Origin of the sequence: Magnetospirillum sp. SS-4 (assembly GCF_902729425.1) — a bacterium.
Taxonomy (GTDB): Bacteria; Pseudomonadota; Alphaproteobacteria; order Rhodospirillales; family Magnetospirillaceae; genus Phaeospirillum.
The window spans coordinates 56,832-101,694 of sequence record NZ_CACVCH010000043.1 but is presented as its reverse complement, the minus strand read 5'-3'; the positions used below and the strand labels follow the sequence as shown (position 1 = coordinate 101,694).

Here is a 44,863-nt window from a genome sequence, read left to right as displayed (position 1 = left end):
TGGATATAGACCATTCCCGCCCCAGCCTTGGCGCCGAAGCTGAGTATGATCCTATCGCCATCCTTCCACACATCGGAATAGCCATGCCGGAGGTCGGGGATGTGAGAGAGGCGGGATCCCTTGCGTCCAGGGTCCGACGACAGGGCGATCACGCCATCTTGAACGTAGTCGATCGCATGGTAGACGTGCATGGTGGGGATCGGACGCTTTCCGGATGATATTTCATCCTTGAAGGGATGGTCCTCGATCTTGAAGCGGTCAACCTCGACGATTGCGCTGAAAAACCGTTCGACATGATCCTGATTGCCGCCTTCCACCAAAATCGCCAGTTCTTTGGCCAGCTTTTCATTCTGGCCGAGGAAACGGATGACGCCTTGCTGCTTGCCGTCGACAAAATTCATCAGTCCATTGACGGCGGTCACAACTGTCAGCTGATAGACTCTCCATGTAAAATATGCAGTCCCCATTAACATGATAGGCACTACAAATCCAAATGCCATCCATGCAATCTTAGCTCTGAAGCTGACGTTGTTAAATCTTTCCAGCATTGCATTCCTCCATAGGGCTTGGTTGCGCTGCTTGCAGATAGTGTCGTCTTCTATTGTTAATGTGTTGTATACTGTTTTTTTATTATGCATTATTAGCCGGACTAACCGTGTCGCCGGGAAGCCCTCTTGGAAGTCACATCCCTCGTGTTCCCGTTCTGGCGGAACGTCGACGTTTGGCCGCAACATGTTTCCGGCCCCCCCAGATCAGCCCGGCCACAATCAGGACGCTCGCCACTGGAACGCCGTACTCCACGAAAGCCTCGCCCGGCGACGCGGGATGGCTGGCCGCCAGGTGCGAGGCGATCAATGCCTGCGCATCCGGGGGGATATCGGCCTCGTTGAGCCAGACCATGCGGGCCACCACCAGGCGCCAGACCAGCCAGGTGTGGCGATTGGCGGTGTAGTTCTCGGCCGCATGGCATTGGGTGCACGCCTGCCCGGTCAGTCGTTCCGGATAGGGCCGCGCCGCCTCGCGGGCTTGGGCTTCGGCGTGGATACGCCCGGCTTCGGCCGCAGCCTCGATCGCTCGCCGACGTTCCTGCTCCCTTTCGGCCTCGATGTCGCCCCGCAGCCTTCGCAACCTTTCCTCGTCCCGTATCGCCTCGCCGGCCTGATAGGCGGAATCGTCGATGTCGGCGCGTGCCGGCGAGGGGGACAGGGCCAGCCAGGCCGCCACCAGCAGCCCCCATCTCATCCCGGGCGGAATGCCCGGCGCGGCGCCGGTGGCACCTTCCTGGTCAATCCCATCGCCTCGTCCCGTCGTTCCGGCGCAATCGCCAGATGGTCGGTCGCCAATCCCTTTTCCTTGAGACGGCGGGCGATGAAGGCCATGTCGTCCTCGGTTACCCCGCTTTCTGCCCGGTTGTGCCGGGCCTGGCCGAGGGCGCTTTGCAGGCGGGACTGGGCCTCGCCCTGGCAGGGCAGCGGAGTTTTGGCGTCGCGTGCGACGGCGCAAGACAGTGCCCGCGCCAGATGAAGATAGGGATTGGTCTCGCCGCCGTTGCGTTCCAGGTCGGCGATAAAGGGCGGCAGCCAGCGGAGGACGAAGCCGCCGAGGAAGGATTCCGCGACCTCCGGCCAGGCGGTGAAGCCGTGGCCGACGAATTCGAGCTGGATGGCGACGTGATCGGCCAGATCCTTGAAATCACCGCTACGTTCGAGGCCGCGCATCCGATAGGCCTCCTCCATGGCGGCGACGCTGCCGCCATTGACCGTTCCGTCCAGGTAGAGTCCGGAATTGAGGTTGACCCGACGCGGCGGTGCCAGAAACAACCCGCTGTATACCTGAAGCAGGGTCGGCTGGTCCGGAATCGCGGCCAACGCCGAGCGGTAGCCGGCCAGTTCTCCGGAAAGGCCATAATCGAGCAGGTCGCCCAGTTCCTCCAGGTTGTCGGCCAGGTCGTCGCGCAGGCCGGTCCAGAGACCCTCGCCATCCGGCGTCAGAAAGGCGTGGGCCAGACAGAGATAGAACTCGCCTCGGGCCTGCGATCGTTCGTCGTTTGACTGCATGGGCGATGCTCGTTTCAAAAAATTGGCGGGGCTCCGGGGAGAAGAAGCCCCGCCGAGTGTCAGGGGACTATTTCCTGGGGGAGTCGGACAGGTTCAGCTTCTTGTCGCCAAGGGCGTAGAGAAGTATCCCGACCGAGATCGCCAGAATGATGATGCCGATCTCGGTTATCGATGGGGCATAGGCGATCAGATCGTCGGCCCAGGCGCCCTTGAACATCGGAATCAACTGTCCGCCGACCACGTATTCATAGCGGCCGATGAACAAGGCGACGATGACTAGCCCGCCGGCCACGACCTGGGTGGTGGCCTCGTGCCTCTTGGAGCTCAGCATCATTATGAAGGGCAGGACCATGCCGATCCATAGTTCGAACTGGAACAGGGCGGACGAGGCGATGTACTGGGTGACGATCTTGTTTTCCGGCACGTTGCTCCACAGGCCCGTCATGGTCTTGGCCAGGGTGAAGACGATCACCAGCCCCAGCACCACACCGAAGATGGCGGGCAATTGACGGCTCATGGCGCGGGCTGCCCCTTCCGACATGTTGGCGTGGTTGACGCCGTAATCGAGGTTGATGAACAGCATGATGAAGGCCAGCCCCGACAGGAAGGCGGTGATCAGGAAGTAGACCGGCACCATGGGGCCATACCAGAACGGCCGCATGGACATCATGCCGAACACCGAGCCGAGGGTGGCGTGGGCGAAGATTACCGCCACGAACGAGGCGATGCCGATGATCCGGCTCTGCGAGCTGTCCCAGTCGCCCTGGTTGATCAGGTGGAACTTCCAGACCAGCAGGATGGCGTAGGTCAGGTAGAACAGTCCCATCCACCACATGGGCGACGAGACCGCCATGTTGGTGGGAATGACCCACAACATACGCAGGGGATTGCCGATCTCCAGCCCCAGCGAGATGAAGCCGATGATCAGGGTGACGACGGCGCCCCAGACGCACCGCTTGGCGATGGGGTAGAAGTCCTTCATGCCGAACACCATGGCCAGCGAGGCGACGAAGGTCAGGCCGGTGGAGGTCAGGACGAAGAACACATAGGTCGAGACCGGCAAGCCCCAGGTCAGCAGGCTGCTGGTGTTGAAGGTGGCGTGGCCGCCGGAGAGCAGCCCGATTCCGGCGGCAAGGCCGGCGATCAGGCCGGCGATTCCGACGCCGAGCCGGAGATTGGAGATGCGCGAGATCGAGGCCTGATCGGGCGCGTGAGTGATGATGCTCATGACGATGGCTCCCTGGTTCAGGACTTGTTGTCAGGACGGCTGAAGCCCGGCACCGCACCGCTTTCGCCCAGGTAATAGACCTGCGGCTTGTTGCCGGTGTGCTCCAGCAGGCGCACGCCCTTCCGATCCGAAATCAGCCGGCTGACCTCGGAATTGGGATTGTCGATATCGCCGAAATAGCGGGCGGTCGGCGCGCAGGTTCGCACGCAGGCCGGCACGAATTCGCGCAATGCCGGATTGTCGTTGGACAGATCGGGGGTGCCCTTGGGGGCCTTGCTGATCTTGTGGTAGCAGAAGGTGCATTTCGACACCACGCCGTGCGGCTGGATGCCGACGCCGTGGGCGTTGTCCTGCTGCGGCCCCTTGTAGGGCGGGTTCCACGACAGGTCGCCCGTACCGGGAAATACGTCCTTGACGTTGGGCTCGATCGTCGGCTTCTCGTCGGTGTAGAAACGCACCCCGTACGGACAGGCGATCATGCAATACTTGCAGCCGATGCACTTGTTCCAGTCGACCAGGACCACTCCATCCTCGGTCTTGAAGGTCGCCTTGGTCGGGCAGACATGCATGCAGGACGGTTCCTCGCAATGCATGCATGGACGCGGAAACCATTTCAGCACCGGAGTCGGCTGGGCGCGTTCGGTGTAATACAGGACGTCTTGATAGTTTTCGCCCGGAAGGCGGTTGTTCTCCATCTGGCACGCGGTGCTGCACGCTTGGCAGCCGGTGCATTTGGCCAGGTCGATGACCATTCCCCATCTAGCCATGTCGGCGTCCTCCCTTAAGCTTTTTCAACCGACACTTTGCCGGTGTAGTAGTTGGCCATGCCCGAGATGCGGTCGGATTGCTGCGGCGTGATCTCGTCGACGTGCGAGCCGCGGCCCTTGGACCAGCGCCCGCCGGCCCAGTGACCGTGCTCGAACGGCAGGACCAGGGTATCGGGCCGGGTCAGTTCGGTGACCTTGGCGATGGCGAGGATTTCTCCGAGGTCCGACTTGATCCTGATCCGGTCGCCGTTCCTGATGCCCTTGGCCTTGGCGACGCTGGGATGCAGTTCGGCCAGCGCCTGCTTGTTGCCGCCGACGGCCGGCTGGAACTGGGCGATGGCCTGCGGGATGTTGGCCGAACGGCCTTCGGCGTGCATGGCGGTCTTGGGGGTGATGAAATGGAGGTCGCCGCCTCCGGTATATTTGGGCGGTTCCCAGTGCGGCATGTTGTACTTGGCTGCATCGCGGCCGGTGGCCTTCAGCACCCAGTCCTTCTTGCTCGCCATGTAGGACGAGACGAATTCGAACCTGCCGGTGGCGGTTTTCAGCAGCTTGGCCTTGACCTCGTCCGGCGTCATCGGCTTGTTCCAGCCCTTGCCGTCCCATTCGAAGAACTCGCCCCTGACCTGACGCCAGTGATAGGGCTTTTTGTACCAGCAGCCCTTGGCCTTCCAGGTCTCGAAATCCTTGACGCCGTTGTCGCCGGGATTGGCCTCGAAGCCCTTGGCGAGATGGCGCAGGATGTTCTCGACGCTCTCGATCTTCTTGAAATATTCGCCGGTGGGGCCGTTGATGAGTTTGCCGATGCCGATTAGCGTGTCGCCGAAGGTCTTGACGTCGTAGAGCGGCTTGATGGCGGGGGTGCGGATCTGGGCCAGCGGCCATCCCTGGAACGGATATGTGGGGGCGTCCTGCCAGCGTTCCATATAGGTGGTGTCGGGCAGGATCAGGTCGGCCATCATCGACGTCTCGTCCGGGAACGGCGAGGTGGCGATGACGTACATGGATTTCAGCGCTTCTTCCCAGTCCTTGGCCTTGGGGGTCGAGAAGCAGGGATTGGTCATGTAGAACATGGCGGTGTCCAGCTTGTAGGGCTTGCCCGCCAGGTGGTTGGTGCCGACCTCCTGGATCATGTTCTTGGCCATCAGATAGCCGTCTTCGTGCCCTTGCAGGTCGATGCGCGGCATCTTCTTGTGCGGCCCGTTCTTGGCGTAGTCGTCCATGTAGTCCTTGGGGTCGGCCGGGGCGGGGCCATAGGCCGGTCCCATCTGGTAGGCCAGCCCGCCCTCGGCGAACAGCGAGCCGACCAGGGCATTCAGCGAATGGATCGCCATGCCGTTCAGCACGCCGTTGCTGTGGTTGTGGGCGCCGCGCTCGAACAGGGCGATGGCCGGCCGGGTGGTGCCGAACTCGCGCGCCGTCTTGACGATCAGGTCGGCGGGAATAGAGGTGATCCCCTCGGCCCATTTGGGCGTGCGGTCCTTCAACTCGGTGTTCCACCACTGCGCCAGGCCGTGGGTCCACTTTTCGGTGAAGCCTGATGGGTCGATGGATTCGCCGGTTTTGAAACGGTTGACGCCGTCGCTGAAGTCGCCGACGAAGCTCCGTTCCCACAACCCTTCGGTCAGGATGACATGGGCGATGGCCAGGGCCAGGGCGCCGTCGGTGCCGGGCTTGACCAGCAACGCCCGGTCGGCGGCGGCGGCGGTGGCGTTCATGTGGACGTCCACATAGGTGACGCTGGTCCGTGGCGTCTTCTCGCGCCGGATATAGCCCCACACCTGCATGTTGTTGTTGTAGGGGCGGAACGCTTCGAGGAAGTTGGCCCCGAAGATCAACAGGTAATTGGCATTGCGGTAGTCGTAGGAATTGTAGGACGCATTGCCGTCGGTGCATTGCTTGGCCAGCACCGAGCCGTCGGAGCACATGGAAGAGTGGCCGATGGGGGCGTTGGGCGAACCGTAGAGTTGACCGAACGGAACGATGTTGACGCCCACGTCCGAAGCGCCCCAGCCGCGTCCGAAGAACAGGCCGAATTTGTGGGATTCGCCCTTGTCGCGCAGTGCGTTCAGGCGATCGGCCACGGTCTTGAAGGCCTCGTCCCAACTGATGGGGACGAATTTGGGGTCTTCATTGCGCCCCTTGTTGGGATTGGTGCGCTTCATCGGTCCCTTGAAGCGGTCGGGATCGTAGAGGATGTAGGTTCCAAGATGGCCCTTGGGGCACAGCTTGCCATTGGCGATCGGATGGTCGTTGTTGCCATAGATGGCGTGCACCCGGCCGTTGGTGGTGTAGATGTCGATGCCGCAGCGGGCCGGGCACTGGCCGCAGATGCTCTTGTTGACGATGGTCTGGCCGCCGCCGGCCTCGGCCGCGTGGGCCTCGGACAGGGGCTTCAGCCCGGTCAGTTGTCCGGCGCCCAGGATGGTTCCTGTCGCGCCCGCCGCCACTCCCGACGCCTTTAGAAAGCGCCGGCGTGTCACTTTCGTGGTGTGATCGTCCATCTCAGTCTCCTCCCTGTTATCCTCATGCCGACGGCTGGAACAGCGCCGTCATCCCGTGTTGCAGGTTCGTTTCCTTGACGCAGTCCGGACACAGGTCGCCACCCGCTCCGAAGAACGCCGCGCCGCAGGCGGCGCAGTCCCGCGCCGCCCAGCGGCCAAGCACCTCGACCACGGCCTGTCCGCCGAATGGCGAAAAGGCGATGGCCCGGTCGGGACAGGCGCGGGCGCATTGCCCGCACGAAACGCACAGCGCCGCGTGAAAGCGCAGTTCGGCGCCGTTCCCATCCCCGATCCGGCGCAGCGCCCCGGTCGGGCACAGCCCGGCGCACAGTCCGCGGGCGTCACACTCGGCCAGCGACAATTGCGGCAAGGCCTGCGGCGGGACTCGCCGACCATGCCGGGCGGCGATGCGGGTCAGGGACGTCACGATCCGCATCCGGTCGATCGGTTGGACCGGCTGGCGCAGCGAAAGCGGAGGGGTGGGGCGGTGGTCTTGACTGGTTTCGGCGGCGATGCGGACCGCGCCGCCCAGCAGATCGCGAAAAAAGCCGCGTCGGCCCAGCGGCATCGCGTCGGCCGAGGTGGGAATCGCCGGGGCAAGGGGGTGCCGGGCCGGTCGGACGACATGCTTGGGCACGGTTTCGCCGGTGATGCCGCATTCTTCCAGCAGCGCCCGAATTTCATCCAGGGTGTCGCGTAGCGACGCCATGCCGGGGCCGGCGGGACAATCGAGGCAACCGCCGCGGTCCAACAGGCAGATCGGCCGTTCGCCGATGGCATCGAACAGGGCCAGAAGCCAGCCGGCGCCCAGTCCGGCCAGACAGGGAACCCGGATGGCGCCGTGGGGCGAGTCAGGGACGGCGACCCGCCAGCAATCGATGAACACCGTCACGGCGTCGGTCGGAGGACAAGACGGCAGCGAAAATCCCCCGGCCGACAGCGCCGAGGTCGGACAGCGCGCGGCGCATTGGCCGCAGCCGAGGCATTCCCCCCCCGCCACCGGCCGCCCTTCCTCCAGTTTGACGGCGGCGACGGGACAGGCGTTCTCGCACAGGCCGCATTCATGGCCGGGATAGCGCACCGACAGGCAGGACGCCGCCTCCACGCGCAGGCGGGACCGCGACTCACTCGAAGAATCGGCGGCGTTGGGCAGGGGATGCGCGGCGGTCGTGGTCATGGCCGGACCCTCCGCAAGTTCCGGGCCATCCGGTGGGGTGGAGGCATGACCACAGTGTTCGTGCGGGTTTTCGGACACCATCGCGAGGCCCGGCGTTCCCGCAGCGTAACATCCGATGAAATTGTTGCATTGCAATGTGTTACGCTGGCGTAACACCCTAAAATTTTCCATGCGGATGATGGCGGAACGGCCCGTCTCCCCCTATCATCGCCGGCATGACCCGTGAACGCTCCTTGAACAGGGAAGGTATCGGACGCCGGCGATTCCTGGCGCAGGCCGGCGGCGTGTCGGCGCTGTCCGGATTACCGTTGCTGACGGTCCGAGCCGCCGAGGCGGCCGTCCTTGAAAAGGGAACGGTGCGGATCGGCCTGACGCCGGTATTCCTCGACGACCAGATGAGCTTCACCGCCCGCTGGCGGGAATGGTTCCAGGAACAGCTGGCCCGGCCGGTGGCCTTCGTCCAGCGTGGCAATTACCGCGAGGTGGTCGACCTGATCCGTGCCGGCAAGATCGATTTCGCCTGGCTGTGCGGCTACCCCTATGTCCGCCACCAGCGCGAGATGCGGCTTGTGGCGGTGCCGCTATGGCACGGGCAACCCTTCTACCAGTCCTACCTGATCACCGACGCCCACAATCCCGGCATCCGCGCCCTGGCCGATCTGCGCGGCACGGTGTTCGCCTATTCCGACCCGGATTCCAATTCCGGATACCTTTACCCCCAGTACGCGCTGATCTCGGCCGGAATCAACCCGGCCACGTTCTTTTCCCGGACCTTCTTCACCTGGTCGCACCGCAAGGTGGTCGAGGCGGTCAGCATCGGCCTGGCCAGCGGCGGCGCCGTCGACGGGTATGTCTGGGAAACCCTGGCGGAGGTCCGGCCCGATCTGGCCGGCGCCACCCGCATCGTCGAGAAGTCGCCCTTTCTCGGCCATCCCCCGTTCCTCGCCCGCCATTCCATTCCCGAGGACGAGTTGCGGCGATTCCGTTCCGTGCTGCTGGGAATGAAGGACGATCTCCAGGGGCGCGAATTGCTGGGCAGGTTGCGCCTGGACGGCTTCGTCGAGGGCCATCCCGGGCTATACGACGGCATCGTGCGCATGGTCGAGAGGGTGCATCGGCCGTGACCCTGTTCTTCGACCTGTCTCTGCGCTGGAAGATACCTCTCCGGGTGATGGGGGCGGTGCTGGGAACCGCCCTGGCGGTCACCGTGGCCCTGCTGGCGCGGGATTACGAGGATATGCGCCAGAACCTGGACACCCACGCCAAGAGTATCGGGCGCCTGTTGGCCAGCACCCTGGTGGCCCCGGTGCTGCATGACGATCTGTGGCGGGCCTTCGAGATACTCCAGTTATCGCGCGAGGCCCATCCCGCCGCCCCGGAACTTCAGGCCGAGGTCATGCTGGTGCTCGATGCCGAGCGGCGGGTGTTCGTCGCCAGCCGGCCGCGCGACTTTCCGATCGGCGCCCGCCCCCAGGATCTGGGGGGCGATCTGGAATCGCTGATCACCGCCATATCCTGGGGCGAGGATGTCGAGCAGCAGGTGGTGGAGCCGTCCGGGTCGTCGCTGTACTTCGTGGTGTCGCCCCTGACCGCCGATGGCGAACGGCTGGGGCAAGTGGTGCTGGGCTATGCCAAGTCGGCCCTGTTGCCGCGCTACTTCGACCTCGTCCGACGGGTGGCGGCGGTGACCCTGCTGGTGCTGATCGTCCTGCTGCCGATTTCGTGGCTGTGGGCCCGGCGCACCGGCGCGCCGCTGCTGGCGCTGTCCGAGGCCATGCGCCAGGTCCCCGAGGACCTGGAGGTGGCGCGTCTGGCCAAGCTGCCCAGAAGCCGGGACGAGATCGGCCAGTTGGGCGACGCCTTCCGCCGCATGGTGGGAGAACTCAAGAACAAGCAGGATTTGGAAAGCCAGATGCTGGTCTCCGAGCGGCTGGCCGCCCTGGGCCGCCTATCGGCGGGCATCGCCCACGAGATCAACAATCCGCTGGGTGGCATGCTCACCGCCATCAAGACCTATCAGCGCCACGGTGGCGCCGATCCCATGGCCAACCAGACCCTGGCGCTACTGGAGCGCGGCATCTCCCAAATCCGCAATACCGTCGCCGCCCTGCTGGTCGAGACCCGGACCGAGGACCGCGATTTCTCGCCCGCCGACGTCGAGGATCTGCTGATCCTGATCGAGGCGGAGGCGCATCTCCGCTCGGTCGCCATCACCGTGGCCTCGCCCCTGACCTCCACGGTTCCGCTGCCGGCGACGCTGCTGCGGCAGATTCTGCTCAACCTCCTGCTCAACGCCATCACCGCCGCCGGCGAGGGCGGTCACGTCCGGGTCGGCCTCTCGGCCGAGGATGGCCTGCTGCGGCTGTCGGTCTGCAACGACGGCCAGCACATTCCCGACGAGCGGATGCCCTATCTGTTCGAACCCTTTTCCAGCAGCCGGGAAAAGGGTCACGGTCTCGGCCTGTGGATCGTCTACCAGATCGTCCAGCAATTGAAGGGAGGCATCTTCGTGGAAAGCGAGCCCGGTTGCACCACGTTCAGCATCGAGATCTTCTATGTCGAATCCGTCTGAGACGCGGCCACGCCTGTGCCTGGTCGAGGACGACGAGATCATGGGGGAATCGCTCGTCCAGCTTCTTGGATTCGAGGGGTTCGAGGTAACGTGGTGCCGCACCGCCGCCGAGGCGGAGGCGGCCATCGCCGGCCACCGCTTCGGCATCGTCGTCAGCGACCTCCACCTGCCGGATCGCAACGGCGGCGAACTGTTTCTCGAACTGACGCGACGCCAGCCGATGCTTCCTCCCTTCCTGTTCATGACCGCCTACGGCACCATCGATCAGGCGGTGGAACTGCTGAAGGCCGGCGCGGCCGATTACGTCACCAAGCCGTTCGATGTCGACGTGCTGGTCCAGAAGGTTTCCACCCTGGCGAGCGATTTCGGCGCCGGCGCCGGCACCGCCGACGAGTCCCTGGGCGTGTCGTCGATCATGCGGCGGATCGCCGGGTCTCTGCCCCGCCTCGCCCGGCACACCCAGGCGCTGCTCATCACCGGCGAGTCCGGAGTGGGCAAGGAGCATGTGGCCCAGCTTTTCCATCATCACGCTTTCGGCGACGGCGCTCCCTTCATCGCGGTCAACTGCGCCTCGATTCCGGAATCGCTGATGGAGGCGGAATTGTTCGGCCACGAACGCGGCGCTTTCACCGGGGCGGTCAAATCCAAGCGGGGCTATCTGGAACAGGCCGATGGCGGCACCTTGTTCCTGGACGAAATCGGCGAGATGCCGCCCCTGATGCAGGCCAAGCTGCTGCGCGTCCTTCAGGAGAGGAAGTTCGTCCGGCTGGGGGGCGAGGCGTTGCTGTCCTCGGAATTCCGTCTGGTCTGCGCCACCCATCGCGACCTGAAGGCGATGGTCGGGGCCGGCCAGTTCCGCGAGGATCTCTATTACCGCATCCACGTCATCCATACCCATATCCCGCCGCTGCGCGAGCGGCGGGACGATATCCGCTGGTTCGTGCGCAAGTTCGTGGACGAGTTCAATCGGAAGCATCCCGACGAGGCCCGGCGGCTCGACCCGAGAACCGAGCAGGCATTGATGAACTACGCCTGGCCCGGCAATATCCGGGAATTGCGGCATGCGGTGGAACGCGCCTGCATCCTGTCCAGCGGTCCGCTGCTCGACGCCGAGGCATTCTTCGGCCGGAATTTCGACGGGGACCGGGAGACGTCGTCGCGCGCCTCGGAATCGCTGGCCGAATATCTGATGGCCTGCGAGCGCGACTATCTCCTCATGACCCTGGAACGGCATGGGGGGCATATGAGCCATGCCGCCGAGGTGCTGGGAATTACCCGCAAGACCCTTTGGGAGAAGCTGCGCCGCCTTGGAATCCGTGACAAGGAGGGGTGATGTCCGGCGCTCGCGGCTATCGTCATCTGGTGGGCCTGATTGAGTCTCGAACCTAGCAGCCTGCTAGAACTCGCGGACCACCCTGGCCCGCAGCGAGTTGTCGCGGGGGCAGTCCGGCGCCGGCGGCGAGGCGCTGGTGGAGGCGTGCAGGGATTCGGTGACCTCGTGCAGGCATTGGGACTGCCGCTGGTCGTACTGGTCCATCTGCCACAGGGCGTTGCGGTTCTCCGAGGTCAGCATGGCGGCCTCGGTCTGGAACTGGCAGGCCTCGGCCAGCAGGCGGGCCGCCATGGCGGCGTGCCGGGCCGCCTGGGTCTCGGCCATGCCGGTGGCCTGATGCGCCGAGGTGGCGGAGCGGTCGTCGCCCTTCAGCCAGATGTGGGCCCAGGTCTTCCACGACGCGCCGGCCTCGGTTTCCAGGGCGTAGAGCACGGCATAGGCGACCGCCTGGGCCACCGTCAGATCCTGGGTGGTCATCCCGCGACTCCTTCGGCGGCTTCCCTGGGACGCCGCCTGACGGTCTTGGGGTCGGCGGTGATGGGGCGATAGATCTCGACGCGCGCGCCTTCCTCGACGACGGCGTCAAGGGTGGTGGCCTTGCCGAAGATGCCGACCTTCTGGCTTTCCAGGTTTATCTCGGGGAACTGGTGAAGGATGCCCGACTTCTCGATGGCGTCGCGCACCGAGGTGCCTTCCGGCACGTCGACGGTCAGCCAGGACTGGCGGGCGGGTATGGCGTAGACGACTCCGACCTTCAGCATGTCTTCCTCTCCTTAACGTCAGGCGCTTGTGGCGACGCCGGCGGCAGCGGTCTTCCCGCTGGCGGCAAGATCGATCATCCGCTTGGCGACCACCAGCAGGCCCGCGACCAGGAAGGCGCCCGGCGGCAGGATCATGACCAGGATGCCCCAGTCGGCGGGCATGATCCGAAGCTCGATGACCTTGAAGGCCGGCCCCAGCAGCAGGGCCGCGTCGGCGAACAAGGTGCCCTGGCCGATGATCTCGCGCACGCCGCCGATCAGGACCAGCGCGAAGGTGAAGCCGAGGCCGACGCAGGTTCCGTCCACCAGCGACGGCAGCGGCCGCTCCTTGGCGGCGAAGGCTTCCATCCGGGCCAGCGGCAGGCAATTGGCGACGATCAGCGGGATGAACAGGCCCAGGACCTTGTAGAGTTCGTGCAGCCAGGCGTTCATCACCATGTCGACCACGGTGACGTTGGTCGCCACCATCAGGATGTAGGTCGGGATGCGGATCTCGTGGGTGACGTAGTTGCGCAGCAGCGCCACCATCAGGCTGGACGACGCCATGACCACCGTGGTCGCCAGTCCCATGCCCAGGCCGTTGGTGGCGGTTCCGGTCATGGCCATGGCCGGGCACAGGCCCAGCATCATGCACAGCACGCCGTTGTTCTTCCACAATCCGTCCTTGACGATCTGTCCGTAATCGGCCGACATCACCTGGTCTCCATCATGCGGGGCGCGTTGGCGGCGAAGAACTCCATGCCGGCGCGGATGCCGCCGATCACGGCGCGGGGCGTGATGGTGGCGCCCGAGAACTGGTCGAACTGGCCGCCATCCTTCCGGACCGCCCATTTCTCGGCCGGCGGGTCGCCCATGCCGAGGCCGGTGAAGCGGGTGATCCAGTCGCTTTTGGCGACCTCGATCTTGTCGCCCAGGCCGGGGGTCTCCTTATGGGAGATGACGCGCACGCCCAGCAGCTTGCCATCGGGGGCGATTCCCAGCATGAGCTTGATGGGGCCGGAATAACCGCCCGGGGCGGTGACCTCGTAGGCGAATCCGGTGGCCCGGTTCCCCATCATCGCCCGGTAGACCACCGTCTCGGTCCCGTCCCGTCCGGGCAGGGTGATGGAATCGCTGACCGGGTTGTTGTCGTGGATGGTTCCGGGAATCACCTGGGCCAGCGACGCCATCTTGTCTTCGAGGGCGCGTTGGCGGATCGGCTCCCTGGTGGCGCCGTCGGTCAGCGCCAGCGCCGTTCCGAAGACGGTGCAGAATCCTCCGAGGATGGCCGCGTGGAGCCAGGCGGGACGAATCTCACTCATTTGAATTTCCCCAGCGGCAGCGGCTCGCCCTTCAGGGTGCGGCCGAACATCCGTGGCCGGAACGCGCGGTCGAGGAGGGGGGCCATGGCGTTCATCAGCAAGATGGCGAAGGCGAAGCCCTCGGGATAGCCGGCATAGGTGCGGATGATCCAGGTCAGCAGGCCGCAGCCGATGCCGAAGGCCAGCCGGCCTCCGTTGGATACCGGCGAGGTGACGTAGTCGGTGGCGATGAAGAACGCCCCCAGCACCGACGCCCCCGAGATCAGGTGGAACAGGCCGCCGGCGTGACGGCCGGGGTCGATGGCGCTGAACAGGGTTCCCAGCAGCAGCAGGGTTCCCAGCATGCCCACCGGGATGTGCCAGGTGATCACCTTGCGCCACATCAGGAACAGGCCGCCCAGCAGCAGCAGCGGCACCGCCGTCTCGCCCATCGACCCGGGGTGGAAGCCCCACATCAGTTCGCCCAGGCCGGGCAGCTGCTCCACCGACTGGTGGGCGGGGACGCCGCGGGCCAGTTCGTTCTTGACGAAGCCGAGCTGTGAGGCGGCGCTGAGGCCGTCCAGATTGACGCCGCGCCCGAAGGTGACGCCCAGGCCCTCGATGAAGCCGGGGGCGCCGGCCGAGAACAGCGGCTTGGGCGGCACGAAGGCGGTCATCTGCACCGGGAACGACACCAGCACCACCACGCGGCCGACCATGGCCGGGTTGAACAGATTCTGGCCCAGGCCGCCGAAGGCGTGCTTGGCGATGCCGACGGCGAACACCGAGGCGACCACCGCCACCCACCAGGGCGCCCAGGGCGGCAGGCTGAGGGCCAGCAGCCAGCCGGTGATCAGGACCGAGCCGTTGCCGATGGCGTTGGCGGGCGAGCCGCCGCCGATGCGGACGCACGCGGCCTCGCAGGCGACGCAGGCGGCCATGGTCATCGCGAACAGGAAGATGGCCGGCCAGCCGAACAGATAGAGATTGAACAAGGTGGCCGGCACCAGCGCCGCCAGCACCGTGAACATGGTCCGCTGGATGCTGTTGGCCCCGTGGGTGTAGGGTCCGCTTTTCTCGACGACCGTGTTCATGGGGCGATCCTGCCTGCCTCTTGAGCCGTTTCCGGTTGCGGCGCCCTGGCGCGGGCGGCGGCGTCGCGCCTCGCCATGGCCAGGCGTTCCAGCCTGGCGTTGCGCGCCTCGACCAGGGCCTTGGTCTGTTCGTTCTTGCGGCGCTCGCGGTCCTGGGTGGCGAGGCGGCCCTTGGCGTAGCGGAAGTACTGCACCAGCGGAATGTGGGACGGGCAGACATAGGTGCACGACCCGCAGGACACGCAATCCTGAACCCCGATCCTGACCGCCTCGGCCATCTTTTCGGCGCGGATGAAGGCGGCCATCTGCATCGGCACCAGCCCGCAGGGACAGGCGGCGATGCACGATCCGCAGCGGATGCAGGGCTGCGGTTCGCTTTCCCGGGTCTCGGCCCTGGTCAGCGCCAGGATGCCCGAACTTCCCTTGACCACCGGCACGTCCAGGCTGGGCAGGGGCTGGCCCATCATCGGCCCGCCGCTGACGAAGCGCGCCGCGCCGTCGGCGCCGCCGCAGAACGCCAGGAGTTCCGAGACCTTGACCCCCAGCGGCACCTCGATATTGCCGGGATTGGGCACGGCGCCGCCGCTGACGGTGACGATGCGCGAGATCAGGGGCCGGCCCAGGCGGACCGCGTCGTGCACCGCCCGCGCGGTGGCGACGTTGTGGACCACCACGCCCATGTCGGCGGTCAGCTTGCGCGCCGGGGTTTCCAGGCCGGTGACGGCCTGGGTCAACTGGCGCTCGCCGCCCATGGGATAGCGGGCGGGGACCTTGGCGATGGTGACGTTGTCGGTGGCGGCGGCGGCCTTGGCCATGGCCTCGATGGCCTGGGGCTTGTTGGTCTCGATGGCGACGATCACCCTCGGCGCGCCCAGGGCGTGGGCCATGATGCGGGCGCCGTCGATCACTTCGTCGGCGTATTCGCGCATCAGGCGGTCGTCGCAGGTAAGGTAGGGTTCGCATTCGGCGCCGTTCAGCAGCAGCACCTCAAGCTTGCGCTGGGTGCCGAGCCCCAGCTTGACCGCCGACGGGAAGGTGGCGCCGCCCATGCCGACGATGCCGCATTCGGCGACGCGGTCGCGGATCGATTGCGGCGGTGCGGCGAAGGGATCGTCGATGGGAGGGGGCAGGTCGGTCCATTCGTCCTTGCCGTCGCTCTCCAGGATGATGGTCGGCATGGGCAGGCCGGACGGGTGCGGGGCGGTGATCTCGGCGATGGCCCTGATCCGCCCCGAGGTGGGGGCGTGAATCGGGGCCGAGATGGCGCCGTCGCTGCGGGCCAGCAATTCGCCCTTCTTCACCAGATATCCGGCCTCCACCGTGGGGGCGGCCGGTTCGCCGATGTGCTGCTGCAACGGCAGGAACAGCGTCGCCGGCATGGGCATGGCGACGATGGCCTTCTCGCTGGTCAGGTCCTTGCGGTGCTCCGGGTGGATACCGCCCATGATGGGAAACAGCTTCATCGGCCGCCGCTCCTAATGACGCATGGGGTCGCCTGGCTTCTGCCAGTGCCAGGCGGTGATCGAGGGCGGCAGCGCGTGCATGGAAATGGCCTCGGTCGGGCAGACCTTGACGCATTTGGTGCAGGCGTGGCAGGCGTCGGCGATGACGGTGTGCAACTGCTTCGGTGCGCCGACGATGGCGTCGGAGCAGCACTCGCCGATGCAGCGCAGGCAGCCGATGCACAGGTCCTCGTCGATGAAGGCGACCTGGGGCACGGTTTCCTTGTGCTGTCCCATGTCCGGGGTCACGCCCAGCTTGTGGGCCAGCGCCTCGATGGTTCCCTTGCCGCCCGGCGGGCACAGCGTCACCGGCGCCGCGCCCTTGGCCAGCGCCGCCGCGTACTGGGCGCAGCCGACGAAGCCGCACTGGCCGCATTGCGAACCCGGCAGCATTTCCAGAATCTCTTCCTCGAGCGGGTTGTGGGGAACCGCCAGCAGCTTGGCGGCGGTTCCGAGGACGGCCCCCAGCGTCACTCCCATGACGGCCAGACTTCCGACATCCAACAGCATGACAGCAGACCTCCTAATTCGCGCTCATTCCGGAAAAACCCATGAACGCCAGCGACAGCAGGGCGGCGGTGATGAACCCGATGGGCGGGCCGTCGAACAGGCGCGGCACGTTGGCGAGCGCCAGCCGTTCGCGCAATCCGGCGAACATCACCATCACCAGGGTGAAGCCCAGCGACGAGGCCAGGGCGAACAGCCCGCTCTCGATGAAGCTCATCTTGGTTTCGACCAGCAGCAGGTTGACGCCAAGCACCGCGCAGTTGGTGGCGATCAGCGGCAGATAGATGCCGAGAAGCTGGAACATGGCCGGCGACACCCGCCGCACCACCGATTCCGTGAACTGCACCACCGCCGCGATGATCAGGATGAAGCTGGCGGTGCGCAGATAGCCGAGGTTGTTCGGCTCCAGCAGGAAGCGTTCGATTCCCCAGTTGAGCATGGCCGAGACGGTCAGGCAGAAGGTGGTCGAGACCCCCATGCCCAGCGCGGTGTCGACCCGGGTCGTCACCCCCATGAACGAGCACAGGCCGAGAAAGCGCATCAGAACGACGTTGTTGACCAGCGCGGCGCTGATGATCAGCAGAAGGTAGTGTTCCACGGCGGGCAATTCCTGTTCCCCCTCAGTGACAGCTCGCGCTGGCCGGCGGCTCGCCGGCGCGACGCAGGAAATGGGGCGTGAGCGCGCCCCGAGCCGACAGGTACGCGGCCACCATGCGCGACAGCATCAGGCCGGCGGCCAGGCCGGCCACCGCCCCGAGGGCGGCCAAGGCGTCGGAGCCCCCCCATTCCTGGCCGACGATGCCGCCCGCCATGATGCCGGCCAGCGGGATGCCGTAGGCGGTCAGGGCGCCCTTGAGCACGGTGTCGTCGCGCACGCCGACCACCACCCTCTCGCCCACCCGGAGGCCGAGGCCGGCCGGCAGCGGAAAGCGGCGGGCCGCCAGGGCGCGGGCGGTGACGGCGTCCTTGCCGACGCTGCACAATCCCGCCGAGGCGCACGAGCCGCAGCTCTTGGTCTGCTCCGGCTCCAGCCACGGACGGCCGCCCTCGATGGCGACGACGCGGGCGAAGCCCTCGATCAGGCCGCTGTCGTCCATGTCCAGGGAGGGCGAGGCGATCGGGTTGCCCATGGCGGTCAGGCCGTCACCGTCGCGGTCACCCCGTCGGGGGTGACGTAGATGGCCGACAGGCCGCCGCCGGCGCGCAGCACGTCGCGGCGGCGTTCCTTGGGCACCAGCAGCATGGCGGTGGACAGACCGTCGGCGACGGCGGCGGTCTCGGCCACCACCGAGACCCCCAGCATGGCCGGGGCGGTCCTGCCGGTGCGCGGGTCGATCAGGTGGGTGAACCGGCCGTCGGCGTCGAACACGGTGCCGTAGCCGCCCGAGGTCGAAACCGCCTTGTCGACCACGTCGATTTCGGTGATGGCCTTGCCGGGATCGGCCGGATTGCTGATGCCGATGCGCCAGGCCGAACCGTCCGGCTTGGTGGACAGCGCTCTCGGTTCGCCCATGTCCACCAGCATGTTCTCGAAGCCGTGGCGGCGGAGCACCGCCGCCACCTTGTCGGTGATGTAGCCCTGGGCGCCGGAATTCAGCGTCACCGCCATGCCGGGCCGGGCCAGCGACACCCGCGCCCCGGCGGCGTCGATCTCGATGCCGCGCCAGTCGACCAGCGCCAGGGCGGCGGCCAGGTCGGCGGCCGATGGGCCGGCCGGGTCGTCGGCGGCGGCGGTGAAGTGACCGAGATAAAGCCGCCATACCGGCTGGATGGTGGGATCGTAGGCTCCGCCGCTGACCTCGGCCAGGGCCTTGGCGCGGCCCAGCAGTTCCATGAATTCGGCCGGGGCGCCGTCGAGGCGGCCGTGGCGGTTCAGGGCCGACAGGACGGAATCGGCGCGGTAGACGCTGAACATCGCCTCCAGCCGTGCCAGTTCGGCCAGGGCGTCGGCGATGGCGGCGCGGGCCTTGGTCTCGTCCGAATGGTAGAGCTGGATGGAGGACGGCGCCCCCAGCGTCGTTCCCTCCCAGCGGTAAAGGCGCGCCTGGGCGTCCCCCGCCCTGACCAGCAGCGGCAGGCCGGCGGCGGCGGCCAGAACGGTAATGGCGCGGCGGCGAGACATACGAACGGTCATGACCCCAGGGCTCCCCTTAGTAGGCGTGCTCGTCGGAAACTTGATGTTGCTCAAAAAAACGCCAGGGCGACGGCATGTCATATGGTGGCGGCTTCAATCGACCATGACAAGCAAAATACGCATCTCAATGCCTATTTTTATTTTGTTATATTTCAATGCGCTGTGTTGTTGCTGCGCCGCAACCAACCTCAATGGGGAGGGGCGTCCAGCAAAAACGGGTGGGGATTCCCGCACAAAAGCAATGGGCATTTCGGGGAAGGCGAAGTCGCCTTGTGATGAAATAATAAGCAGCAAATCACCGCCTTGCCGGACGGCATGCCAGTCATGGCGCGGGACGAGGCAATCCGCAGGGTTGGAGGGGGCGCAGTGTTCCTTTGCGCCGACTATCAGTTCGGCTATCCTGTCCTTGACCGGGGTGGATGGGGGCGTGCCCGGCGGCCGTCGCGGCGGCCCGGATCAGTTCATGCGACTGTCGGCGTCCCCCTTCCCGCCCCACTGTCCCGGCGAGGTCCCCATGTATCCCATCATCCGTCGCGAGGCATTTTCCGACACCACCTTCCTGTGGGAGGTTCACGCTCCCGACGTGGCGCGTTCGGCCAAGCCGGGGCATTTCGTCATGCTGCGCCTGTACGAGGGCGGCGAGCGGATTCCGCTGACCGTGGCCGATTACGACCGCGACAAGGGCACCATCACCATGGTGATCCAGTCGCTGGGCAAGACCACCAAGGAGATGCGCGACGATTACCGGGAAGGCGACCAGTTCTTCGATTTCGTCGGGCCGCTGGGCCTGCCGCAGCATGTGTCCAAGGCCGGCCATGTGGTCCTGGTGGGGGGCGGGCTGGGGGTCGCCCCGGTGTTCCCGCAGCTTCGCGCCTTCAAGGAGGCGGGAAACCGCACCACCGCCATCATGGGATTCCGCAACCGCGATCTGGTGTTCTGGGAAAAGAAGTTCAGCGCCTGGGCCGACGATCTGGTGATCTGCACCGATGACGGCAGCTATGGCCGTCCGGGGCTGGTGACCACCGCCCTGGCCGAGATCTGCGAGCGCGACCGCCCCGATCTGGTGGTGGCCATCGGCCCGCTGCCCATGATGAACGCCTGCGTCGAGACCACCCGGCCCTTCGGGGTCAAGACCCTGGTGTCGCTCAACACCATCATGGTGGATGGCACCGGCATGTGCGGATCGTGCCGGGTCACCGTCGGCGGCGAGGTCAAGTTCGCCTGCGTCGATGGCCCCGATTTTGACGGCCATCTGGTGGATTTCAAGGAGCTTCACGCCCGCCAGCGCCGCTTCAAGGAGCAGGAGAGCAAGGCCAACGCCGACTTCGCCCATGTGTGCAGCCTGGAACAGCAACTGGTGGTCGAGGGTAAGCGCACCTACAAGAAGCTGTCGGCGCTGGAACCGCATCAGGTGCCCATGCCCGAACGCGATCCCGAGGAGCGGGCCGCCAACTTCAAGGAGGTCAATCTCGGCTATTCCATGGCCGACGCTTTCCGCGAGGCCGAGCGCTGCATCCAGTGCCACAAGCCGACCTGCATGATCGGCTGTCCGGTCGGCATCGACATTCCGCGCTTCATCCGCAATATCCTGGTGCGCGACGTCGACGCCGCCCTGGAGACCATCTACGAATCCAGCATCTTCCCCTCGATCTGCGGCCGCGTCTGCCCGCAGGAGACCCAGTGCGAGGCCTTGTGCGTCATCGCCAAGAACAAGAAGCTGGAACCGGTGGCCATCGGTCGGCTGGAACGCTTCGTCGGCGATCTGGCCCGGCCGTCGAAGGCCGAGCCGCCCAAGAACGTCCGCCGTCTGGGACGGGTGGCGGTGGTGGGATCGGGGCCGGCCGGCCTGGCCGCCAGCGCCGACCTGGTCCGGTTCGGCGCCGAGGTCACCGTCTACGAGGCCCTGCACATCCTGGGCGGCGTGCTGCAATACGGCATTCCCGCCTTCCGCCTGCCGCGCGACATCATCGACCGCGAGATTCAGCGGCTGAAGGATATCGGCGTCAGGTTCCAGACCAACAAGGTGATCGGCAAGACCTTCACCATCGAGCAACTGACCGGCGAAATGGGCTATGACGCCGTGTTCGTGGCCGCCGGGGCCGGCGCGCCGGCCTTCCTCGGCATTCCGGGCGAATTCGCCGGCCAGGTCTATTCCGCCAACGAGTTCCTGACCCGCGTCAACCTGATGGGCGGCGACCGCTTCCCCTATCTCGACACCCCCATCGGCCTGGGCAAGAGCGTGGTGGTCATCGGCGCCGGCAACACCGCCATGGATTGCCTGCGGGTGGCCCGGCGGCTGGGGGCGCCGCTGGTCCGCTGCGTCTATCGCCGCACCGAGGCCGAGGCGCCCGCCCGCGTCGAGGAAATCCGCCACGCCAAGGAGGAGGGAATCGAATTCCACTTCCTGCACTCTCCCACCGAGATCCTGGTGGACGACGATGGCAACGTGCGCGGCATGAAGGCCGAGCGCATGGAACTGGGTGAGCCCGACGAGCGCGGCCGCCGCAAGCCGGTTCCCACCGGGCAATTGGTGGACCTGGACTGCGACACCGTCATCTATGCCCTGGGAACCAAGGCCAATCCCATCATCGGGCAGGCCACCCCCGGGCTGGGGCTGAACAAGTGGGGCAACATCGTCGTCGACGACGCCACCCAATGCACCAATTTGCCCGGCGTGTTCGCCGGCGGCGACATCGTCACCGGCGGCGCCACCGTCATCCTGGCCATGGGGGCCGGGCGCCAGGCCGCCAAGGCCATCGCCGCCTGGCTGGACCGGGGCAAGAATGTCTGGCCGGTGCCGGCCGAGGTCGCCCAGTCGTTCAAGCCCGGCGGCGCCACCTGTCCCAAGTGCCACCAGCCGGTGGACGGCGACGAGGCCTATATCTGCTGCGCCGATTCCGATCTGCAATGGCGCTGCCGCGGCTGCGGCAAGGTGTCGGAGGGCTTCGCCTTCCCGCATGGACGCTGTCCGCTGTGCGGGGGCGAGCTGGAACGCCTGGAGCGTGCCGGGGTGGTCGAACCCGCCGGCATCGAGGCCATCCGCGCCGCCTTCGAGATCGAGCTGGGGGGCAAGGCCTTCTATCGTCAGGCGGCGGCCAGCGCCGCCGACCCGGCGCTGGCCGCCCTGCTGGGCAAGCTGGCCGAGATGGAGGACGAGCACATGGCGACGCTGGCGCGCCGCTATCATGTGACGCCGCCGTCGGCCGGGCCGACGCTGGAGCGGATGGTGACGCTGGCCGGGCAGGAGGGACGCTTCGACGACCCCGAGACGCTGTTCGCCGCCGCCATCGAGTTCGAGCGCCGGGCGGTGGCGTTCTTCAGCGGCCGCAAGGACGATGCCGGCGAGGAACCGGCGGCGCGGCAGCTCTATCGCGAGCTGGCCGCCGAGGAGGCCGAGCACGTCGCCATGCTGGAAACCGAGCGGGCCCGCTGGCGTTCGGGCAAGGCCGGCCTGCTGTAGCGGGACCGGAACGCGGCCCCCTCTCCCCTACCGCCGCCGCGCGGGGGAGGGAGGGGGAAGGCGCTCGACCAGACCGGCCCACAGGTCGTAGTCCTCGGCCGCCTCGACCTCGGCCACGACGATGTCGCCGGGAACCAGCCCGGTCTCGCCGTTGAGATAGACCTCGCCGTCCACCTCGGGGCTGTCGGCCTTGGTGCGGCCGATGGCGCCTTCCTCGTCGACCTCGTCGATGATCACCTCGATCCGGGTTCCCACCCTGGCCTCGGCGCGGGCGTTGGCGATCTGGCGGGCGGCTTCCTGGAAGCGCTGGTGGCGCTCCTCCTTGATGTCCTCGTCGATGTGGTCGGCCAGCGCGTTGGCGGGGGCGCCCTTGACGTTCTCGTACTTGAAGCAGCCGACCCGGTCCAGTTCGGCCTCTTCCAGCCAGCCCAGCAGCGCCTCGAAATCCTCCTCGGTCTCGCCGGGAAAGCCGACGATGAAGGTGGAGCGGATCGCCAGTTCGGGGCAGGTCCGGCGCCACGACCGGATGCGGTTCAGCACCTTGTCCTGGTTGGCGGGGCGGCGCATGGCCTTCAGCACGGTGGGGCTGGCGTGCTGGAACGGAACATCCAGGTAGGGAAGGATCTTGCCCTCGGCCATCAGCGGGATGACCTCGTCCACATGGGGGTAGGGGTAGACGTAGTGCAGCCGCACCCAGATGCCGAGTTCGCCCAGGGCGGCGGCCAGATCGGTGAGGTGGGCGCGCACCGGCCGGCCGCGCCACGGGCTTTCGGCGTGGCGGAGGTCGAGGCCGTAGGCGCTGGTGTCTTGCGAGATCACCAGCAATTCGCGCACCCCGGCCTCGGCCAGACGCTCGGCCTCGCCCAGGATGTCGGCGGCGGGGCGGCTGGTCAGCGGACCGCGCAGGTCGGGGATGATGCAGAACGAGCAGGAATTGTTGCAGCCTTCCGAAATCTTCAGATAGGCATAGTGGGACGGGGTCAGGTGCAGCCCTTCCGGCGGCACCAGCGACAGCTTGGGATCGTGCAGCGGCGGCGCCGCCTTGTGCACCGCCTCGACCACCGCCTGATATTGCTGCGGCCCGGTCACCGCCAGCACCGCCGGGTGCAGGGCGCGGATGGTCTTTTCGTCGCCGCCCATGCAGCCGGTGACGATCACCTTGCCGTTTTCCGCCACCGCCTCGCCGATGGCGTCCAGCGATTCGGCGCGGGCGGAATCCAGGAAGCCGCAGGTGTTGACGATCACCACGTCGGCGCCGTCATAGCTGCCCGAGATGTCGTAGCCCTCGGCCCTGAGCCGGGTCAGGATGCGTTCGGAATCCACCAGGGCCTTGGCGCAGCCGAGGCTGACGATTCCCACCTTGGGGCTTGGCGTGGTCATGGGGGTTCCGGAATGTTGTCGAGGATCGCGGTGACTTAGCGGATTTCCGGGGGGGAAGGCAAGGAAATCGCGGCGGCGAGTTGCCTCAGATTCTGCATGGATATTCTTCTCTTTCGCGATATTGGAAAAAAATGCACAATAACGCCGGAAAGCGGAGAAAATGCACGATCTTGCCGCAGCCTTGTCCACCGCCCTGGCGCTGGTGACCGCCTTCGATCCGCTGATGCTCGACATCGTGCGGCTGTCGGTGCTGGTGTCGGGCGCGGCGGTGCTGATCGCCGCCGTGATCGGGCTGCCGTTGGGCGCCGTGCTGGCCTTGACCGCCTTTCCCGGGCGCGGCGTCCTGGTGGTGCTGCTGAACGCCTTCATGGGGCTGCCGCCGGTGGTGGTGGGGCTGGCGGTCTATCTGCTGCTGTCCCGCGCCGGACCGCTGGGCGAGATGGGGCTGCTGTTCACCCCCACAGCCATGGTCATGGCCCAGACCGTGCTGGTTCTGCCCATCGTGGCGGCGCTGTCGCGCCAGGTGGTGGCCGATCTGTGGGAGGAATACGGCGAACAGCTGCGTTCGCTGGGGGCGTCGCGGCCGAACGTGGTCATGACCTTGCTGTGGGATGGGCGCTTCAGCCTGCTGACCGCCGTGCTGGCCGGTTTCGGCCGGGCCTCGGCCGAGGTCGGCGCGGTGATGATCGTCGGCGGCAATATCAGCGGGGTGACCCGGACCATGACCACCGCCATCGCCCTGGAGACCAGCAAGGGCGACCTGCCGCTGGCCCTGGGGCTGGGGCTGATCCTGATCGGCCTGGTGACGGCGGTGAATGCCGCGGTGTTCCTGGTGGGGCAGGCGGCGCGGCGGAGGATGGGATGACGGCGGAGATGGATTCCATCCTGCCGCTGGAGCTTGACGGCGTCGGTTTCGCGGTCGGCGGCCGGACTCTGCTGAGCGGTGTCAGCCTGCGGCTGGAAGCGGGCTCGCGCACCATCGTCCTTGGCCCCAACGGCGCCGGCAAGAGCCTGCTGCTGCGCCTGTGCCATGGCCTGCTGGAGCCGACCGAGGGGCGGCTGCGCTGGGATGGCGGCGTTGGACAGCCGCTGCCCGGGGCGGTGGTGCGCCGGCGTCAGGCCATGGTGTTCCAGCGCCCGGTGCTGCTGCGGCGTTCGGCGCTGGACAATATCCGCTACGTGCTGGGACTGATGGGAATGCCCCGCCACCGGCGCCGCGAGGTGGCGCTGGAGGCGCTCGACCGCTTCGGCCTCGCCGGTCTGGCGGGGCGGCCGGCGCGGGTGCTGTCGGGCGGCGAGCAGCAGCGCCTGGCCCTGGCGCGGGCCTGGGTGGTGGAGCCCGACATCTTGTTCCTGGACGAGCCCACCTCGGCGCTCGATCCGGCCTCGACCCTGGCGGTGGAACTGGCCATCCAGGACTTCCATGTCGCCGGCACCAAGATCGTCATGACCACCCACGATCTGGGGCAGGCGCGGCGCCTCGCCGACGAGGTCGTGTTCCTGTCGCATGGCCGGCTGGTTGAAGCCTCGCCGGCGGCGCGTTTCTTCAAGGGGCCGGCCAGCGGGCAGGCCCGGGCTTTCCTCGATGGAGAACTGGTATGCTGACAAGGATCATGATGCTCGCGGCGATGCTGCTGCTGTCGCCCGGGGCCTGGGCCCAGGAGCGTTTCATCACCCTGGCCTCCACCACGTCGACCGAGCAATCCGGCCTGTTCGGCCATCTGTTGCCGCTGTTCAAGGCCGAGACCGGCATCGATGTGCGGGTGGTGGCGGTGGGAACCGGTCAGGCGCTGAAGCTGGGCGAGCGCGGCGACGCCGACGCCTTGCTGGTGCACGACCGGGCCGGCGAGGACAAGTTCGTCGCCGAGGGCTTCGGCATCGATCGCCGCGACGTCATGTACAACGACTTCGTGGTGGTGGGGCCGGCGGCCGATCCGGCCGGCATCAAGGGGCGGGGCGTGGCCGAGGCCTTCGGGCGCATCGCCGCCGCCAAGGCGCCCTTCGCCTCGCGCGGCGACGATTCCGGCACCCATCGCAGCGAGCTTCGCATCTGGAAGACGGCCGGGGTGGACGTCAAGGCCGCCGGCGCCGGCTGGTACCGCGAACTGGGGTCGGGCATGGGGCCGACGCTGAACACCGCCGCCGGCATGAACGCCCATGCCCTGGCCGATCGCGGCACCTGGGCCAGCTTCAAGAACCGTCAGGCGTTGACCATCCTGGTGGAGGGCGACAAGACGCTGTTCAATCCCTATGGCAGCATCCTGGTCAATCCCGCCCGTCACGCCGGGGTCAAGGCCGCCGACGCGGCCGCCTGGCACCGCTGGCTGACCGGTCCCAAGGGCCAGGCCGCCATCGCCGGCTTCAAGATCGGCGGGGAACAGCTGTTCTTTCCCGACGCCAGATAAGCTCAGAGTGGCGTCACCACGGTTGGCAGGTGTGACGCCACCAGTTCGGCGAACAGGCGGAATTCGGGCGAGCGGGCGCTGGTCCGGCGCCACACCAGATCGATGGAGCGGGCGGGGGCGGGGGCGTCGAACGGGCGCACCACGATCTGCTCGTCGGCCAGGGCCTCGGCATCCACATAGAGCGCCGGCAGGCAGGTGGCGCCCAGTCCGGTCGCCACCATCTGGCGCAGCGAATCCAGGCTGGTGGCCCGGAAATCGGCGTGCTCGCGGCTGCCGGCGGCATGGCACAGCGCCAGCACCGGTTCGCGCAGCCCGTCGCCGAATTCCAGCAAGATCAGCGATTCTCCGGCCAGGTCGGCCTGGGCCAGGCTGTCCTTGGCGGCCAGCCGGTGCCCCAGCGGCAGCACGGCCCACAGCGGCTCGCGAAACAGCGGCACCACCGTCAGGTGATCGTCGTTCCTGGGGGCCGAGGCCATCAGGATCAGGTCCAGCTGGCCGCTGGTCAGTTCGTCCAGCAGGCGGTCGTCCGGGTCCTCGCGCAGATAGAGCTTGAGATCGGGGTGGCGGCGGCGCATCTCGGGGAGGAAGTGGGGCAGCAGATAAGGCCCCAGGGTGCGCAGCACCCCCAGCCGCAGGGTGCCGCTCAGCGGGGTGCGGGCGCCGTGGGCGAATTCCTCCAGGTCGCTGACGCTTTTCAGGATGTCGTTGGCCCGTTCGGCCAGATCGCGGCCGATGGGGGTCAGCAGGACCCGGCGGCGGGTGCGTTCGAGCAGCAGCACCCCCAGGCTCTCCTCCAATTGGGAAATCTGGGCCGACAGCGCCGGCTGGCTGATGTTGATGCGTTCGGCGGCCCGGCGGAAATGCAGGCATTCGGCGACGGCGGCGAAACATTGCAGTTGGCGCAGGGTGATCATGGAACAATGATAGGCTGAAGCTATCAGCTTCACAACAAAAGCCGATTGGACGGGGTGAGACGGCTATGACCATCGTCCGCCACCCTTCACCATTCCAACCGTATGGGTCCGCCATGGCCGCGTTCACCGCCACCTTGCGTTATTTCTGGGGCTCGATCGCCTTTACCCTGGTCTCGCTGGTGCTGGCTTGGTTCGTGGGCTTGGAATACGGCAAGACCATCCCGGCGGCGCTGTCCACCTTGTTCATCGTGGCGGTGCTGGCGGTTCTCGAAATCTCGCTGTCGTTCGACAACGCCGTGGTCAACGCCAAGGTGCTGAGGACCATGCCGCCCATATGGCAGCGGCGCTTCCTGACCTGGGGCATCCTGATCGCGGTGTTTGGAATGCGCATCGTCTTCCCGCTGCTGATCGTCGGGGTCATGGCCGAGGTCTCGCCCTGGCAGGCCCTGGTCCTGGCGGCGACGCGGCCCGAGGAATACGCCCGCATCATGAACGCCGCCCATGTCTCCATCGCCGCCTTCGGCGGGACCTTCCTGGCCATGGTGGGACTGAAGTTCTTCTTCGACGTCAACAAGGACGTCCACTGGGTGAGGCTGGTGGAGGAGCCCCTGACCAAGCTGGGCAAGATCGAGGCGGTGGAAATCGCCCTGGTGATGATCCTGCTGTACGGCATCTCGCGCCTGCTGCCCGAGGCGGCGGTGCTGCCCTTCATCCTGTCGGGCATGCTGGGCATCATCACCTTCGTGGCGGTGGAAGGCGTCAGCGCCCTGATGGGCGTCGACGAGGAAGGCTCCGCCCTGGTGGCCAAGTCCGGCTTCGCCTCGTTCCTGTATCTGGAGGTGCTGGACGCCAGCTTCTCCTTCGACGGCGTCATCGGCGCCTTCGCCCTGACCAACAACCTGTTCATCATCGCCCTGGGCCTGGGAATCGGCGCCATGTTCGTTCGCTCGCTCACCATCATGCTGGTGGAGAAGGGGACCCTGTCCGCCTACCGCTATCTGGAGCACGGCGCCTTCTGGGCGATCCTGGCGCTGGCCGCCCTGATGCTGGTCGGCAGCGTCACCCACATTCCCGAGGTCATCACCGGCCTGATCGGGGCCGTTTTGATCGTCCTGTCCTTCGCCAGTTCGATCCGGCAGAATCGACGCGACGGAGTTTGATAGGTATTGACTATCAAATAAAGAGTTAGGATCGATTGGACCTATCTGTCTTGTCGCCGCTAAGCTGGGAAACAGTTGAGGCAGAGACAAGGCAGGTTCGCCATGACCATTCCGTCCACCACCAAGGCCCATGCCGAGCGGCACGACGCCATGCTGTCGGCTGCGGATGAACTGGCGCTGGCCCGTGCCTGGCGCGAGGCCGGAGACGTGTCCGCCCGGGCGCGGCTGGTCACCAGCCATCTGCCCCTGGTGCTGAAGATGGCCGGCCGGTTCCGCGGCTATGGCCTGCCGGTCGAGGACCTGATCGCCGAGGGCAATATCGGCCTGCTGCGGGCCCTGGACGGCTTCGACGCCGAGCGGGGGCTGCGTTTCGCCACCTATGCCCAGTGGTGGGTCCGCGCCACCATGTACGAATATGTCCTGCGCTTTTCGACGCCGGTCAGCTTTTCCGTCACCGCCGACCGCAAGCGGGTATTCTTCAAGCTGAAGGCGCTGAAAGCCAAGCTGCTGGGGCCGCGCGGCGGCCAGCTCAGCCCCGACGAGACCAGCGCCATCGCCCGCGACCTCAAGGTCGGGGTCCGCACGGTGACCGAGATGGACCGGCTGATGAGTCATCCCGCCCGCTCGCTGGACGCGCCGCTGGCGGCTGGCAAGACCGCCAGCCTGGGCGAATTGCTGCCCGACGAGCGTCCCGACGCCGAAGCCGTGCTTGGCGAGCGCCAGGAGATGACGCTGCGCCGCGACGCCCTGGCCCGAAGCTGGCCCGCCCTCAGTGAGCGCGAGCAAAATATCCTGACCGAGCGCACCTTGCGGGAGCGGCCGCTGCGCCTGGAGGACCTGGCCCGGCGCTACAACATCTCGCGCGAGCGGGTGCGCCAGATCGAGGCCGAGGCCATCCGGAAACTGCGCCGCCTGATGACCTCCGCCGCTCCCCGCCTGGCGGCCGGATAGGCCCGCGCCGGATATCCCCGCCGGCCGCCATTTTCCCGGCGGGGAAATCTTGCTCCGGCTCCTGGCCGGTGCCATAGTGCCGCGCCTTCGCCATCGAAGGCAGCGGCATTGTTGTCCATCCACAATATGTGGTATAGGCACCGCTCGAACACCATTGCATTGGGGTTGGTGACGGATCATGGCGGGTCATTCTCAGTTCAAGAACATCATGCACCGCAAAGGCGCGCAGGACGCCAAGCGGGCCAAGATATTCACCAAGCTGATCCGCGAACTGACGGTGGCGGCCAAGTCCGGCCTGCCCGACCCGGCCGCCAATCCGCGCCTGCGCGCCGCCATCGTCGCGGCGCGGGGCGCCAACATGGCCAAGGACACCATGGACCGCGCCATCAAGCGCGGTGCCGGCGGCGAGGACGGCGCCAATTACGAGGAGGTCCGCTACGAGGGCTACGGCCCCGGCTCGGTGGCCATCATCGTCGAGGGGCTGACCGACAACCGCAACCGCACCGCCTCCGAGGTCCGCTCCGCCTTTTCCAAGAACGGCGGCGCCATGGGTGAGACCAATTCGGTGTCGTTCATGTTCGACCGGGTCGGCGCCATCCGCTATCCGGTCGCCGCCGCCAGCGGCGAGGCCATGTTCGAAGGCGCCCTGGACGCCGGGGCCGACAATGTCGAATCCGACGACGAGGGGCACGAGGTGACCTGCGCTCCCGAGGACCTCGGCCAGGTGCGGGAAGCGCTGGAATCGCGCTTCGGCACGCCGGAATACGCCCGCCTGGACTGGAAGCCGCAGACCACCGTGCCCGTCACCGACGAGGATACCGCCCGGCTGCTGCTGAAGCTGCTGGACATCCTGGAGGACAACGACGACGTCCAGCGGGTCCAGGCCAATTTCGAAATTTCGGACGAGTTGATGGAGCGTCTCGGCGGCTAGGGGATCGAGCGTGGCCCAGGTCATGAGAATTCTTGGGCTGGACCCGGGGTTGCGCGCCACCGGCTGGGGGGTCATCGACGTGGTGGACAATCGCCTTCGCCATGTCGCCGACGGGGTGGTCAGGTCGGACGCGGCGCTGTCGCTGGCCGAGCGGCTGGTGCAATTGCATGACGGCGTCAACGCCGTCATCGCCGAATGGCGCCCCGAGGAGGCGGCGGTGGAGGAGACCTTCGTCAACAAGAACCCCGAAAGCACGCTGAAGCTGGGGCAGGCCCGCGGCGTCGTGCTGCTGGCTCCGGCCAGGGCTGGCCTGAGGGTGGGCGAGTATGCCGCCGCCCTGGTCAAGCAATCGGTGGTGGGAACCGGGCGCGCCGCCAAGGAACAGGTGGGCATGATGGTTCGCACCCTGCTGCCCGGCTGTCTCGCCGCCACTCCGGACGCCGCCGACGCCCTGGCGGTGGCCATCTGCCATGCCCATCACCGCAACACCCAGAAACGTCTGGCCGGAGCGCTGCGATGATCGCCCGGCTGAAGGGGCTGATCGATTCCGTGGGCGACGACTGGGCGGTGGTCGATTGTGGCGGCGTCGGCTATCTGGTGTCGTGCTCGGCCCGCACCTTGGCGCGGCTTCAGGCCGGCGTCGCCTGCGCCCTGTTCGTCGAGACCCATGTGCGCGAGGACGCCATCCAGCTTTACGGCTTCCTGGAAACCGGCGAGCGCGACTGGTTCCGCCTGCTGACCACGGTCCAGGGGGTTGGCGCCAGGGTGGCGCTGTCGATCCTGTCGGTGGCGACGCCCGAGCAATTGCTCCAGATCATCGCGGCGCAGGACAAGGCCGGCCTGACCCGGGCCGGCGGGGTCGGGCCGAAGCTGGCGCTGCGCATCCTCACCGAGCTGAAGGACAAGGCCGGCCGGATCAGCCTGGGCGGCCTCGCCCCGGCCGGTTCGGCCGTGGCCGCCGCCGCCGCGCCGCCCGCCGCCCCGGGCCGCATGGAGGACGCGGTGTCCGCCCTGGTCAACCTGGGCTACAAGCGGCTGGAGGCGTTCCAGGCGGTGGGCGAGACCGCCCGCGACCTGCCGGAGGACGCCGACGCCTCCACCCTGATCCGCGCCGCGCTGAAGCGCCTGGGCAAGGACCTGACGCGATGACGGTCATGACCTCACGGCCCGACAAGGAGCGGCATGGAAGACGGGCGTGCGGCCCGCATGCCCATGGCGCGACTAGCCCATTGAGGGCGCGCCGCCCGGCGTCTGAGGGGCCGAAATAATGAGCGGGAACCGCGAAATATCGCCAGAACAGCGGCCCGGCGATTCCGAGGGATCGATCCGGCCGCAATCGCTGGACGACTTCGTCGGCCAGCGGCAGGTCTGCGACAATCTGAAGGTGTTCATCAGCGCCGCCCGGTCGCGAGGCGAGGCGCTGGACCATGTGCTGTTCCACGGCCCGCCCGGCCTGGGCAAGACGACGCTGGCCCAGATCATGGCCCGCGAGCTGGGGGTGGGGTTCCGCGCCACCTCGGGGCCGGTGATCCAGCGGGCCGGCGATCTGGCGGCGCTGCTGACCAATCTGGAGCCGCGCGACGTCTTGTTCATCGACGAGATACATCGCCTTAATCCTGCCATAGAGGAAGTGCTCTATCCGGCGATGGAGGACTTTCAGCTCGATCTCATCATCGGCGAGGGGCCGGCCGCCCGTTCGGTCCGCATCGACCTTCCCCAGTTCACCCTGGTGGGGGCGACCACCCGTTCCGGCCTGCTGACCACGCCGCTGCGCGAGCGGTTCGGCATTCCCTGCCGGATGAATTTCTATACGCCGGAGGAACTGCAATCCATCGTCGGCCGGGGCGCCCGCGTGCTGGGATTCGGCCTGACCGCCGACGGCGCCGCCGAGGTGGCCAGGCGGTCCCGCGGCACGCCGCGTGTCGCCGGCCGCCTGCTGCGCCGGGTCCGCGACTTCGCCGCCGTGGCCGGTCGCTCGCCGGTCGACGCCGAAATCGCCGACGCGGCGCTGAACCGGCTGGAGGTCGACCAGATCGGCCTGGATTCCATGGATCGCCGCTATCTGCGCTGCATCGCCGAGAATTACGGCGGCGGCCCGGTGGGGGTCGAGACCCTGGCGGCGGCGCTGTCGGAAAGCCGCGACACCCTGGAAGAGGTGGTGGAGCCCTATCTGCTGCAACAAGGACTGATCCAGCGCACGCCGAGGGGGCGGATGCTGTCGGCCTCGGGGTTCCGGCATATCGGCCTCAATCCGCCCCGCGACCTGCTGGTGCAGATGGATCTTCTGGCGACCCTGCCGGAGGACGACGAATGACGCCTCGCGTTCATGTCTTTCCCGTCCGGGTTTATTTCGAGGATACCGACGCCGGCGGCATCGTCTATCACTCGGTCTATCTGAACTATGCCGAGCGGGCGCGGACCGAGATGGTGCGCGGGCTGGGCATCAGCCAGCGGGCGCTGCTGGAGCGGGGCGGGGGCACCGCCTTCGCGGTTCGCGGCGCCACCATGGATTTCCTGCGGCCGGCCAGGCTCGACGACCTGCTGCGGGTGGAAACCGGAATCGTCGCGGTGGGCGGGGCCAGCGTCGAGCTGGACCAGTCCATCCGGCGCGAGGATGACGGCGTGGAATTGGTTCGCATCGGGGTGCGGCTGGGCTATATCACCCTGTCCGGCAAGCCGGCGCGCATTCCGGCGGCCATCAGGGACTTGTTCGGGAACTGGATCAGGGAAAGGCGGTAGGAATCATGGATCCTTCTCAGACGGCGGCGGTGGCCGAGGCCGCCATGCAGCACGACCTCTCCATGTGGGCGCTGTTCCTGCGCGCCGACATCATCGTCAAGTTCGTCATGCTGTCGCTGATCGCGGCGTCGTTCTGGTGCTGGGCGATCATCTTCGACAAGCTGATCAAGGTGCGCCAGCTCGACACCCGCGCCGAGCAGTTCGAGGAGGCGTTCTGGTCGGGCGGCTCGCTGGAGGAATTGTACGACCGCATCGGCTCGCGGCCGCTGGACCCCATGTCGTCCATCTTCGTCGCCGCCATGCGGGAATGGCGCCGCTCCGCCGCCAAGGGGCTGGCGGACCGCGACAGCACCCGCGTCAGCCTGCCCCAGCGCATCGACCGGGTGATGACGGTGACCCTGGGGCGCGAGATGGAATTGCTGGAACGCCGGCTGGGTTTCCTGGCCTCGGTCGGCTCGACGGCGCCGTTCATCGGCCTGTTCGGCACGGTGTGGGGCATCATGAACAGCTTCCAGTCCATCGCTTCCACCAAGAACACCTCGCTCGCCGTGGTCGCCCCCGGCATCGCCGAGGCGCTGTTCGCCACCGCCCTGGGGCTGGTGGCCGCCATTCCGGCGGTGATCGCCTACAACAAGATTTCCAGCGATCTCGACCGCTATTCCAAGCGGCTGGAGAATTTCGCCGGCGAATTCGGCGCCATCTTGTCGCGCCAGCTTGAGGAGAAGGCCTGATGGGCGCCTCCATCGGCGGCCGCAAGGGCGGGCATTCCCGCCGGTTCCGTCCGGTGGCCGAGATCAACGTCACCCCCATGGTCGACGTCATGCTGGTGCTGCTGGTCATCTTCATGGTGACGGCGCCGCTGATGACCGCCGGCGTCCAGGTCGACCTGCCCAAGACCTCGGCGGCGCCGCTGAAGGGCGAGGACCAGCCCCTGTCGGTGTCGGTCGACGCCCACGGCAAGATCTGGATTCAGGAAACCGAGGTGCAGATGGACGAACTGGCCCCCCGCCTGAGAGCCATCACCGCCCAGAAGCCCGAGACCCGCATCTTCGTGCGTGGCGACAAGGCCGTCGATTATGGCCGCGTCATGGAGGTGATGGGGAACCTGAACGCCGCCGGCTTCTCCAAGGTGGCGCTGGTGACCGAGATCAAGGGTTCGGTCGATCCGTCCACCCCCGCCAGGAAGGGGGGGCGCTAGCCTTTCGCCATGGATTTGCGGCGCGACAGCTACGTCTACTCCGGCATCCTGCATCTTGCGATCTTCCTGATCGCGATGTTCGGGCTGCCGCAGTTCTGGCGCGATCCGCCCATGGACGAGCGGCCGATGGTGGTCGACATCGTCCCCATCGGCGAGAAGAGCAATCCGCCCCCCTTGCAGGACAACAAGCCCCAGCCCGAGCCGCAGAAGGCCGAGCCGGAACCGCCCAAGCCCGAGCCCAAGCCCGAACCGCCGAAGCCCGAACCGCCCAAGCCGGCTCCTCCTCCTCCTCCGCCGGCACCCCCGCCGCCGCCGGCCCCTCCGCCGCCGCCGCCCAAGCCGGAACCCGCCCCGGCGCCCAAGCCGGAACCGCCCAAGCCCGAGCCGCCGAAGCCGGAGCCGCCCAGGCCGGAACCCAAGCCGGAACCGCCCAAGAAGCAGAAGGCGGTGACCGACGAGCTGGATTCGCTGCTGAAATCGGTCGAGAAGAGAAAGCCGACGCCGGTGGACGAGATCGACAAGATGCTGAAGGCGGCCGAGAAGGCCAAGCCGTCGGTGCCGGAGAACAAGCAGGCCACCCAGACCCAGGCCCAGGCGGTGCGCGGCTCGGCGTCCAGCAATCCGCTCGAACCGGTGTCCATGACCGAGCAGGATCGCATCCGCGCCCATGTGGAACGGTTCTGGAACGTGCCGGCCGGCGCCAAGGACGCCGACAAGCTGATCGTCGAGATCAAGGTTTCGGTGCTGCCCGACGGCACCGTCACCGCCGCCGAGATCGTTCACGACGCGATGATGATGCTGAACCCCTATTACCAGGCTGCCGCCGACAGCGCGCGCCGGGCGGTGCGGGCCGCCTCGCCGTTGCCGATTCCGGCCAACAAGTACGAGCAGTTCAAGGACTTCGCCCTGAGATTCAATCCCAAATTCGCGGCAGGAAGGTGATTCCCATGTCTCGCATCCGCTCCCTTGCGGCGCTGGCCGCAACTGTCCTCCTCGGGGTTCTGGTTTCCCTCCCCGCCGGGGCCGAGGTTCGCATCGACATCACCCGCGGCCAGATGAAGCCGCTGCCCATCGCCATCCCCGATTTCGCCGGGGCGGGGCCGCAGGACGGCCGCGTCGGCGCCGACATCGCCCGGGTGGTCTCGGCCGACCTGGAGCGTTCCGGCCTGTTCAAGCCGGTCGATCCCAAGGCCTTCATCCAGACGGTGGCGTCGTTGCAGGTGCAGCCGCGCTTCCCCGACTGGAAGGCCATCAACGCCGAGGCGCTGGTGGTCGGCAAGGTCGAGGCCACTGGCGATGGCCGGATCAAGGTCGAATTCCGCCTGTGGGACGTGTTCGCCGAGTCGTACATGACCGGCTGGACCCTGGCGGCGGCTCCCGCCGACTGGCGGCGGCTGGCCCACAAGGTGGCAGACGCCATCTACAAGCGGGTGACCGGCGAGGACGGCTATTTCGACACCCAGATCGTCTATATCGCGGAATCGGGTCCCAAGAACGACCGCAAGAAGCGCCTGGCCATCATGGACCAGGACGGCGAGGGACACCGCTTCCTCACCGACGGCAGCGAACTGGTGCTGACGCCGCGCTTTTCCCCCAGCGCCCGCGAGATCACCTACCTGTCCTATTACCGGGGGGTTCCCCGCGTCTACATCTTCAACCTGGACACCGGCCGGCGCGAGGCGCTGGGAACCTTTCCCGGCATGACCTTCGCGCCGCGCTTCTCGCCCGACGGCAACAAGGTGGTGTTCAGCATGGCCGAGGACGGCAACACCGAAATCTACGAAATGAACCTGCTGACCCGGCAGAAGGCGCGGCTGACCAACAGCCCCGCCATCGAGACCGCCCCCAGCTATGCGCCCGACGGCTCGCAGATCGTGTTCGAGTCCGACCGGGGCGGCGGCCAGCAGCTTTACATCATGGGGGCGACCGGCGCCAACCCGACCCGCATCAGCTTCGGCGACGGGCGCTACGCCACTCCGGTATGGAGCCCGCGCGGCGACCTGATCGCCTTCACCAAGCAGAAGGGCGGGCAATTCTTCATAGGTGTCATGCGCCCCGACGGATCGGGCGAGCGCCTGCTGGCCGAGGGATTCCTGGTGGAAGGCCCGACCTGGGCGCCCAATGGCCGCGTCCTGTCGTTTTTCCGCGAGGCTCCGTCCGACGAGCGGGGGCGCGGACAGAGCGTGCGCCTGTTCACCATCGACCTTACCGGCGTCAACGAGAGGGTGCTGTTGACTCCGCTCGACGGCTCCGATCCCGCGTGGTCCCCCTTGATTCCCTAGAATTATCTTTGTATAGTCCGCCCCGATTGGGATTTATTTCGGAGACACTTGGTCCCAAGCTGAAGGTGTTTCCGAAAGAGGCGTGCCGGCCTGTCGGCCGGCACACAATCTTAGGGTCCGATCACGTTTCCGTCCCGCGTCGCATTGAGGGGGAGTCCTCAAATATGAAACTTCGTTTTCTGAGCATCTTTGCCGCCGCCGCTCTGCTGGCCGCCTGCGAATCCGCGCCGTCCGACACCGGCGCCAAGGGTGGCGCCGGCCAGACCGCTCCGGCCGCTTCCGCCGTCAAGACCATCGCCCCCGGCTCGAAGGAAGACTTCGTCGCCAATGTCGGCGATCGCGTCTTCTTCGACTTCGACAAGTCGGTCCTGCGCGCCGATGCCAAGGCCACCCTGGCCAAGCAGGCCGCTTGGCTGAAGAAGTATGGCAACTACGCCATGACCATCGAGGGCCATGCCGACGAGCGCGGCACCCGCGAGTACAACCTCGCCCTCGGCGAGAAGCGCGCCAACGCCGTGAAGGAATTCCTGGCTGCCAATGGCGTCGCCGCCTCGCGCGTCAAGGTCGTGTCCTACGGCAAGGAGCGTCCGGTCGCCCTCGGCTCGAACGAGGCCGCCTGGTCGCAGAACCGTCGTGGCGTCACCGTCCTGAACTAATCAGGGCATCGACGACGTGAAAATGGGCGTCCGCCCATCCGTTGGGTCTTCTGACCGGCGGATTGGGCGGGCGCCTTATTTTTGCCGTCAAGCCATTCCATGATCCGTCCTCCGGATTCTCCATTCTCCACGAGGTCGAGCCGTGCGCCGCATCGTCGCCATCACCATTCTCGCCACGCTGCTCGGCAGCGTCCTGTCGGCTCCTCCGGCCTCGGCCCAGACCGACGTTCGCGCCCTTTACGACCGCATCGACCGGCTGGAGCGGGATCTGGCGATCATGCAGTCCCAGGCCGCCCGCGGCGGCGGCGCCACCGTCGTCCGCTCGCCCGCCCTGGGCGGCGCCACCGGTGACGGCAGCGTCACCGGCACCATGGCGTCACACCTGGACGACCGCATCAACGTGCTGGAAGACATGGTCCGCCACCTTACCGGCAAGGCGGAGGAGGCCAATTTCAAGGCGACGCAACTGGCCAGGCAGATCGAGCGCATGCAGGCCGATATCGATCTGCGCTTCAAGGAAATCCAGGATCACCGCGCCCCGGGCGCGTCCGGCCAGCCCCAGCCGGGGCAGGCGCTGTCCATGCCGGCGGCGGGGGCCACCCAGCCCAACGGCGCGCCGGTCCTGATCCCGCCCAAGGGCGTTGTCCCCGGCTCCAACTCGGCCGAGGGCGAGGGGCCGGCGCCCGGACCGCAGGTGCTGGGCAGCATGCCGGAAAAGGACCTGAAGAAGGCGCTGGCCAAGCCGCCGGCGGAGCCGCCGCCGTCCGCCGCTCCTCCCGCCGTCCCCAAGGACCCGCAGGCCGCCTACGACATGGCCTACAAGCTGCTGGACAAGGGCGATTACGACGGGGCTGAAAACGGCTTCCAGGCCTTCCTGAAGGCTCATCCCGGCCACTCCCTGGCCGGCAACGCCCAATACTGGCTGGGCGACATCGCCTTCTCGCGGCGCAAGGACTTCACCCGGTCGGCCAAGCTGTTCGGCGAGGCCTACAAGAAGTATCCCAAGCACCCCAAGGCTCCCGACATGCTTTACAAGCTGGGGGCCTCGTTCGGCCAGTTGCAGATGAAGGATCAGGCCTGCCGCACCTATGCCCTGCTGTTCGCCGAGCATCCCGGCATGGCCGACCGCCTGAAGCGCGCCGCCACCGGCGACAGGCAGAAGCTGGGCTGCAAGTAACGGGCGGGGCGGGCCTGTCGCCGCCATGACCGCCGCCGCCCTCGGTTCCGACGAGTTCGCCGCCCTGATGGCGCGGCTGGAGCCGTTCGGGTCGCCGCCCCGCCTCGCGGTGGCGGTTTCGGGCGGGGCCGACAGCCTGGCCCTGGCGTTGCTGGCCGCCGGATGGGCCGTCGCCCGTGGCGGCGAGGCCGTGGCGGTGACGGTCGATCACCGCCTGCGGCCCGAATCAGGGCGCGAGGCGGCCATGGTCGGCGACTGGCTGGGCCGGCGCGGCATTTCCCATGTCAGTCTTCCCTGGACGGGCGTCAAGCCCGCCGCCGGCATCCAGGCGGCGGCGCGGGAAGCCCGCTATCGCCTGCTGGGCGGATTTTGCGCCGACCGGTCCATCCGCCATCTGCTGCTGGCCCATCACCGCGAGGATCAGGCGGAGACGGTGCTGCTGCGCCTGGGCCGGGGGTCGGGGGTCGACGGCCTGTCGGCCATGGCGGCCGAGCGGCCGACCGCCTGGGGACGGCTGGTCCGGCCGTTGCTGGACGTCCCGCGCGACCGTCTGCGCGCCACCCTGGCGGCGCAGGGCCAGGACTGGGTCGAGGATTCCTCCAACGCCAATTCCGCCTTCGCCCGGGTCCGGCTGCGCCGGCTGGCCCCCGCCCTGGCGGCGGAGGGACTGACCGCCGAGCGTCTGGCCGCCACCGCCCGGCGCATGGGCCGCGCCCGCGCCGCCCTGGAACAGGTGACGACGGAGGCGGCGGCGAGGCTGGCCGGCCTTCATCCCGCCGGATTCATCCGCTGCGACGCCGCCGGACTGGCCCGGCTTCCCGACGAGATCGGCCTGCGTCTGCTGTCCCGCCTGCTGAGGGCGGTTGGCGGTGGGGACTATCCGTCCCGGCTGGAACGGCTGGAGCGGCTGCATGGCGATGTCGCCACCGGGCTGGAGCGGCCCCGCACCCTGGCCGGGTGCCGGGTGGTTCCGGACGGCGGCGATCATATCCTGATCTGCCGCGAACCCGCCCGGACTGCGCCGCCGGTTGCGGTGATCGGGGGGCAAACCTTCGTCTGGGATGGCCGCTTCCGGGTCGAGGTGGCGGAAACGCCGCCGCCGGGGCTTCGCCTGGGGGCGCTGGGAAGCCGGCGGATCGCCGCCGTCTCCGGGGTGGAGTGGCTGCCGGCCTGCGTGCGCCCGACCTTGCCGGCCCTGTTCGATCAGGATGGTGTTTCCGCCGTGCCTCACCTCGGCTATAACCATCGTGTGGCGACGGCCGCGCTGCTCCGGCTGGAGCCGGCGTGGCCGGCCGAAGCGGGGCGTGTTCTTGTCTGGCCCTGATTCGGCACTATCTGTAGGGCTAAGCATTCCGGCCGGGACGGCCGCCGCCAGCGGCGGCGTCGCGGCCAAACCAGGAAGGACCCGACCTTGAACTTCAGCAAGAACCTGGCGCTGTGGGTCATCATCGCCGTGCTGCTGGTGATGCTCTTCAACCTGTTCCAGGCATCCTCGCCCCCGCGCGGGCCGGGTCAGACCGCCTATTCCGACTTCCTGACCGACGTGGAACGGGGCAGCGTCGCCGACGTCACCATCCAGGGCAACACCCTGACCGGCCATTTCACCGACGGCCGCGCCTTCTCCACCTACATGCCGCCGGACGCCAACGTGGTCGACAAGCTGCGCGGCGCCAACGTGCGCATCATGGCGGTGCCCCAGACCGAGGACGCGCCGACGCTGTGGAGCGTGCTGGTGTCGTGGTTCCCGATGCTGCTGCTGATCGGCGTCTGGGTGTTCTTCATGCGCCAGATGCAGTCGGGTGGCGGCAAGGCCATGGGCTTCGGCAAGTCCCGCGCCCGCCTGCTGACCGAAAAGACCGGCCGCGTCACCTTCGAGGACGTCGCCGGCATCGACGAGGCTAAGCAGGAACTGGAGGAAATCGTCGAGTTCCTGAAGGACCCGCAGAAGTTCCAGCGCTTAGGGGGCAAGATTCCCAAGGGCTGCCTGCTGGTCGGCCCGCCCGGCACCGGCAAGACCCTGCTGGCCCGCGCCATCGCCGGCGAGGCCAACGTGCCGTTCTTCACCATCTCGGGCTCGGACTTCGTCGAGATGTTCGTCGGCGTCGGCGCGTCGCGCGTCCGCGATATGTTCGAGCAGGGCAAGAAGAACGCGCCCTGTATCATCTTCATCGACGAGATCGACGCGGTCGGCCGCCATCGCGGCGCCGGCCTGGGCGGCGGCAACGACGAGCGCGAGCAGACCCTGAACCAGTTGCTGGTCGAGATGGACGGCTTCGAGTCCAACGAGGGCGTCATCCTGATCGCGGCCACCAACCGTCCCGACGTGCTGGACCCCGCCTTGCTGCGTCCCGGCCGCTTCGACCGCCAGGTGGTGGTGCCCAATCCCGATATCCTGGGGCGCGAGAAGATTCTGAAGGTCCACATGCGCAAAGTGCCGCTGTCGCCCGACGTGGACGCCCGCGTCATCGCCCGCGGCACTCCCGGCTTTTCCGGCGCCGACCTGTCCAATCTGGTCAACGAGGCCGCCCTGCTGGCGGCTCGCATCGGCAAGCGGGTGGTCACCATGTCGGATTTCGAGGCCGCCAAGGACAAGGTGATGATGGGGTCCGAGCGCCGCTCCATGGTCATGACCGAGGAGGAGAAGAAGCTCACCGCCTATCACGAGGCCGGCCACGCCCTGGTGATGATGCATGTGCCCGGTCACGAGCCGCTGCACAAGGTCACCATCATTCCGCGCGGCCGCGCCCTGGGCCTGACCATGTCGCTGCCGGAACGCGACCGCTATTCGCTGTCGCTGCGCCAGATCAAGTCCATGATCGCCGCCTTCTTCGGCGGCCGGGTGGCGGAAGAGATGATCTTCGGCCTCGACGCGGTGACCACGGGCGCTTCCAACGACATCCAGCGCGCCACCGAACTGTCGCGCAAGCTGGTGACCGAGTTCGGATTCTCGGAAAAGCTGGGGCCGCTGCGCTACAACGACAACCAGGAGGAAATCTTCCTGGGGCATTCGGTGACCCAGCACAAGAGCGTGTCGGAAGCCACCTCGGCCCTGATCGATTCCGAGGTTCGCCGCTTCGTCGAGGAAGGCGAGAACACCGCCCGCGACATCCTTGCCAAGTACCGCGCCGAGCTTGAGATCATCGCCAAGGGCCTGCTGGAATACGAGACCCTGTCCAGGGACGACATCGATTCGCTGATCCGGGGCGAGCCGGTCCACCGTTCCGACGGCGATTACCGTTCCAAGGACACGCCGCGCCGGTCGTCGGTTCCGTCGTCGGGACCGGCCACCGGACGGGGCAGCTTCGGCCCGGAACCGCAGCCGGGTGCCTGATCCGGCCGTTGCCTCCGCCTTCCGCCGAATCCCCGCCCTGCCGCGGGGATTCGAGCTGGCGGCCGAGGGAATTTCCCGCCAGCTTCATCTGTTGCCGACCGGGCTGGCCTGGGGCGAGCAGGCCGCCGCCGCCATCATCGCCGGTCAGGGCTGGCCTCTCGCCGACGGCTGGGCCGCCTTCACCGCGCTTGGGGTGCTGCTGCGGCGTCCCCACGGCGCCGACCTCGCCGTGGCCCCCTTTTCCGAGGTGGTGGCCTGGGCCGAGTCCGAGACCCCGGAGATCACCCGCCATGTCTCTGGCCTGATTCACCGCATCGGACGCCGCCGGCCGGCCTGGGCCGGGTTCGACCTGTCGCGCCCGTTGGTCATGGGCATCGTCAACGTCACTCCCGACAGTTTTTCCGACGGCGGCGAGGCGTTTCCGGCCGAAGCCGCCATCACCCGCGCCCTGGCCATGATCGAGGCCGGGGCCGACATCATCGACGTCGGCGGCGAATCCACCCGCCCCGGCGCCCAGCCGGTTCCGCCGGAGGAGGAGGAGCGCCGCGTGCTGCCGGTGGTCCGCGCCCTGGCCGAACGCGGCATCACGGTGTCCATCGACACTCGCCACGCCCGCGTCATGGACAGCGCCGTCGCCGCCGGAGCCGGCATCATCAACGACGTCACCGCCCTGGCTGGCGATCCGGATTCGCTCCGGGTGGCGGCCCGGTCCGGGGCCGATCTCTGCCTCATGCACATGCAGGGCGACGACCCGCGCACCATGCAGGCGGCGCCGCGCTACGCCTGCGCCCCGTTGGACGTGCTGGACGATCTGGCCGAGCGGGTGGCCGCCTGCGAGGCCGCCGGCATCGAACGCTCGCGCATCTGCATCGATCCCGGCATCGGATTCGGCAAGACGCCGGAGCACAATGCCCAGATTCTCGGCTCGCTGGCGCTGCTGCACGGTCTCGGCCTGCCGGTCCTGCTGGGAGTTTCTCGCAAGAGCTTCATTCCCCGGCTGAGCCGGGGCGAGGATGCCCGGCATCGCCTGCCCGGCACCCTGGCCGCTGAACTGGCCGGCGTGGACGCCGGCATGCATGTGCTTCGCGTCCACGACGTGCCCGAGACGGTGCAGGCGCTCGCCATCTGGCGGGCCATGCGGACGGGGGCGTGATCGGCCGTCGGCGCCACGCAGGTGCTGCGTTTCCGAACCGGAGGGAGGGCGTCATGGAATTCGACGGCGAACATCGTATCGGAGCGCCGCGGGAGAAGGTCTGGCGGGCCTTGAATGACCCGGCGGTGCTGGCCGGCTGCATTCCCGGCTGCGAAAGCCTGGAACGGACGGGGACGGCCAGCTATGCCGCGACGGTCGCGGTCAGGATCGCCGGGCTGTCGGCCCGTTTCTCGGGAAGCCTGTCGCTGGAAGACGTGATCGAGGCCGAAGCCTATACCCTGAGGGGCCAGGGGCAGGGCGGTGTCGCCGGATTCGTCGGCGGGTCGGCGCGGGTGGTTCTGGCCGACGACGGCGCCGCCACCGTGCTGCGATGGACGGCCAGCGGCCAGATCGGCGGCAAGCTGGCCTCGGTCGGCGGCCGCCTGTTGCACGGCTTCGCCGCCAGGACCGCCGAATCTTTTTTCCGGAATCTGAATAATAGCCTCGGGTGCCAACCCGATTGCATATGACTAGGTGTTTGTAGCTATATAGGGGTGTTACATTACGTTACATACAGATGCGAAGGTCCCCCCGCGCATGGATGCCTCCCCTCACTCCACCCCCCATCGTCACAAGACGCCCCGCCCCCAGGATTCGGCGGCCGTTCCCCGGCCCAGGCGCCGTCTGCCGAGGACCGAGCGCGAAAAGCTGATCGTGGCCGAGGCCATCCGCTTTTTCGCCGAGGTCGGTTTCGAGGGACAGACGCGGGCCCTGGCCCAGCGCCTGGGGGTGACCCAGCCGCTGCTCTACCGCTATTTCCCCGACAAGGACGCCCTGATCGACCGGGTCTACCGCGAGGTGTTCCTGGGGGGCTGGGATGCCGGCTGGGATGTGGCCCTGACGGACCGGTCGGTGCCGCTGGTCGAACGGGTGGTGGAGTTCTATCGGAGCTACACCAAGGCGAATTTCAGTTTCGAACGGGTGCGGCTGTTCATGTTCGCCGGGCTTAAGGACGAATCCATCGCCAACCGTTACATGCTTCACGTCCGCCAGCATCTGTTCGAGCCGCTGTGCCGCGAGATTCGGGCCGAGGCCGGCGTGCCCTCGGACTCGCCGGTGTCGCCGCTGGAGATCGAGCTGGTGGCGGGGCTGCACGGCGCCATCGGCTATGTCGGCCTGCGCCGCTGGGTCTATCAGACCCAGACCCCCGAGGACATGGAGACTGTGATCAGCCAGCTCGTGCGGTCCTATCTCGCCGGCATTCCCGCCGCCTTCCGCGCCTTCGCCACGGAAAGCGCTTGCTAAGCGGTTGCGGTGGGGCTACCTCTCCCTCAGGCTTTTCTTGAGGGGGGAAATCCACATGCGTGCGCATTTGATCTCGTTGGCGGCTGTCGCGGCCCTGGCCTTGGGGGGCTGCTCGTCGCCGCGCACGCTGGTTCCCAACACCACCGAGGGGCCGACCAGCTATGTCTGCTTCGCCAGCGGCTGGTCGTTGTCCATGGACGAGGTCAAGGCCGCCGCCACCCGCCAATGCGCCGCCTACGGCATGCAGGTGACCCGTTTCATCGGCACCAGCTTCGCCCCCATGAAATGCGGCCTGCTCACTCCCGAGGTCGCGGCCTATGCCTGCGGCCAGGGCGGCGGCTTCATGCCGCGCTGAGGCGGTACTGCCGCCAGATGTCGGCGGAATAGAGCAGGATTGCGACCCAGATACAGGCGAAGGTCAGCCAGTGGGCCGGTTCCGGCATCTCGCCGTAGGCCAGCACCGCCAGCAGGAAATGGCCGGTCGGGGCCATGTACTGGAAGAACCCCAGCGAGGCGTAGCGCATGCGCGTCGCCGCCGCCGCGAACCACAGCAGCGGCAGGGCGGTGACCGGGCCGCTGGCCGCCAGGATCAGGGCAAGCTCGACGCTTCCCCCCAGCATGGGGGCTCCTCCGGCCAGCACCCGCCAAGCCAGCCACGCCAGGGCGAACGGCAGCATCAGGCCGGTTTCCACCGCCAGGCCGATCAGCGGCGCCACCGGCAGCCGCTTGCGCAGCAGGCCGTAGATGCCGAAGGTCACCGCCAGGATCAGCGCCACCCAGGGCGGCGAGCCGGTGGCCACGGTCAGCTGGGCGACGCCCGCCACCGCCAGGGCCACCGCCAGCCATTGCAGCGGCCGCAGCCGTTCCTTCAGCACCATCACTCCCAGGGCGACATTGACCAGCGGGTTGAGGAAATAGCCCATGCT

Annotated in this window: 47 protein-coding genes (1 of these 47 running past the window's edge); 26 read left to right on the top strand and 21 right to left on the bottom strand. The window is 67.4% G+C overall.

All coding sequences use genetic code 11. The features are described from left to right. The 7 genes from MTBSS4_RS06170 to MTBSS4_RS06140 form a co-directional block, all read right to left on the bottom strand. A partial coding sequence (locus MTBSS4_RS06170) for a hypothetical protein (RefSeq protein WP_217425512.1) occupies positions 1-548 on the bottom strand: 548 nt, incomplete at its 3' end. 133 nt (positions 549-681) lie between these two features. Further along, positions 682-1,242, bottom strand: coding sequence for a hypothetical protein (locus tag MTBSS4_RS06165; protein WP_173982516.1), 561 nt, complete (start codon positions 1,240-1,242; stop codon positions 682-684). Continuing rightward, on the bottom strand, positions 1,239-2,057 hold the full coding sequence (locus MTBSS4_RS06160; RefSeq protein ID WP_173982515.1) for a molecular chaperone: 819 nt from the start codon (positions 2,055-2,057) through the stop codon (positions 1,239-1,241). Before MTBSS4_RS06160 ends, MTBSS4_RS06165 begins: the two co-directional genes overlap by 4 nt. Before the next feature lie 67 nt (positions 2,058-2,124). Continuing rightward, complete coding sequence (nrfD, locus tag MTBSS4_RS06155; protein ID WP_173982514.1) at positions 2,125-3,285, bottom strand: NrfD/PsrC family molybdoenzyme membrane anchor subunit; 1,161 nt, start codon at positions 3,283-3,285, stop codon at positions 2,125-2,127. Positions 3,286-3,302: 17 nt separating this feature from the next. Further along, positions 3,303-4,052, bottom strand: a complete 750-nt coding sequence (locus tag MTBSS4_RS06150; protein WP_217425511.1) for a 4Fe-4S dicluster domain-containing protein — start codon at positions 4,050-4,052, stop codon at positions 3,303-3,305. 14 nt (positions 4,053-4,066) lie between these two features. After that, on the bottom strand, positions 4,067-6,556 hold the full coding sequence (locus MTBSS4_RS06145; RefSeq protein ID WP_173982513.1) for a molybdopterin-dependent oxidoreductase: 2,490 nt from the start codon (positions 6,554-6,556) through the stop codon (positions 4,067-4,069). 22 nt (positions 6,557-6,578) lie between these two features. Then, complete coding sequence (locus tag MTBSS4_RS06140; protein WP_173982512.1) at positions 6,579-7,733, bottom strand: 4Fe-4S binding protein; 1,155 nt, start codon at positions 7,731-7,733, stop codon at positions 6,579-6,581. A gap of 233 nt (positions 7,734-7,966) precedes the next feature. Here MTBSS4_RS06140 and MTBSS4_RS06135 point away from each other — a divergent pair, with 233 nt between their 5' ends. Genes MTBSS4_RS06135 through MTBSS4_RS06125 form a run of 3 tightly spaced genes read left to right on the top strand, consistent with a single transcriptional unit; the run spans position 7,967 to position 11,638 of the window. Then, positions 7,967-8,857 (top strand): PhnD/SsuA/transferrin family substrate-binding protein, encoded by an 891-nt coding sequence (locus tag MTBSS4_RS06135; protein WP_217425510.1) that lies wholly within the window; start codon positions 7,967-7,969, stop codon positions 8,855-8,857. Next, positions 8,854-10,305 carry a HAMP domain-containing sensor histidine kinase gene (locus MTBSS4_RS06130; protein WP_217425509.1) on the top strand — a complete coding sequence of 484 codons (1,452 nt, stop codon included), beginning with the start codon at positions 8,854-8,856 and terminating at the stop codon, positions 10,303-10,305. The genes MTBSS4_RS06135 and MTBSS4_RS06130 overlap by 4 nt, the downstream gene beginning before the upstream one ends. Further along, the gene (locus MTBSS4_RS06125) at positions 10,289-11,638 is read left to right on the top strand and encodes a sigma-54 dependent transcriptional regulator (RefSeq protein ID WP_173982510.1); all 1,350 of its coding nucleotides are present in this window, start codon (positions 10,289-10,291) and stop codon (positions 11,636-11,638) included. Before MTBSS4_RS06130 ends, MTBSS4_RS06125 begins: the two co-directional genes overlap by 17 nt. A 63-nt stretch (positions 11,639-11,701) precedes the next feature. Here MTBSS4_RS06125 and MTBSS4_RS06120 read toward each other — a convergent pair whose 3' ends face one another. The 11 genes from MTBSS4_RS06120 to MTBSS4_RS06070 form a co-directional block, all read right to left on the bottom strand. Further along, positions 11,702-12,115: a hypothetical protein gene (locus MTBSS4_RS06120; protein ID WP_173982509.1), complete on the bottom strand. Its 414-nt coding sequence runs from the start codon at positions 12,113-12,115 to the stop codon at positions 11,702-11,704. Beyond that, a complete protein-coding gene (locus MTBSS4_RS06115; RefSeq protein ID WP_254432408.1) occupies positions 12,112-12,399 on the bottom strand; it encodes an RnfH family protein in 288 nt (95 codons plus the stop codon). The genes MTBSS4_RS06120 and MTBSS4_RS06115 overlap by 4 nt, the downstream gene beginning before the upstream one ends. 18 nt (positions 12,400-12,417) lie before the next feature. After that, positions 12,418-13,092: an electron transport complex subunit E gene (locus MTBSS4_RS06110; RefSeq protein WP_173982508.1), complete on the bottom strand. Its 675-nt coding sequence runs from the start codon at positions 13,090-13,092 to the stop codon at positions 12,418-12,420. Next, positions 13,092-13,700: an electron transport complex subunit RsxG gene (gene rsxG / locus MTBSS4_RS06105; protein WP_173982507.1), complete on the bottom strand. Its 609-nt coding sequence runs from the start codon at positions 13,698-13,700 to the stop codon at positions 13,092-13,094. The genes MTBSS4_RS06110 and rsxG overlap by 1 nt, the downstream gene beginning before the upstream one ends. After that, positions 13,697-14,773, bottom strand: coding sequence for an RnfABCDGE type electron transport complex subunit D (locus tag MTBSS4_RS06100; RefSeq protein WP_173982506.1), 1,077 nt, complete (start codon positions 14,771-14,773; stop codon positions 13,697-13,699). The genes rsxG and MTBSS4_RS06100 overlap by 4 nt, the downstream gene beginning before the upstream one ends. Continuing rightward, a complete protein-coding gene (gene rsxC, locus MTBSS4_RS06095; RefSeq protein WP_173982505.1) occupies positions 14,770-16,236 on the bottom strand; it encodes an electron transport complex subunit RsxC in 1,467 nt (488 codons plus the stop codon). Before rsxC ends, MTBSS4_RS06100 begins: the two co-directional genes overlap by 4 nt. 12 nt (positions 16,237-16,248) lie before the next feature. Then, complete coding sequence (locus tag MTBSS4_RS06090) at positions 16,249-16,785, bottom strand: RnfABCDGE type electron transport complex subunit B (protein WP_173982504.1); 537 nt, start codon at positions 16,783-16,785, stop codon at positions 16,249-16,251. Between the two features lie 13 nt (positions 16,786-16,798). Then, on the bottom strand, positions 16,799-17,380 hold the full coding sequence (rsxA, locus tag MTBSS4_RS06085; protein ID WP_173982503.1) for an electron transport complex subunit RsxA: 582 nt from the start codon (positions 17,378-17,380) through the stop codon (positions 16,799-16,801). 22 nt (positions 17,381-17,402) lie between these two features. Next, on the bottom strand, positions 17,403-17,912 hold the full coding sequence (locus MTBSS4_RS06080; RefSeq protein ID WP_173982502.1) for a SoxR reducing system RseC family protein: 510 nt from the start codon (positions 17,910-17,912) through the stop codon (positions 17,403-17,405). A 5-nt stretch (positions 17,913-17,917) separates the two neighbouring features. Beyond that, positions 17,918-18,916, bottom strand: a complete 999-nt coding sequence (locus MTBSS4_RS06075; RefSeq protein WP_173982501.1) for an FAD:protein FMN transferase — start codon at positions 18,914-18,916, stop codon at positions 17,918-17,920. 93 nt (positions 18,917-19,009) lie between these two features. Next, positions 19,010-19,210: a hypothetical protein gene (locus MTBSS4_RS06070; protein ID WP_173982500.1), complete on the bottom strand. Its 201-nt coding sequence runs from the start codon at positions 19,208-19,210 to the stop codon at positions 19,010-19,012. A gap of 169 nt (positions 19,211-19,379) precedes the next feature. Between MTBSS4_RS06070 and gltA the strand changes: the two genes are divergently transcribed. Then, positions 19,380-22,376 (top strand): NADPH-dependent glutamate synthase, encoded by a 2,997-nt coding sequence (gltA, locus tag MTBSS4_RS06065; RefSeq protein WP_217425508.1) that lies wholly within the window; start codon positions 19,380-19,382, stop codon positions 22,374-22,376. Positions 22,377-22,403: 27 nt separating this feature from the next. Here gltA and rimO read toward each other — a convergent pair whose 3' ends face one another. Next, positions 22,404-23,756, bottom strand: a complete 1,353-nt coding sequence (gene rimO, locus MTBSS4_RS06060) for a 30S ribosomal protein S12 methylthiotransferase RimO (protein WP_173982499.1) — start codon at positions 23,754-23,756, stop codon at positions 22,404-22,406. A gap of 160 nt (positions 23,757-23,916) precedes the next feature. Here rimO and MTBSS4_RS06055 point away from each other — a divergent pair, with 160 nt between their 5' ends. The 3 genes from MTBSS4_RS06055 to MTBSS4_RS06045 are packed head-to-tail and all read left to right on the top strand — an operon-like array spanning position 23,917 to position 26,161. Beyond that, the gene (locus MTBSS4_RS06055) at positions 23,917-24,621 is read left to right on the top strand and encodes an ABC transporter permease (protein ID WP_173982498.1); all 705 of its coding nucleotides are present in this window, start codon (positions 23,917-23,919) and stop codon (positions 24,619-24,621) included. Next, positions 24,618-25,361, top strand: a complete 744-nt coding sequence (locus tag MTBSS4_RS06050) for an ATP-binding cassette domain-containing protein (protein ID WP_254432407.1) — start codon at positions 24,618-24,620, stop codon at positions 25,359-25,361. Before MTBSS4_RS06055 ends, MTBSS4_RS06050 begins: the two co-directional genes overlap by 4 nt. Next, a complete protein-coding gene (locus MTBSS4_RS06045) occupies positions 25,355-26,161 on the top strand; it encodes a substrate-binding domain-containing protein (RefSeq protein WP_217425507.1) in 807 nt (268 codons plus the stop codon). The genes MTBSS4_RS06050 and MTBSS4_RS06045 overlap by 7 nt, the downstream gene beginning before the upstream one ends. A gap of 2 nt (positions 26,162-26,163) precedes the next feature. Here MTBSS4_RS06045 and MTBSS4_RS06040 read toward each other — a convergent pair whose 3' ends face one another. Further along, positions 26,164-27,075, bottom strand: a complete 912-nt coding sequence (locus tag MTBSS4_RS06040) for a hydrogen peroxide-inducible genes activator (protein ID WP_173982497.1) — start codon at positions 27,073-27,075, stop codon at positions 26,164-26,166. 113 nt (positions 27,076-27,188) lie between these two features. Between MTBSS4_RS06040 and MTBSS4_RS06035 the strand changes: the two genes are divergently transcribed. The 19 genes from MTBSS4_RS06035 to MTBSS4_RS05945 all read left to right on the top strand — a co-directional run bounded on the left by MTBSS4_RS06035 (position 27,189) and on the right by MTBSS4_RS05945 (position 44,292). Continuing rightward, positions 27,189-28,235 (top strand): DUF475 domain-containing protein, encoded by a 1,047-nt coding sequence (locus MTBSS4_RS06035; RefSeq protein ID WP_173982496.1) that lies wholly within the window; start codon positions 27,189-27,191, stop codon positions 28,233-28,235. Between the two features lie 102 nt (positions 28,236-28,337). After that, the gene (locus MTBSS4_RS06030) at positions 28,338-29,186 is read left to right on the top strand and encodes an RNA polymerase factor sigma-32 (RefSeq protein WP_173982495.1); all 849 of its coding nucleotides are present in this window, start codon (positions 28,338-28,340) and stop codon (positions 29,184-29,186) included. Positions 29,187-29,364: 178 nt separating this feature from the next. After that, positions 29,365-30,117, top strand: coding sequence for a YebC/PmpR family DNA-binding transcriptional regulator (locus MTBSS4_RS06025; protein WP_173982494.1), 753 nt, complete (start codon positions 29,365-29,367; stop codon positions 30,115-30,117). 22 nt (positions 30,118-30,139) lie between these two features. Beyond that, positions 30,140-30,637 carry a crossover junction endodeoxyribonuclease RuvC gene (gene ruvC / locus MTBSS4_RS06020; RefSeq protein ID WP_173982521.1) on the top strand — a complete coding sequence of 166 codons (498 nt, stop codon included), beginning with the start codon at positions 30,140-30,142 and terminating at the stop codon, positions 30,635-30,637. Further along, positions 30,634-31,266, top strand: a complete 633-nt coding sequence (ruvA, locus tag MTBSS4_RS06015) for a Holliday junction branch migration protein RuvA (RefSeq protein WP_173982493.1) — start codon at positions 30,634-30,636, stop codon at positions 31,264-31,266. The genes ruvC and ruvA overlap by 4 nt, the downstream gene beginning before the upstream one ends. A 118-nt stretch (positions 31,267-31,384) precedes the next feature. Then, positions 31,385-32,431: a Holliday junction branch migration DNA helicase RuvB gene (gene ruvB, locus MTBSS4_RS06010; protein WP_173982492.1), complete on the top strand. Its 1,047-nt coding sequence runs from the start codon at positions 31,385-31,387 to the stop codon at positions 32,429-32,431. Next, entirely contained in the window at positions 32,428-32,856 is a 429-nt protein-coding gene (locus tag MTBSS4_RS06005) for a YbgC/FadM family acyl-CoA thioesterase (protein ID WP_173982491.1), read from the top strand. The genes ruvB and MTBSS4_RS06005 overlap by 4 nt, the downstream gene beginning before the upstream one ends. Before the next feature lie 5 nt (positions 32,857-32,861). Next, positions 32,862-33,587, top strand: a complete 726-nt coding sequence (gene tolQ, locus MTBSS4_RS06000; protein ID WP_173982490.1) for a protein TolQ — start codon at positions 32,862-32,864, stop codon at positions 33,585-33,587. Beyond that, positions 33,587-34,054, top strand: a complete 468-nt coding sequence (gene tolR / locus MTBSS4_RS05995) for a protein TolR (RefSeq protein ID WP_173982489.1) — start codon at positions 33,587-33,589, stop codon at positions 34,052-34,054. The genes tolQ and tolR overlap by 1 nt, the downstream gene beginning before the upstream one ends. A gap of 9 nt (positions 34,055-34,063) precedes the next feature. Then, positions 34,064-34,996: a TonB C-terminal domain-containing protein gene (locus MTBSS4_RS05990; RefSeq protein ID WP_173982488.1), complete on the top strand. Its 933-nt coding sequence runs from the start codon at positions 34,064-34,066 to the stop codon at positions 34,994-34,996. Further along, the gene (gene tolB / locus MTBSS4_RS05985) at positions 34,993-36,336 is read left to right on the top strand and encodes a Tol-Pal system beta propeller repeat protein TolB (RefSeq protein ID WP_254432406.1); all 1,344 of its coding nucleotides are present in this window, start codon (positions 34,993-34,995) and stop codon (positions 36,334-36,336) included. The genes MTBSS4_RS05990 and tolB overlap by 4 nt, the downstream gene beginning before the upstream one ends. 164 nt (positions 36,337-36,500) lie before the next feature. Then, entirely contained in the window at positions 36,501-36,992 is a 492-nt protein-coding gene (gene pal / locus MTBSS4_RS05980) for a peptidoglycan-associated lipoprotein Pal (protein ID WP_173982486.1), read from the top strand. 142 nt (positions 36,993-37,134) lie between these two features. Continuing rightward, on the top strand, positions 37,135-38,169 hold the full coding sequence (ybgF, locus tag MTBSS4_RS22700; protein ID WP_305792023.1) for a tol-pal system protein YbgF: 1,035 nt from the start codon (positions 37,135-37,137) through the stop codon (positions 38,167-38,169). Positions 38,170-38,194: 25 nt separating this feature from the next. After that, the gene (tilS, locus tag MTBSS4_RS05970) at positions 38,195-39,493 is read left to right on the top strand and encodes a tRNA lysidine(34) synthetase TilS (RefSeq protein WP_173982485.1); all 1,299 of its coding nucleotides are present in this window, start codon (positions 38,195-38,197) and stop codon (positions 39,491-39,493) included. An 87-nt stretch (positions 39,494-39,580) separates the two neighbouring features. Next, the gene (ftsH, locus tag MTBSS4_RS05965) at positions 39,581-41,500 is read left to right on the top strand and encodes an ATP-dependent zinc metalloprotease FtsH (RefSeq protein WP_173982484.1); all 1,920 of its coding nucleotides are present in this window, start codon (positions 39,581-39,583) and stop codon (positions 41,498-41,500) included. After that, positions 41,493-42,653 (top strand): dihydropteroate synthase, encoded by a 1,161-nt coding sequence (folP, locus tag MTBSS4_RS05960; protein WP_173982483.1) that lies wholly within the window; start codon positions 41,493-41,495, stop codon positions 42,651-42,653. The genes ftsH and folP overlap by 8 nt, the downstream gene beginning before the upstream one ends. Before the next feature lie 53 nt (positions 42,654-42,706). Continuing rightward, positions 42,707-43,162: a CoxG family protein gene (locus MTBSS4_RS05955; protein ID WP_173982482.1), complete on the top strand. Its 456-nt coding sequence runs from the start codon at positions 42,707-42,709 to the stop codon at positions 43,160-43,162. A 67-nt stretch (positions 43,163-43,229) separates the two neighbouring features. Next, positions 43,230-43,937 (top strand): TetR/AcrR family transcriptional regulator, encoded by a 708-nt coding sequence (locus tag MTBSS4_RS05950; RefSeq protein WP_173982481.1) that lies wholly within the window; start codon positions 43,230-43,232, stop codon positions 43,935-43,937. 55 nt (positions 43,938-43,992) lie between these two features. Continuing rightward, complete coding sequence (locus MTBSS4_RS05945) at positions 43,993-44,292, top strand: hypothetical protein (RefSeq protein ID WP_173982480.1); 300 nt, start codon at positions 43,993-43,995, stop codon at positions 44,290-44,292. Here MTBSS4_RS05945 and rarD read toward each other — a convergent pair. Then, on the bottom strand, positions 44,279-44,863 hold the 3' portion of the coding sequence (gene rarD / locus MTBSS4_RS05940) for an EamA family transporter RarD (RefSeq protein ID WP_173982479.1). 318 nt of this gene lie beyond the right edge of the window; only the last 585 of its 903 coding nucleotides appear in the window; the start codon falls outside the window, past its right edge — the gene reads right to left on this strand; its stop codon occupies positions 44,279-44,281. The two genes, MTBSS4_RS05945 and rarD, sit on opposite strands and share 14 nt — an antisense overlap.

Coding starts and splice junctions, on each gene's coding strand:
- MTBSS4_RS05990 (WP_173982488.1), top strand. CDS start 34,064: ATGGATTTGCGGCGCGACAGCTACGTCTACTCCGGCATCCTGCATCTT.
- MTBSS4_RS06045 (WP_217425507.1), top strand. CDS start 25,355: ATGCTGACAAGGATCATGATGCTCGCGGCGATGCTGCTGCTGTCGCCC.
- MTBSS4_RS06140 (WP_173982512.1), bottom strand. CDS start 7,733: ATGACCACGACCGCCGCGCATCCCCTGCCCAACGCCGCCGATTCTTCG.
- MTBSS4_RS06090 (WP_173982504.1), bottom strand. CDS start 16,785: ATGCTGTTGGATGTCGGAAGTCTGGCCGTCATGGGAGTGACGCTGGGG.
- pal (WP_173982486.1), top strand. CDS start 36,501: ATGAAACTTCGTTTTCTGAGCATCTTTGCCGCCGCCGCTCTGCTGGCC.
- rimO (WP_173982499.1), bottom strand. CDS start 23,756: ATGACCACGCCAAGCCCCAAGGTGGGAATCGTCAGCCTCGGCTGCGCC.
- ruvB (WP_173982492.1), top strand. CDS start 31,385: ATGAGCGGGAACCGCGAAATATCGCCAGAACAGCGGCCCGGCGATTCC.
- tilS (WP_173982485.1), top strand. CDS start 38,195: ATGACCGCCGCCGCCCTCGGTTCCGACGAGTTCGCCGCCCTGATGGCG.
- MTBSS4_RS06035 (WP_173982496.1), top strand. CDS start 27,189: ATGGCCGCGTTCACCGCCACCTTGCGTTATTTCTGGGGCTCGATCGCC.
- MTBSS4_RS05950 (WP_173982481.1), top strand. CDS start 43,230: ATGGATGCCTCCCCTCACTCCACCCCCCATCGTCACAAGACGCCCCGC.
- MTBSS4_RS05955 (WP_173982482.1), top strand. CDS start 42,707: ATGGAATTCGACGGCGAACATCGTATCGGAGCGCCGCGGGAGAAGGTC.
- gltA (WP_217425508.1), top strand. CDS start 19,380: ATGCGACTGTCGGCGTCCCCCTTCCCGCCCCACTGTCCCGGCGAGGTC.
- rsxG (WP_173982507.1), bottom strand. CDS start 13,700: ATGAGTGAGATTCGTCCCGCCTGGCTCCACGCGGCCATCCTCGGAGGA.
- MTBSS4_RS06125 (WP_173982510.1), top strand. CDS start 10,289: ATGTCGAATCCGTCTGAGACGCGGCCACGCCTGTGCCTGGTCGAGGAC.
- MTBSS4_RS06145 (WP_173982513.1), bottom strand. CDS start 6,556: ATGGACGATCACACCACGAAAGTGACACGCCGGCGCTTTCTAAAGGCG.
- MTBSS4_RS06050 (WP_254432407.1), top strand. CDS start 24,618: ATGACGGCGGAGATGGATTCCATCCTGCCGCTGGAGCTTGACGGCGTC.
- MTBSS4_RS06110 (WP_173982508.1), bottom strand. CDS start 13,092: ATGTCGGCCGATTACGGACAGATCGTCAAGGACGGATTGTGGAAGAAC.
- rsxC (WP_173982505.1), bottom strand. CDS start 16,236: ATGAAGCTGTTTCCCATCATGGGCGGTATCCACCCGGAGCACCGCAAG.
- nrfD (WP_173982514.1), bottom strand. CDS start 3,285: ATGAGCATCATCACTCACGCGCCCGATCAGGCCTCGATCTCGCGCATC.
- MTBSS4_RS06100 (WP_173982506.1), bottom strand. CDS start 14,773: ATGAACACGGTCGTCGAGAAAAGCGGACCCTACACCCACGGGGCCAAC.
- MTBSS4_RS06030 (WP_173982495.1), top strand. CDS start 28,338: ATGACCATTCCGTCCACCACCAAGGCCCATGCCGAGCGGCACGACGCC.
- MTBSS4_RS06080 (WP_173982502.1), bottom strand. CDS start 17,912: ATGGGCAACCCGATCGCCTCGCCCTCCCTGGACATGGACGACAGCGGC.
- tolQ (WP_173982490.1), top strand. CDS start 32,862: ATGGATCCTTCTCAGACGGCGGCGGTGGCCGAGGCCGCCATGCAGCAC.
- MTBSS4_RS06025 (WP_173982494.1), top strand. CDS start 29,365: ATGGCGGGTCATTCTCAGTTCAAGAACATCATGCACCGCAAAGGCGCG.
- ruvC (WP_173982521.1), top strand. CDS start 30,140: ATGAGAATTCTTGGGCTGGACCCGGGGTTGCGCGCCACCGGCTGGGGG.
- MTBSS4_RS06055 (WP_173982498.1), top strand. CDS start 23,917: ATGCACGATCTTGCCGCAGCCTTGTCCACCGCCCTGGCGCTGGTGACC.
- MTBSS4_RS06120 (WP_173982509.1), bottom strand. CDS start 12,115: ATGACCACCCAGGATCTGACGGTGGCCCAGGCGGTCGCCTATGCCGTG.
- MTBSS4_RS06165 (WP_173982516.1), bottom strand. CDS start 1,242: ATGAGATGGGGGCTGCTGGTGGCGGCCTGGCTGGCCCTGTCCCCCTCG.
- MTBSS4_RS06040 (WP_173982497.1), bottom strand. CDS start 27,075: ATGATCACCCTGCGCCAACTGCAATGTTTCGCCGCCGTCGCCGAATGC.
- MTBSS4_RS06115 (WP_254432408.1), bottom strand. CDS start 12,399: ATGCTGAAGGTCGGAGTCGTCTACGCCATACCCGCCCGCCAGTCCTGG.
- MTBSS4_RS06075 (WP_173982501.1), bottom strand. CDS start 18,916: ATGACCGTTCGTATGTCTCGCCGCCGCGCCATTACCGTTCTGGCCGCC.
- ruvA (WP_173982493.1), top strand. CDS start 30,634: ATGATCGCCCGGCTGAAGGGGCTGATCGATTCCGTGGGCGACGACTGG.
- MTBSS4_RS05945 (WP_173982480.1), top strand. CDS start 43,993: ATGCGTGCGCATTTGATCTCGTTGGCGGCTGTCGCGGCCCTGGCCTTG.
- MTBSS4_RS06005 (WP_173982491.1), top strand. CDS start 32,428: ATGACGCCTCGCGTTCATGTCTTTCCCGTCCGGGTTTATTTCGAGGAT.
- MTBSS4_RS06150 (WP_217425511.1), bottom strand. CDS start 4,052: ATGGCTAGATGGGGAATGGTCATCGACCTGGCCAAATGCACCGGCTGC.
- tolR (WP_173982489.1), top strand. CDS start 33,587: ATGGGCGCCTCCATCGGCGGCCGCAAGGGCGGGCATTCCCGCCGGTTC.
- MTBSS4_RS06160 (WP_173982515.1), bottom strand. CDS start 2,057: ATGCAGTCAAACGACGAACGATCGCAGGCCCGAGGCGAGTTCTATCTC.